At 60.3% G+C, this 57,671-nt stretch carries 50 protein-coding genes (2 of these 50 only partly in view); 30 read left to right on the forward strand and 20 right to left on the reverse strand.

The features are described 5' to 3' along the window. The 3 genes in view from ACL2XM_RS03585 to ACL2XM_RS03595 are tightly spaced (at most 37 nt apart) and all read right to left on the reverse strand, a layout consistent with a single transcriptional unit that may run on beyond the window. A protein-coding gene (locus tag ACL2XM_RS03585; RefSeq protein WP_413732378.1) for a mannitol dehydrogenase family protein crosses the window boundary here: on the reverse strand, positions 1-511 show its beginning. 980 nt of this gene lie to the left of the window's left edge; the window shows 511 of its 1,491 coding nt (coding positions 1-511); the start codon lies at positions 509-511; its stop codon lies off the left edge, out of view. Positions 512-548: 37 nt separating this feature from the next. Next, complete coding sequence (gene yeiP / locus ACL2XM_RS03590) at positions 549-1,121, reverse strand: elongation factor P-like protein YeiP (protein WP_410014302.1); 573 nt, start codon at positions 1,119-1,121, stop codon at positions 549-551. Between the two features lie 30 nt (positions 1,122-1,151). Then, positions 1,152-2,402, reverse strand: a complete 1,251-nt coding sequence (locus ACL2XM_RS03595) for a sugar efflux transporter (RefSeq protein WP_413723472.1) — start codon at positions 2,400-2,402, stop codon at positions 1,152-1,154. Positions 2,403-2,831: 429 nt separating this feature from the next. On the opposite strand from ACL2XM_RS03595, the gene fruB reads away from it, so the two are divergent. The 3 genes from fruB to fruA are packed head-to-tail and all read left to right on the forward strand — an operon-like array spanning position 2,832 to position 6,612. Then, positions 2,832-3,965: a fused PTS fructose transporter subunit IIA/HPr protein gene (fruB, locus tag ACL2XM_RS03600; protein WP_410014303.1), complete on the forward strand. Its 1,134-nt coding sequence runs from the start codon at positions 2,832-2,834 to the stop codon at positions 3,963-3,965. Continuing rightward, the gene (gene fruK, locus ACL2XM_RS03605; protein ID WP_162368505.1) at positions 3,962-4,918 is read left to right on the forward strand and encodes a 1-phosphofructokinase; all 957 of its coding nucleotides are present in this window, start codon (positions 3,962-3,964) and stop codon (positions 4,916-4,918) included. Before fruB ends, fruK begins: the two co-directional genes overlap by 4 nt. Beyond that, complete coding sequence (fruA, locus tag ACL2XM_RS03610; protein ID WP_413723281.1) at positions 4,915-6,612, forward strand: PTS fructose transporter subunit IIBC; 1,698 nt, start codon at positions 4,915-4,917, stop codon at positions 6,610-6,612. The genes fruK and fruA overlap by 4 nt, the downstream gene beginning before the upstream one ends. A gap of 85 nt (positions 6,613-6,697) precedes the next feature. Here the strand turns inward: fruA and narL are convergent, their stop codons facing one another. Together narL and narX are read right to left on the reverse strand one after the other, a co-directional pair. Then, on the reverse strand, positions 6,698-7,348 hold the full coding sequence (narL, locus tag ACL2XM_RS03615; RefSeq protein WP_413723280.1) for a two-component system response regulator NarL: 651 nt from the start codon (positions 7,346-7,348) through the stop codon (positions 6,698-6,700). Positions 7,349-7,360: 12 nt separating this feature from the next. Next, a complete protein-coding gene (gene narX / locus ACL2XM_RS03620; RefSeq protein WP_413733182.1) occupies positions 7,361-9,217 on the reverse strand; it encodes a nitrate/nitrite two-component system sensor histidine kinase NarX in 1,857 nt (618 codons plus the stop codon). A gap of 326 nt (positions 9,218-9,543) precedes the next feature. Here narX and ACL2XM_RS03625 point away from each other — a divergent pair, with 326 nt between their 5' ends. The 5 genes from ACL2XM_RS03625 (at position 9,544) to narI (ending at position 17,832) form a co-directional block, all read left to right on the forward strand. Next, positions 9,544-10,968: a NarK family nitrate/nitrite MFS transporter gene (locus ACL2XM_RS03625; protein WP_410014306.1), complete on the forward strand. Its 1,425-nt coding sequence runs from the start codon at positions 9,544-9,546 to the stop codon at positions 10,966-10,968. Between the two features lie 85 nt (positions 10,969-11,053). Then, positions 11,054-14,836, forward strand: a complete 3,783-nt coding sequence (locus tag ACL2XM_RS03630; protein WP_413732380.1) for a nitrate reductase subunit alpha — start codon at positions 11,054-11,056, stop codon at positions 14,834-14,836. Further along, positions 14,833-16,374 (forward strand): nitrate reductase subunit beta, encoded by a 1,542-nt coding sequence (gene narH, locus ACL2XM_RS03635; protein WP_410014308.1) that lies wholly within the window; start codon positions 14,833-14,835, stop codon positions 16,372-16,374. Before ACL2XM_RS03630 ends, narH begins: the two co-directional genes overlap by 4 nt. Next, positions 16,367-17,152: a nitrate reductase molybdenum cofactor assembly chaperone gene (gene narJ, locus ACL2XM_RS03640; protein WP_413727985.1), complete on the forward strand. Its 786-nt coding sequence runs from the start codon at positions 16,367-16,369 to the stop codon at positions 17,150-17,152. Before narH ends, narJ begins: the two co-directional genes overlap by 8 nt. Positions 17,153-17,154: 2 nt before the next feature. Then, positions 17,155-17,832, forward strand: a complete 678-nt coding sequence (gene narI, locus ACL2XM_RS03645) for a respiratory nitrate reductase subunit gamma (protein ID WP_410014310.1) — start codon at positions 17,155-17,157, stop codon at positions 17,830-17,832. A gap of 74 nt (positions 17,833-17,906) precedes the next feature. Here narI and nfo read toward each other — a convergent pair whose 3' ends face one another. Both nfo and ACL2XM_RS03655 read right to left on the reverse strand, forming a co-directional pair. Continuing rightward, the gene (nfo, locus tag ACL2XM_RS03650; RefSeq protein ID WP_413732382.1) at positions 17,907-18,764 is read right to left on the reverse strand and encodes a deoxyribonuclease IV; all 858 of its coding nucleotides are present in this window, start codon (positions 18,762-18,764) and stop codon (positions 17,907-17,909) included. A 74-nt stretch (positions 18,765-18,838) separates the two neighbouring features. Next, complete coding sequence (locus ACL2XM_RS03655) at positions 18,839-19,912, reverse strand: YeiH family protein (protein WP_413732384.1); 1,074 nt, start codon at positions 19,910-19,912, stop codon at positions 18,839-18,841. A 125-nt stretch (positions 19,913-20,037) separates the two neighbouring features. Between ACL2XM_RS03655 and yieE the strand changes: the two genes are divergently transcribed. The 3 genes from yieE to ACL2XM_RS03670 all read left to right on the forward strand — a co-directional run bounded on the left by yieE (position 20,038) and on the right by ACL2XM_RS03670 (position 23,965). Next, positions 20,038-20,922, forward strand: coding sequence for a DNA-binding transcriptional regulator YeiE (yieE, locus tag ACL2XM_RS03660; protein ID WP_413732385.1), 885 nt, complete (start codon positions 20,038-20,040; stop codon positions 20,920-20,922). Positions 20,923-21,109: 187 nt separating this feature from the next. Beyond that, on the forward strand, positions 21,110-22,633 hold the full coding sequence (locus ACL2XM_RS03665; protein ID WP_410014314.1) for an amino acid permease: 1,524 nt from the start codon (positions 21,110-21,112) through the stop codon (positions 22,631-22,633). A 234-nt stretch (positions 22,634-22,867) separates the two neighbouring features. Further along, on the forward strand, positions 22,868-23,965 hold the full coding sequence (locus tag ACL2XM_RS03670; protein WP_413729780.1) for an oxidoreductase: 1,098 nt from the start codon (positions 22,868-22,870) through the stop codon (positions 23,963-23,965). A 117-nt stretch (positions 23,966-24,082) separates the two neighbouring features. On the opposite strand, the gene fghA is transcribed toward ACL2XM_RS03670, so the two are convergent. Both fghA and ptrR read right to left on the reverse strand, forming a co-directional pair. Then, complete coding sequence (fghA, locus tag ACL2XM_RS03675) at positions 24,083-24,931, reverse strand: S-formylglutathione hydrolase (protein WP_413723271.1); 849 nt, start codon at positions 24,929-24,931, stop codon at positions 24,083-24,085. Continuing rightward, the gene (ptrR, locus tag ACL2XM_RS03680) at positions 24,931-25,845 is read right to left on the reverse strand and encodes a putrescine utilization regulator PtrR (protein WP_413732387.1); all 915 of its coding nucleotides are present in this window, start codon (positions 25,843-25,845) and stop codon (positions 24,931-24,933) included. Before ptrR ends, fghA begins: the two co-directional genes overlap by 1 nt. Before the next feature lie 102 nt (positions 25,846-25,947). On the opposite strand from ptrR, the gene ACL2XM_RS03685 reads away from it, so the two are divergent. The 13 genes from ACL2XM_RS03685 (at position 25,948) to ACL2XM_RS03745 (ending at position 39,048) form a co-directional block, all read left to right on the forward strand. Then, positions 25,948-27,072 (forward strand): YbfB/YjiJ family MFS transporter, encoded by a 1,125-nt coding sequence (locus ACL2XM_RS03685; protein WP_413732388.1) that lies wholly within the window; start codon positions 25,948-25,950, stop codon positions 27,070-27,072. Between the two features lie 156 nt (positions 27,073-27,228). Next, the gene (gene folE / locus ACL2XM_RS03690; protein ID WP_162368522.1) at positions 27,229-27,894 is read left to right on the forward strand and encodes a GTP cyclohydrolase I FolE; all 666 of its coding nucleotides are present in this window, start codon (positions 27,229-27,231) and stop codon (positions 27,892-27,894) included. A 57-nt stretch (positions 27,895-27,951) separates the two neighbouring features. After that, entirely contained in the window at positions 27,952-29,112 is a 1,161-nt protein-coding gene (gene yeiB, locus ACL2XM_RS03695; RefSeq protein WP_413723269.1) for a DUF418 domain-containing protein YeiB, read from the forward strand. A gap of 168 nt (positions 29,113-29,280) precedes the next feature. Continuing rightward, positions 29,281-30,933 (forward strand): phosphoethanolamine transferase EptA, encoded by a 1,653-nt coding sequence (gene eptA / locus ACL2XM_RS03700; RefSeq protein ID WP_413732389.1) that lies wholly within the window; start codon positions 29,281-29,283, stop codon positions 30,931-30,933. Then, entirely contained in the window at positions 30,930-31,607 is a 678-nt protein-coding gene (gene pmrA / locus ACL2XM_RS03705; protein ID WP_410014321.1) for a two-component system response regulator PmrA, read from the forward strand. Before eptA ends, pmrA begins: the two co-directional genes overlap by 4 nt. After that, positions 31,604-32,686, forward strand: coding sequence for a two-component system sensor histidine kinase PmrB (gene pmrB, locus ACL2XM_RS03710; protein ID WP_410014322.1), 1,083 nt, complete (start codon positions 31,604-31,606; stop codon positions 32,684-32,686). The genes pmrA and pmrB overlap by 4 nt, the downstream gene beginning before the upstream one ends. 9 nt (positions 32,687-32,695) lie before the next feature. Further along, complete coding sequence (locus tag ACL2XM_RS03715; protein ID WP_410014323.1) at positions 32,696-32,992, forward strand: hypothetical protein; 297 nt, start codon at positions 32,696-32,698, stop codon at positions 32,990-32,992. Between the two features lie 320 nt (positions 32,993-33,312). Next, positions 33,313-34,353, forward strand: coding sequence for an HTH-type transcriptional regulator GalS (galS, locus tag ACL2XM_RS03720; RefSeq protein ID WP_410014324.1), 1,041 nt, complete (start codon positions 33,313-33,315; stop codon positions 34,351-34,353). Positions 34,354-34,535: 182 nt separating this feature from the next. Next, positions 34,536-35,537, forward strand: a complete 1,002-nt coding sequence (gene mglB / locus ACL2XM_RS03725) for a galactose/glucose ABC transporter substrate-binding protein MglB (RefSeq protein ID WP_410014325.1) — start codon at positions 34,536-34,538, stop codon at positions 35,535-35,537. A gap of 70 nt (positions 35,538-35,607) precedes the next feature. Beyond that, positions 35,608-37,128 (forward strand): galactose/methyl galactoside ABC transporter ATP-binding protein MglA, encoded by a 1,521-nt coding sequence (gene mglA, locus ACL2XM_RS03730; protein WP_410014326.1) that lies wholly within the window; start codon positions 35,608-35,610, stop codon positions 37,126-37,128. An 18-nt stretch (positions 37,129-37,146) separates the two neighbouring features. Then, positions 37,147-38,157, forward strand: coding sequence for a galactose/methyl galactoside ABC transporter permease MglC (gene mglC / locus ACL2XM_RS03735; protein ID WP_410014327.1), 1,011 nt, complete (start codon positions 37,147-37,149; stop codon positions 38,155-38,157). A gap of 124 nt (positions 38,158-38,281) precedes the next feature. Continuing rightward, complete coding sequence (locus ACL2XM_RS03740) at positions 38,282-38,593, forward strand: type II toxin-antitoxin system HigB family toxin (protein ID WP_410014328.1); 312 nt, start codon at positions 38,282-38,284, stop codon at positions 38,591-38,593. Further along, positions 38,590-39,048, forward strand: coding sequence for a helix-turn-helix domain-containing protein (locus ACL2XM_RS03745; RefSeq protein WP_413723267.1), 459 nt, complete (start codon positions 38,590-38,592; stop codon positions 39,046-39,048). Before ACL2XM_RS03740 ends, ACL2XM_RS03745 begins: the two co-directional genes overlap by 4 nt. Before the next feature lie 147 nt (positions 39,049-39,195). Here ACL2XM_RS03745 and ACL2XM_RS03750 read toward each other — a convergent pair whose 3' ends face one another. From ACL2XM_RS03750 to ACL2XM_RS03775, 6 genes are all read right to left on the reverse strand, one after another. Further along, positions 39,196-39,429 carry a YgdI/YgdR family lipoprotein gene (locus tag ACL2XM_RS03750; RefSeq protein ID WP_413732391.1) on the reverse strand — a complete coding sequence of 78 codons (234 nt, stop codon included), beginning with the start codon at positions 39,427-39,429 and terminating at the stop codon, positions 39,196-39,198. Between the two features lie 273 nt (positions 39,430-39,702). Continuing rightward, entirely contained in the window at positions 39,703-40,458 is a 756-nt protein-coding gene (sanA, locus tag ACL2XM_RS03755; RefSeq protein ID WP_413732393.1) for an outer membrane permeability protein SanA, read from the reverse strand. Positions 40,459-40,576: 118 nt separating this feature from the next. Continuing rightward, entirely contained in the window at positions 40,577-42,274 is a 1,698-nt protein-coding gene (locus ACL2XM_RS03760; protein ID WP_410014332.1) for an NAD-dependent malic enzyme, read from the reverse strand. Positions 42,275-42,464: 190 nt separating this feature from the next. Beyond that, positions 42,465-43,496 carry a cytidine deaminase gene (gene cdd, locus ACL2XM_RS03765; protein ID WP_413732394.1) on the reverse strand — a complete coding sequence of 344 codons (1,032 nt, stop codon included), beginning with the start codon at positions 43,494-43,496 and terminating at the stop codon, positions 42,465-42,467. A gap of 154 nt (positions 43,497-43,650) precedes the next feature. After that, positions 43,651-44,346: a CidB/LrgB family autolysis modulator gene (locus ACL2XM_RS03770; RefSeq protein WP_410014334.1), complete on the reverse strand. Its 696-nt coding sequence runs from the start codon at positions 44,344-44,346 to the stop codon at positions 43,651-43,653. Beyond that, entirely contained in the window at positions 44,346-44,750 is a 405-nt protein-coding gene (locus ACL2XM_RS03775; protein WP_410014335.1) for a CidA/LrgA family protein, read from the reverse strand. The genes ACL2XM_RS03770 and ACL2XM_RS03775 overlap by 1 nt, the downstream gene beginning before the upstream one ends. 253 nt (positions 44,751-45,003) lie before the next feature. Here ACL2XM_RS03775 and ACL2XM_RS03780 point away from each other — a divergent pair, with 253 nt between their 5' ends. Both ACL2XM_RS03780 and ACL2XM_RS03785 read left to right on the forward strand, forming a co-directional pair. Next, entirely contained in the window at positions 45,004-45,909 is a 906-nt protein-coding gene (locus tag ACL2XM_RS03780) for a dihydrodipicolinate synthase family protein (RefSeq protein WP_413732395.1), read from the forward strand. Positions 45,910-45,976: 67 nt separating this feature from the next. Next, the gene (locus tag ACL2XM_RS03785; protein ID WP_413727995.1) at positions 45,977-46,219 is read left to right on the forward strand and encodes a hypothetical protein; all 243 of its coding nucleotides are present in this window, start codon (positions 45,977-45,979) and stop codon (positions 46,217-46,219) included. 1,123 nt (positions 46,220-47,342) lie between these two features. Here the strand turns inward: ACL2XM_RS03785 and ACL2XM_RS03790 are convergent. Both ACL2XM_RS03790 and metG read right to left on the reverse strand, forming a co-directional pair. Then, complete coding sequence (locus tag ACL2XM_RS03790; protein ID WP_410014337.1) at positions 47,343-48,566, reverse strand: MFS transporter; 1,224 nt, start codon at positions 48,564-48,566, stop codon at positions 47,343-47,345. Positions 48,567-48,751: 185 nt separating this feature from the next. Next, positions 48,752-50,788, reverse strand: coding sequence for a methionine--tRNA ligase (gene metG / locus ACL2XM_RS03795; protein WP_413723263.1), 2,037 nt, complete (start codon positions 50,786-50,788; stop codon positions 48,752-48,754). A gap of 141 nt (positions 50,789-50,929) precedes the next feature. Between metG and apbC the strand changes: the two genes are divergently transcribed. Continuing rightward, positions 50,930-52,042 (forward strand): iron-sulfur cluster carrier protein ApbC, encoded by a 1,113-nt coding sequence (gene apbC / locus ACL2XM_RS03800; protein ID WP_413732397.1) that lies wholly within the window; start codon positions 50,930-50,932, stop codon positions 52,040-52,042. 448 nt (positions 52,043-52,490) lie between these two features. Here the strand turns inward: apbC and ACL2XM_RS03805 are convergent, their stop codons facing one another. From ACL2XM_RS03805 to ACL2XM_RS03815, 3 genes are all read right to left on the reverse strand, one after another. Further along, positions 52,491-53,501 carry an NAD(P)-dependent oxidoreductase gene (locus ACL2XM_RS03805; RefSeq protein ID WP_413723262.1) on the reverse strand — a complete coding sequence of 337 codons (1,011 nt, stop codon included), beginning with the start codon at positions 53,499-53,501 and terminating at the stop codon, positions 52,491-52,493. Positions 53,502-53,694: 193 nt separating this feature from the next. Further along, positions 53,695-54,696: a sugar kinase gene (locus ACL2XM_RS03810; protein ID WP_413732398.1), complete on the reverse strand. Its 1,002-nt coding sequence runs from the start codon at positions 54,694-54,696 to the stop codon at positions 53,695-53,697. Positions 54,697-55,082: 386 nt separating this feature from the next. Next, complete coding sequence (locus tag ACL2XM_RS03815; RefSeq protein ID WP_413723260.1) at positions 55,083-55,745, reverse strand: phosphatase PAP2 family protein; 663 nt, start codon at positions 55,743-55,745, stop codon at positions 55,083-55,085. A gap of 245 nt (positions 55,746-55,990) precedes the next feature. Here ACL2XM_RS03815 and udk point away from each other — a divergent pair, with 245 nt between their 5' ends. The 3 genes from udk to asmA all read left to right on the forward strand — a co-directional run. Beyond that, entirely contained in the window at positions 55,991-56,632 is a 642-nt protein-coding gene (gene udk, locus ACL2XM_RS03820; RefSeq protein WP_410014345.1) for a uridine kinase, read from the forward strand. A gap of 76 nt (positions 56,633-56,708) precedes the next feature. After that, complete coding sequence (dcd, locus tag ACL2XM_RS03825; RefSeq protein ID WP_410014346.1) at positions 56,709-57,290, forward strand: dCTP deaminase; 582 nt, start codon at positions 56,709-56,711, stop codon at positions 57,288-57,290. 44 nt (positions 57,291-57,334) lie between these two features. Then, positions 57,335-57,671 carry the 5' portion of an outer membrane assembly protein AsmA gene (asmA, locus tag ACL2XM_RS03830; protein ID WP_410014347.1) on the forward strand. It continues 1,496 nt past the right edge of the window, so only the first 337 of its 1,833 coding nucleotides appear in the window; the start codon lies at positions 57,335-57,337; its stop codon lies off the right edge, out of view.

Consider the following 57,671-nt stretch of genomic DNA (forward strand, 5'->3'; position numbering starts at 1 on the left):
GCAGGCGCAGCGCCTCCACCAGAATGCCCGGCACGGTGCCAGGCGCCCCGGGATGCAGGATATCCGCCTGGACGCGCGGATTGGCGCGGTCCAGCTCGCCGCTGTCCGGCTCGATGCAATAGCCTTTTTCGGTAATGGTCAGCGAGACGACGGCCACCTGCGGCTCGGCCAGCTTTTCCAGCACCGCCGCGATGCCGACCTCTGCCGCGATAACCGACTCGCGGACCGCGCCGATAACGTGCGCCTGCCTGCCGGCGCCGTCTTTTTCCAGCACGGTAAACAGATGATCCTGGGCGCGCAGCGCCTGCAGTAAACCGGCGCTGTGCAGGCTGACCTCGCAGATGCCCCAATCGCCGCCAACGGCGTTAAGCGCCCGATCGGTCATTACCGCCTGATGGGCGCGGTGAAACGCGCCGAAACCGATATGTACGATGCGGCTCTTAAGCAGGCCGCGATCGTAGCCGGGCTGTTGCACCCCGGCGGGAAGGTGATGCGAGGCAAGGGTCGCCATGATGATGCACCCCGTCTGGCCGTTGGCCTGGAAATGGTTAGTCGGCGCGGCTCATATAGCGACGTTCCGCCACGTGAATACGGATCTTTTCGCCGCTGTTCAGGTATTCCGGCACCGAGACGGTCAGGCCGGTGCTCATCAGCGCCGGCTTGGTGCGGGCGCTGGCCGACGCGCCTTTGATGCCGGGCGTGGTTTCGATAATCTCCAGATCCACCGTTTGCGGCAATTCCAGCGCCAGCACCTGGCCTTCCAGGGTCAGCACCTGCATGCCGGGGATGCCGCCTTCGGGGATAAACAGCAGTTCGTCTTCTATCTGGTCTTTCTTGAACAGGTACGGGGTATAGTCCTCGTCGTCCATAAAGACATATTCTTCGCCGTCGATATAGGAAAACGTCACCGAGCGGCGCACCAGGTTGATGGTCTCGAGGATATCGTCGCCCTTAAAGCGCTCTTCCACCTTCAGGCCGGTGCGGACGTCGGAAAACCGCATCTTATACAGCGTACTGGCCCCGCGCGCGCTTGGGCTCTGGATATCAATGTCTTTTACCAGCAGGAGTTTGCCGTTGTAATTTACCGCCATGCCGCGCTTAATTTCGTTTGCTCTAGCCATCAAAGTGGACCTGTATAATTGTATCGGAGTCTATGGCGACACGTTACCGTTGCCCGGGCCTTCAGGCAAGGGGGAAAAGTGCGTGTCGCGGGGCAGCGGCGAATCTACATCACGAATGCGCCACATGCAATAACCGGCGCCGGCAATCATTAGCAGCGCCACAAAAAACACCGTATGGTACTGCCAGATTTCCGCGATAAGCCCGGCGGCCGAACCGGCGATAATCCAGCCCACCCGTCCGGTATTGGTAAACAGCGTGGTGGCGGCGCCGGCCTGGCCCGGCATCAGATCCTGAAAATAGATCATGCCGATGCCGGCCAGAATGCCGATAAACACCGCGTTCAGCGACTGCAGCGCCAGCAGCGCCATAGGGGCGGTAAACACCAGCAACCCCAGGTAAAACAGCAGCCCGGCGCCGACGGCGATGCGCATCAGCAGCCGGTTGCCAAAGCGCCTGGACACATAGCCGGCCACCAGCATGGTCGGGATCTCCAGGCCCGCGGCGGTGCCCATCAGCATTCCGGCCAGTTTTTCAGGCAGCTGCAGCTCGTGGATGAGATAGAGCGGCATATTGATCAGGTACATGCAGTTGCAGGTCCACATCAGCGTGCAGGCGGCGAACAGTAGCATCGCGTCGCGGCGGTTGCGGCGGGGCGCCTCCAGCACCGCGGCGGTTTTCAGCGCCGATTTGCGCATCGACGGCAGCGCCAGCCAGACCAGCGCGCCGCAGGCCACGAAGGTGACGGCGGCCATCATATACATCACTTTGAAACCAAAGCCCAGCGCCAGGGCAAAGGCCAGCGGCGGTCCGATGACCCAGGCCAGGGACACCTGCGCGCGCATTACCGAACTGAACATGACCGCCTCGCGCCCCGTCTGCTCGGCATGTTCGCGCGCCAAGGCGAACATCTGCGGGTTGGCGGTGGAACCGAAGCTGGTCAATAACACGCCGCAGGCCAGCAGGACAAAATAACTGCGGTTAAAGGCAAACAGCACGCAGCCCGCCGCGCCCAGCAGGCAGCATTGCAGGATCAGCCGTTTACGATCGCCTTTTTTATCCGACCGGCCGGCCAGGAACTGGCTGACCGCGATGCCTATCACCGCGCTGCCGGTATAGAACAGGCCCACCATAAAGGGCCGGGCCGCCACTTCCGTGGACAGGAACAGGCTCAGGGTCGGCAACTGCAGTGCGCCGGCGATGCCGGAGAGAAAAGCGATAACCAGAAAGGCCGGGGCGGTCATATCCGGAAGGCGCCGCGGGAGGGCGATAGGCGTGTGCATGATAATGGCATCGGGATCAGGACAAATGGACGCCCGAATAATACGCCTGTTGGCGAAAAACAACAGCCGGCGGCGAAAATAAATCCACTTCAGCATGACGTCGGCCGGCGGCAAGGCGCGCCGCCGGATCGCTGCGCGGGCGGCCCCGGTCAGGCCGCGACGGGCATGGGGGATGGGGGTCTTCAGCAGCGCGTCAGCAAAAGCCGTCCCGGCGGGCCGGGACGTGCCTGAATAACGATAAACTGTGCGGCGCTTCAAAGATCCGACAGGAATAGTCGACGGGCGCTTGCAATCATGCCGCCAACGTCGGAGACTTTATTGAAACGTTTCAGCGTGATTAGACAGGCGATGCCCCGGACCATCCCGCTGTTGGTGCGTATCGAAGCTGAATCGATTCAATATTAGCAATATCAGCAAGCGAGGAGAGATATGTTTGATTTGTCATTAAAAGATATTCATCTCGGCGCCCAGGCGCAGAGCAAGACGGAGGCCATCGCCCAGATCGCCGCGGCCATGACGCAGGCAGGTTATGTCGACGCCGGGTATGTGGACGGCATGATGAAGCGCGAGCAGCAGACGTCCACTTTTTTAGGCAACGGCATCGCCATCCCGCACGGTACCACGGATACCCGCGACCTGGTGCTGAACACCGGCGTGCAGGTATTTCAGTTTCCGCAGGGGATTGACTGGGGCGAGGGCCAGACGGCTTATGTGGTGATCGGCATCGCCGCGCGCTCCGACGAGCATCTCGCGCTGCTGCGCCAGCTTACCCATGTCTTAAGCGACGATGCCGTGGCGGCGCGCCTGGCGAGCACCACGTCGGCCGAAGAACTGCGCGCCGCGCTGACGGGTGAAAAGCAGCCGGCGCCGTTCCTGTTCGATATCTCCCTGATGGCCCTGGGCGTCCCCGCCGGCGACATGGTCACCCTCAAGGCGCTCAATGCCGGCCGCCTGCAGCTGGCGGGCGCGGTGGACGTCGCGTTCGTCAGCGATATCATCAGCGGCCGCCCGCTGAACCTGGGGCAGGGCGTCTGGCTGAACGACAGCACGCGCGGCAATCTGGCCAGCGCCGTGGCGATCAGTCGCCCGGCGACGGCGTTTGTCGAGGACGGTGAAAGCGTGGCGCTGCTGATTACCGTCGCCATGGCAGACGATCGGCCGCTTGACGTGCTGAACGTCATCGGCGACCTGCTGCTGGCCGGCGAGGCGAGCCGCCTGCTGACCGCCGACGCTCCCGCCCTGCTGGCCCTGCTCAGCGGCGAAGCCGCGGCGACGGATGGGGTATTAAGCGCGGAATTCGTGGTGCGTAATGAGCATGGCCTGCACGCCCGCCCCGGCACCGCCCTGGTGAACGTGATCAAACAGTTCGACAGCGTCATTACCGTCACCAACCTGGACGGGTCCGGCAAACCGGCCAATGGACGCAGCCTGATGAAAGTGGTGGCCCTGGGCGTGAAGAGCGGCCATCGCCTGCGTTTCACCGCTGAAGGCGCCGACGCCGAACAGGCGCTGCAAGCCATCGGCGCGGCGATTGCCGCGGGACTCGGGGAGGGCGCGGCATGAGCAGACGCGTCGCCACCATTACGCTGAACCCGGCTTACGACCTGGTCGGCTATTGCCCCGAAATTGAACGCGGGGAGGTTAACCTGGTGCAAACGACCGGACTGCACGCGGCGGGAAAAGGGATAAACGTCGCCAAGGTGTTGAAGGATCTTGGCATCGACGTCACCGTCGGCGGCTTTCTCGGCAAGGAAAACCAGGACGGTTTCCAACTGCTGTTCAGCGATCTGGGCATTGCCAACCGTTTCCAGGTCGTGCAGGGGCGTACCCGCATCAACGTCAAGCTGACCGAGAAGCAGGGAGACGTGACCGATTTCAATTTTTCCGGATTTAACGTCACGCCGCAGGACTGGGAACGCTTTGTCAACGATTCGCTGACCTGGCTGGGCCAGTTCGATATGGTGGCGGTCAGCGGCAGCCTGCCGGCGGGCGTGCCGCCGGAAGCCTTTACCGAATGGATGATCAAGCTGCGCAGCCACTGCCCCTGCATTATTTTCGACAGCAGCCGCGAAGCGCTGGTGGCCGGGCTGAAAGCCGCGCCCTGGCTGGTCAAGCCCAACCGGCGCGAGTTGGAAATCTGGGCCGGCCGCAAGCTGCCTACCCTGGCCGACGTGGTGGTGGCCGCCCATGCGCTGCGCGAGCAGGGCATCGCCCATGTGGTGATTTCACTGGGCGCCGAAGGCGCGCTGTGGGTCAACGCCTCGGGCGCCTGGCTGGCCAAGCCGCCGGCCTGTGAAGTGGTCAGCACCGTCGGCGCCGGCGATTCCATGGTCGGCGGCCTGATCTATGGCCTGCTGATGCGCGAGTCCAGTGAACATACGTTACGCCTGGCGACCGCCGTGGCGGCTTTGGCGGTCAGTCAAAGCAATGTCGGCATCACCGATCGGCCGCAGCTGGCCGCCATGATGGCCCGAGTGGATTTAAAACCGTTTAATGACCAGTTGGAGGCACAATGAAAACGCTGCTGAAAATAGACAGCTCGCTGGGGCAGGCACGATGCCACCTGGTGAAAAAAATATTGGTCGATGCCGCGCCGAAAGCGGGTTTGACCCTGGTTGACTCCGCCGCCGACGCCGAACTGGTGGTGGCGGTGGGCGGCCTTACCCCCGATGCCGCCCTGAACGGCAAGCGGGTGTTTACCGGCGAACCGTCCCAGGCGGCCAGCCAGCCGGAAGCTTTCCTCGCCCGCGCCAAGACCGAGGCCAGCCTGTACCAGGCGCCGGCGGAAACCACGCCCGCGGCGGCGCTTGCCGCCACCGGACCCAAACGGCTGGTGGCCATCACCGCCTGCCCGACCGGCGTGGCGCACACCTATATGGCGGCGGAAGCCATCGATGGCGAAGCCAAAAAACGCGGTTGGTGGGTGAAGGTGGAGACCCGCGGCTCGGTGGGGGCGGGTAATGCCATCACCGCCGAGGAAGTGCAGCAGGCGGACCTGGTGATCGTGGCCGCCGATATAGAGGTGGATCTGAGCAAGTTCGCCGGCAAACCGATGTATCGCACCAGTACCGGCCTGGCGCTGAAAAAAACCGCCCAGGAACTGGATAAGGCGGTGGTGGAGGCCAAGGTGTACCAGCCGTCCGCGCAGGGCGGCAATACTGAATCCGGCGAGACCAAAAAAGCCTCTCCCGGTCCGTATCGCCATCTGCTGACCGGTGTTTCCTATATGCTGCCGATGGTGGTGGCCGGCGGCCTGTGCATCGCGTTATCCTTTGTTTTCGGCATCCATGCCTTTGAACAGCCGGGAACCCTGGCTTCGGCGCTGATGACCATCGGCGGTAAATCGGCGTTCGCCCTGATGGTACCGGTGCTGGCGGGCTTTATCGCCTTCTCCATCGCCGACCGTCCGGGCCTGACGCCGGGCCTGGTGGGCGGTATGCTGGCGGTCAGCACCGGCGCCGGATTTATCGGCGGTATTATCGCCGGTTTTCTGGCCGGCTACGTGGCCAGGCTTATCAGCACCAAATTGCCTTTGCCACAAAGCATGGCGGCGCTGAAACCGATACTGATCATACCGTTAATCGCCAGCCTGGTGACCGGTCTGGTGATGATCTATGTGGTGGGCACGCCGGTGGCCAGGATCCTGACCGGCCTGACCAACTGGCTGCAGTCGATGGGCACCGCCAACGCCGTACTGCTGGGCGCCATCCTCGGCGCCATGATGTGCAGCGATATGGGCGGGCCGATCAACAAAGCCGCCTATGCCTTTGGCGTCGCCTTGCTCAGTACGCAAACCTATGCGCCGATGGCGGCGATTATGGCCGCCGGCATGGTGCCGCCGCTGGGCATCGCGGTCGCCACCCTGCTGGCGCGCAATAAGTTCGATAAACCGGAACGGGAGGCCGGCAAGGCCGCGTTTGTGCTCGGGCTGTGCTTTATCTCCGAAGGCGCGATACCCTTCGCCGCGCGCGATCCGTTCCGGGTGATCCCGCTTGCCATGATCTCCGGCGCCGTCACCGGCGCGCTGTCGATGTTCTTCGGCGCCAAGCTGATGGCGCCGCACGGCGGTATGTTTGTGCTGCTGATCCCGGGCGCCATTACGCCGGTGCTCAGTTACCTGGTCGCCATCGCGGCGGGCACCCTGTTGCTGGGCGTGATGTACTCGGTACTGAAACGTCCGGACGCCGAACTGGCGAAAGCGCTGGCCTAAGCCGGCCCGGCATCCCGGGGCTCAATGCTCCGGGGCGCCGATGCTTCTTTTACGCCCCGCGCGGGGCGTTTTTTATAATGCCACGTCAGAACACCTTGCTTTGCAGCGCCCATACCGCCGCCTCCACCCGTGACTTCAACCCCATTTTTTTCAGCAGATGTTTCACATGTACCTTCACGGTACTTTCACTGATATCGAGCCTGCGGGCGATGGTTTTATTCGGCAGGCCGTGGGCGATAAGCTTCAGGATATCGCGCTCGCGCGGCGTCAACTGCCCGCTATCCCGCGCGCCGCCGGGACGGTCATCGCGCAGGCCGGCCGCCAGCACCGGCATCAGCGCCTCGCTTAATACCATCCTGCCCGCCGCGGCCTGGCGGATGGCCGCCAGCAGATCTTCCGGCTCCATATCTTTCAGCAGGTAACCATCGGCGCCGCGTTTCAGGGCGGTAATCACATCGTCCTGATGGTTCGAGACGCTGAATACGACGATGCGCCCGGAAAGGGGCAGCCGGCGCAGGCAGTCCAGCGTATCCAGCCCGCTCATGCCCGGCATCTTTAAATCGAGCAGGATCAAATCCGGATCCAGCGTTTCGGCCAACAGCACCCCCTGCTCGCCGTTGGCGGCTTCGGCAACCACTTTCAGGCCGGGGTCCATGCCGATAAGCGCCCGCACGCCGCTGCGCAGCATCGGGTGATCGTCAATCAATAAAATCGTGGCGACGTCGGATTCGCTCATGGTCTGTTCCTGTTAATAGGATGATGCCGGTTGCCGCGGCACGGTTACCCGTACTTCGGCGCCGCCGCCGGGGAGATTCGCCACCCGGCAGTCGCCGTGCAGGTTCCTGGCGCGATCCTGCATGATAACCACGCCGTAATGATGCTGGCGCTGATGTTCCTCCGGCAGGCCGCGGCCGTTGTCACGGATGCTGAGCACCAGCGCATCCGCCTCCAGGTCGGCGGTAAGCGTCACCCGGCTGGCGCCGGCGTGTTTGACGATATTGGTTAACGCTTCGCGCGCGATCTGCGTCAGGTGGATGGCCTGATGGGACGAGACGGCTTGCGCCGGCAGCCGATAGATGAACTCAACGGCGAACCCCAGCCGCGCCGAAAATTCCTCCACCGTGGTTTGCAGCGCCGCGCGCAGGCCCGGCTCCGTCTGGCGCAGGCGAAAGGTGGTCAGCAGCTCGCGCAGCTGGCGGTAGGCGGTATTAAGCTCGTCGCGCATTTGCTGCATCAGCAACTGATTTTCAGGCGCGGCGTGCGTATTTTGCATTTGCAGGACGCCTATTTGCAGCTTCAGGCAGGAGAGCGACTGGGCGATGCTGTCGTGCAGTTCGCCGGCAATGGCCGTGCGCTCGGCCATCAGCATCAGCTGCTGCTGATGCTCGGCCTGGCGTTCCAGCGCCAGGGTGCTGGTCAGCTGTTCGACCAGCGTGGCCACCAGCCGGCGCTGCGTATCATCCAGCCTATGGCGCGGCGGATACTGCGCCAGCATCACGCCGTATTGACCTAATTTATCGTGCAGGCGCCAGCTGAGCTGCTCCGTTCCGGTTTCAACTAGGTCATGCGCCGGCGGCAGGGCGGCAATCCGCGCCGTATCGTCAGGCACGGTTCCGCCCGCGGTGTCGGCCATCCCGCCCTGTATCGCGATCGCCCCGGCATCCGGCGAAGCCGCCTCGCCGTCTGCCTGGACGCCGTCCAGTCCGGGATCGCGATCGTTTTCATAGAGCCGGATCTGGATTTCCCGCAAGGGGATCAGGGTCTGCAATTCCTCCAGCACCGGTCGCAGGCGGCCGGGCAAAGGCGCGCCGGTATGCAATTGCCGGCTGGCGCGATAGAGAAAATCCAGCACGCGGTTTTTTTGCCGCAAATCGGCGGTGCTGTTCGCGATCCGCTGCTCCAGCTCGGTATACATCTGCGACAGCGACTGCGACATACTGTTCAGGGTAAAGCCCAGCTGATCCATTTCATGATATCCGCCCGGTTCAGCGCCGGCCGGTAGCGGATAGCGCTGGCTAAAATCGCCGCGGCTTACCGCTCTGGCCTGGTTGAGCAGGTGCCGCCAGGGACGCAGCAGCCGGCGGCGCAGGTAAAGGATGGTGCCGGTCAGCACCAGCAGGGTCAGGGCGATGATGATTTTCTGCACCAGGGCCACCAGCGCCAGCCGGCGCTCGGTATTGCGATCGAGATCCGACACCAGCGCATCCAGCCGGCGCACGAACTCCGCAACGCCCCGGGCGGCGTCCGCGGGGCGCTGCGCCCGCAGCAGCAGCGGCTTAAGCGTGCCGTGCCAATGGTCGCGCAAATCCAGGTACTGCGGGGTCAGGCCTTCGCGCTTCACCGGCTGGCGCAGATCGTCGCTTAACTGGTCCCGTTCCAGTTCGGCGAGCAAGGGGTCGCTGCTTTGATCCAGCGGCACGCGCGACAACAGCCGGTAGCTTTGCATGCGCAGCGAGCCGGCCTTATTGATGGCATGGGCGTTGCCTTGCATGCTTTGCGCCATCCATAACGACAGGCTCATGCCGCCGATGCCCAATATGCCCGACAGCAGCATCAGCAGCGCCACCTGCTGGACGATGGATAACGGCGCGAAAAGAGCTTTGATCATAAGGCAGCGTTCCCAGGTCAAGCGCAGGCGAGCGGCGGATGGGGCCATTGTTCCCGATCCCCGGCGTTAACCCTATACCCCTTTAGGAGTACCCACAAATAGCCGTGAGCGGGGCGGGGGTTACCCCTCTCTTCGTGGCCGGGCCATAACCTGATGAATCATAGGGCCTTGCCGGAAAAAAAGCACTACTTACAAATGATAGGACCGGCCGGACGCCGCGCCGGCTAACGGGTTATCCCTTGATTTGCATCAAGTTCGCCCGTCCCCGCCTTGCCTAGGGTGGCGGATATCACAACGAATCCCCCTACATGCCCGAGGACTTTATGACTCTACTTTCCCGTTCAGACGCCGCACCACGCCGCCGGGGCGCCGTAATCGAGGATTGGCAGCCGGAACAGCCCGAGTTCTGGCGCACCCGCGGCCAGCCGGTGGCCCGCCGCAATCTCTGGATCTCCATTTATTGCCTGCTGCTGTCGTTTTGCGTCTGGATGCTGTTCAGCGCCGTGGCGGTCAACCTGAATAAAGTGGGATTTAATTTTTCCACCGATCGGCTGTTTCTGCTTACCGCGCTGCCGGCGGTGTCGGGCGCCATTCTGCGGGTGCCCTACTCCTTTATGGTGCCTTTGGCGGGCGGGCGGCGCTGGACGGCCATCAGCACGCTGTTTCTGGTGATCCCCTGCCTGTGGCTGGGCGTGGCGGTACAGGACCCGCTGACGCCCTACGGCGTATTTATCGCCATCGCCCTGCTGTGCGGCTTTGCCGGCGCCAACTTCGCCTCCAGCATGGCCAATATCAGCTTCTTTTTCCCCAAGGCCCGCCAGGGCGGGGCGCTGGGGTTGAACGGCGGCATGGGCAACCTGGGCGTCAGCGTGATGCAACTGGTCGCGCCGCTGGTCATCTCCACGTCGCTGTTCGCCGTCTTTGGCGGCACCGGGCGGGTGCTGGCGGACGGCAGCCGGCTATTTCTGGAAAACGCCGCCTGGATGTGGGTGCCGCTGCTGCTGATTGCCGCCGTGGCGGCCTGGTTCGGCATGAACGATCTGGCTACCGCCAAGGCGTCCCTGAGTAAGCAAATGGTGGTGCTCAAGCGCGGCCATATGTGGGTCCTGAGTTTTCTCTACCTGGCGACCTTCGGTTCGTTTATCGGCTTTTCCGCCGGTTTCGCCATGCTGTCGAAGACCCAGTTTCCCGCGGTGCAGATCCTGCATTACGCCTTTTTTGGTCCGCTGATCGGCGCGCTGGCGCGTTCGGCCGGCGGAGCGCTGTCCGATCGGCTGGGCGGCATCCGCGTGACCCTGGTCAACTTTGTGCTGATGGCCCTGTTTGCCGCTCTGCTGTTCCTGACCCTGCCGTCCAATGGACAGGACGGCTCGTTCGCCGCTTTTTTCACCGTATTTATGCTGCTGTTTCTGACGGCGGGGCTCGGCAGCGGCTCCACCTTCCAGATGATCGCGGTGATCCTGCGCAAGCTTACCCTGGACCGGGTCAAGGCGCGGGGCGGCAGCGACGACGAGGCGCAGCGCGAAGCGGCCACGGAATCCGCCGCCTCGCTGGGCTTTATCTCCGCCATCGGCGCGGCGGGGGGATTTTTTATTCCCCAGGCTTTCGGCACCTCGCTGGCCCTGACCGGTTCGCCGGCCGGCGCGATGAAAGTATTCCTGGCGTTTTATGTGGTGTGCGTGCTGGTCACGTGGCTGGTTTACGGCCGCAACCTCCATCGCGGCATGGCGACCAAAAAACCACGCTGAGGACCTGGGCGCCGGCGATTGCGCGGCGTCCGGGCTCGTATTTTGACCGCAGGTCCACGGGACCTGTCTTGCAGGAGAACATCCGATGAGCCATTTTCTCGACCGGTTCCGTTATTTCAAACAGCTGGACCAGACCTTTGCCGACGGGCACGGCCAGGCGATGAACACCAATCGCGACTGGGAGGAAGGCTACCGCAGCCGCTGGCAGCATGACAAGATCGTGCGCTCCACCCATGGGGTAAACTGCACCGGTTCATGCAGCTGGAAAATTTATGTCAAAAGCGGGCTGGTCACCTGGGAAACCCAGCAGACCGATTATCCGCGCACCCGCCCGGACCTGCCGAACCATGAGCCGCGCGGCTGTCCCCGGGGAGCAAGCTATTCCTGGTACCTCTACAGCGCCAACCGGCTGAAGTATCCGCTGATGCGCAAGCTGCTGCTCACCCTTTGGCGCGAAGCCCGCGCGCGGCACGCCGATCCCGTGGACGCCTGGGCCGCCATCATGAGCGACGCGGCGGCCACCCGGGCCTATAAGCAGGCGCGCGGACGCGGCGGCTTTATCCGCTCCAGCTGGGCCGAGGTGAATGAGCTGATCGCCGCCGCCAATGTCTATACCGCCAAGACCTATGGCCCGGATCGCATTATCGGTTTTTCGCCGATCCCGGCCATGTCGATGATTTCCTATGCCGCCGGCGCGCGCTATCTTTCCCTGATAGGCGGCGTCTGCCTGAGTTTCTACGACTGGTATTGCGATCTGCCGCCAGCCTCGCCGATGACCTGGGGCGAGCAAACCGACGTGCCGGAATCCGCCGACTGGTATAACTCATCGTATATCATCGCCTGGGGCTCCAACGTGCCGCAAACACGCACCCCGGACGCCCACTTTTTTACCGAGGCCCGCTATAAAGGCACCAAGACCGTGGCGGTGACGCCCGATTACGCCGAAATCGCCAAGCTGTGCGACCAATGGCTCAGCCCGAAACAGGGCACCGACAGCGCCATGGCGCTGGCGATGGGCCATGTGATTTTGCGCGAGTTTTACCTGCAGCGGCAAAGCAGCTATTTCCTCGATTATGTCAGGCGCTACAGCGACCTGCCGATGCTGGTGCTGCTCGAACCCCGGCCCCAGGGATTTTACGCCGCCGGCCGCCTGCTGCGCGCCGCCGATTTGGTGGACGGCCTGGGGCAGGACAATAACCCGCAGTGGAAGACCGTGGCCATTGATGAAAACACCGGCGGGCTGACGGCGCCGCAGGGGGCGATCGGCTTTCGCTGGGGCGAGCAGGGCAAATGGAACCTGGAGCAGCGCGACGGCGGCAGCGGGCAGGAGGTGAAATTACAGCTCAGCCTGCTGGGCCGCCACGACCAGGTGGTGGAGGTGGGGTTCCCGTACTTTGGCGGCACGCCCAGCGAGCATTTCAGCCCGGTGCCGCTCAACGATATCCTGTTGCATAAACTGCCGGTCAAGCGCCTTACGCTTGCCGGCGGCGGCGAGGCGCTGGTGACCAGCATCTACGATTTAATGCTGGCCAACTACGGCCTCGATCGCGGACTGGGCGACGACAACTGCGCGCGCGATTACGACGATATCAAAGCCTATACCCCGGCCTGGGCGGAGAAGATCACCGGCGTGTCGCGGCACAATATCGCCCGCATCGCGCGCGAATTCGCCGATAACGCCGATAAAACCCACGGCCGTTCGATGATTATCGTCGGCGCCGGGCTGAATCACTGGTATCACATGGACATGAGCTACCGGGGCCTGATCAATATGCTGGTGTTCTGCGGCTGCGTGGGCCAGAGCGGCGGCGGCTGGGCGCACTACGTCGGTCAGGAAAAGCTGCGGCCGCAGACCGGCTGGCTGCCGCTGGCGTTCGGCCTGGACTGGCAGCGTCCACCGCGCCATATGAACAGCACCTCGTTTTTCTATAATCACTCCAGCCAATGGCGCTATGAAACCCTGGCGCCGCAGGAACTGCTGTCGCCGCTGGCGGACCCCGCGCGCTTTACCGGCAGCCTGATCGACTTTAACGTGCGCGCCGAGCGCATGGGCTGGCTGCCTTCCGCGCCGCAGCTGAACGTCAATCCGCTGCATATCGCCGCCAAAGCGCGGGATGCCGGCCTGTCGCCGGTGGACTATACCGTGGCCGGCCTGAAAAGCGGGGCGCTGCGTTTTGCCGCCGAGCAGCCCGACGCGCCGCAGAATTTCCCGCGCAACCTGTTCGTCTGGCGCTCCAACCTGCTCGGCTCGTCGGGCAAGGGCCATGAATATATGCTCAAATACCTGCTGGGCACCGAAAACGGCATCCAGGGCGAGGATCTGGGGCGCCAGGGCGGCGTTATGCCGGAAGAAGTGGAATGGCGGGAGCAGGGCGGCGAAGGCAAACTGGATCTGGTGGTGACCCTGGATTTCCGCATGTCCAGCACCTGCCTGTATTCCGATATCGTGCTGCCCACCGCCACCTGGTATGAAAAAGACGATCTGAATACGTCCGATATGCATCCCTTTATCCATCCGCTGTCGGCGGCGGTGGACCCGGCCTGGGATTCGAAAAGCGACTGGGAGATCTATAAAGGCATCGCCGCGGCGTTTTCGCGCGTCTGCCAGGGGCACCTGGGCCTGGAGACCGACGTGGTGACCCTGCCTATCCAGCACGATTCCGCCGCCGAACTGGCCCAGCCGCTGGGCGTGGAGGACTGGAAAAAAGGGGAATGCGAGCTGATCCCCGGCAAAACCGCGCCGCATATCATGGTGGTGGAACGGGATTACCCGAATACCTATGAGCGTTTTACCTCCCTTGGACCGTTGCTGGACAAGCTTGGCAACGGCGGTAAAGGCATCGGCTGGAACACCCAGGTGGAAATTGATTTCCTGAAAAAACTCAACCTGACCAAAACCACGGGGGCCGCCGCCGGCCGTCCCAATATCAATACCGCCATCGACGCCGCCGAGGTGATTTTATCGCTGGCGCCGGAGACCAACGGCCAGGTGGCGGTAAAAGCCTGGGCGGCGCTGGGCGTCATGACCGGGCGCGATCACCGTCATCTGGCGCTGAACAAGGAAGACGAGAAAATCCGTTTTCGCGACGTGCAGGCCCAGCCGCGCAAGATTATCAGCAGCCCCACCTGGTCCGGGCTGGAGGATGAGCATGTCTCCTACAGCGCCGGTTATACCAATGTGCATGAGCTTATCCCCTGGCGCACGCTCTCCGGCCGCCAGCAGCTGTACCAGGATCATGAATGGATGCGCGCCTTTGGCGAAAGCCTGCTGGTGTACCGCCCGCCCATTGATACCCGCGCCGCGGCGCCGCTGCTTAACGCCAAGCCCAACGGCAACCCGGAAAAAGCGCTGAACTTCCTCACGCCGCACCAGAAATGGGGCATTCACTCCACCTTCAGCGACAACCTGCTGATGCTGACCCTGTCGCGCGGCGGGCCGATTGTCTGGCTGAGCGAAGACGACGCCCGCGAGCTGGGCATCATCGATAACGACTGGATCGAGGCGTTCAACGCCAACGGGGCGCTGATTGCCCGCGCGGTGGTCAGCCAGCGCGTGCCGGCGGGCATGACCATGATGTACCACGCCCAGGAGCGCATCGTGAATATTCCCGGCTCGGAAATCACCGGCCAGCGCGGCGGTATCCATAACTCCGTTACGCGGGTCTGTCCCAAGCCCACCCATATGATTGGCGGTTATGCCCAGCTGGCCTACGGCTTTAATTATTACGGCACCGTCGGCTCCAACCGCGACGAGTTCGTGGTGGTGCGCAAAATGGACCGTATCGACTGGCTGGACGACGAACATAACGATGATGCGCAGGGCAATGCGCTCGCCGGCACCCACCGCCCGCAGGAGAAAGCACAATGAAAATCCGTTCCCAGGTCGGCATGGTGCTGAACCTCGACAAATGTATCGGCTGCCACACCTGCTCAGTGACCTGCAAAAACGTCTGGACCAGCCGCGAAGGCATGGAATACGCCTGGTTCAATAACGTCGAAAGCAAACCGGGCATAGGTTACCCCCACGCCTGGGAGGACCAGGATAAATGGCGGGGCGGCTGGATCCGTAAGATCAACGGCAGGCTGCAGCCGCGCATGGGCGGCAGGGTGGGCATATTGGCGAACATTTTCGCCAATCCCCACGCGCCGGAAATCGACGATTATTATGAGCCCTTTGATTACGACTACCAGCATCTGCACACCGCGGCGGCGGGCAAGCATCAGCCCGTCGCCCGTCCCCGTTCGCTGATTACCGGGCGGCGGATGAAAAAAATCACCGGCGGCCCCAATTGGGAGGAAATCCTCGGCGGCGAATTCGAGCATCGCGCCAGGGACAAAAACTTCGAGCATATGCAAACGGCCATGTACGGCCAGTTTGAACACACCTTTATGATGTACCTGCCGCGCCTGTGCGAGCATTGCCTGAACCCGGCCTGCGTGGCCACCTGCCCGAGCGGGGCCATCTACAAGCGCGAAGAGGACGGTATCGTGCTTATCGACCAGGAGCGCTGCCGGGGCTGGCGCATGTGCCTGACCGGCTGTCCCTATAAAAAAATCTACTTCAACTGGAAAAGCGGCAAGTCGGAAAAATGCATTTTCTGCTATCCGCGCATCGAGGCCGGCCAGCCGACCGTCTGCTCGGAGACCTGCGTCGGGCGCATCCGCTACCTGGGCGTGCTGCTGTACGACGCCGATCGGATAGAACAGGCCGCCGCCGCCGGGCAGGAGCGGGATCTCTACCAAAGCCAGCTGGATATCTTCCTCGACCCGCAGGATCCGGCGGTGGTGGCGCAGGCGTTGGCGGACGGTATTCCCCAGGGGGTGATCGAGGCGGCGCAGAAATCACCGGTCTATAAGCTGGCCATAGACTGGAAGCTGGCGCTGCCGCTGCATCCGGAATACCGCACGCTGCCGATGGTCTGGTACGTGCCGCCGCTGTCGCCCATCCAGTCCGCCGACGACGCGGGCGCCTTACCGCACAGCGGCGTGCTGCCGGACGTGGAAAGCCTGCGCATCCCGGTGCAGTACCTGGCCAACCTGCTCACCGCCGGCGATACCGCTCCGGTGCTGCTGGCGCTGCGCCGCCTGCTGGCGATGCGCCACTATAAGCGCGCCGAAACGGTGGAGGGCCGGGTGGACACCAGCGCGCTGGAGCAGGTCGGCCTGTCCGAGGCCCAGGCGCGGGAAATGTACCGCTACCTGGCCATCGCCAACTATGAGGACCGCTTTGTCATCCCCTCTAGCCACCGCGAGCTGGCCCGCGACGCGTTCCCGGAAAGCAAGGGCTGCGGTTTCAGCTTCGGCGACGGCTGCCACGGCAGCAATACCCGTTTTAATCTGTTTAACAGCAAGCGCATCGACGCCATTGACGTCAGCGTAAAAACCGGTGGCACCCCCCATGATTAGCCTGAAGATTATCGGACGTTTATTGGATTATCCGGACGAGCCCCTTTGGGCCGCGCGGGAGGAACTGATCGCGGCGTTGGGCGGCGCCGGGGAATTAACCCTGCGGCAGGCGGCCCGCCTGATCGGGTTTATCGGCGATTTTTGCGCCCAACCGCTGCTCGACGCGCAGGAGGCTTACTGCGGCCTGTTCGATCGCGGCCGCGCCACCTCGCTGCTGCTCTTCGAGCATGTGCACGGCGAATCGCGCGATCGCGGCCAGGCGATGGTGGATTTGCTGGCGCAGTACCGGGCGGCCGGCCTGGCGCTGGACAGCCGCGAACTGCCTGATTTCCTGCCGCTCTATCTGGAATATCTCTCCAGCCGCGACCAGGCGGCGGGCCGCGAGGGTCTGGCGGATATCGCGCCCATCCTGGCGCTGCTCGGCGCCCGGCTGCGGGCGCGGTCTAACCATTATGCCCTGCTGTTCGACATGCTGCTGGCGATCTCCGGCAGCGAGTTGCGCGGCGCCAGCCTGGATAACAACGTCGCCCTTGAGGCGCGGGACGATACCCCGGCGGCGCTGGACGCGGTCTGGGAGGAGGAACAGGTCAAATTCCTCGCCCCGCCGGACTGCGCCTCCGGCGAACAGGTCCGCCATCAGCGCCGGTTTGCCGGCGCGGTGATCCCACAGTACCTGAGCAGTGATTTCAGCGCCGCTCCCGGCCCGGCCCGCGGCCGCGCGCACAGCGGCGCCGCGGTTGACGCGCCCCGGCGCGCCACCGATAAGAAAGGAGACTAGCCATGTCGTTTCTCAATCTGTTCTTTTTTGATATCTATCCCTATGTAGCCGGCACCATCTTCCTGGCCGGCAGCTGGCTGCGCTACGATTATGGCCAGTACAGCTGGCGCGCCGGCTCCAGCCAGATGCTGGATAAAAAAGGGATGCGCCTGGCGTCCAATCTGTTCCATATCGGCATCCTGGGTATTTTTTTCGGTCATCTGTTCGGCCTGCTGACGCCGCACTGGGTCTATGAGCCGTTTTTGTCCGTAGCGCTAAAGCAGAAAATGGCGATGGGGGCGGGGGGCGTTTGCGGCATCCTGACCCTGGTGGGCGGGGGCCTGCTATTAAAACGCCGGTTGCTTAATCCGCGCATCCGCGCCACCTCGAGCGTCGGGGATATCCTGATCCTGACCCTGCTGGTGGTCCAGGTGATCCTCGGGCTGCTCACCATTCCGGTATCCGGCAGGCATATGGACGGCGCGGAGATGATGAAGCTGGTGGGCTGGGCGCAGGCGGTGGTCACTTTCCACCCCGGCGCGTCGGCGCACCTTGAGGGCGTGGCGGTTATCTACCGGCTGCATATGATCCTCGGCATGACGCTGTTCGTGCTGTTTCCGTTCTGCCGGCTGGTGCATATCTGGAGCGCGCCGGTGGAATACCTGACGCGGCGCTACCAGGTGGTGCGCAACCGGCGCTAACGCAACTTCGCCGGTGCCGGCGCCCGGGCTTGTGCGGTCCGGCGCCGCGCATTGCCGATCGCCGGCCGGGACCGTTAGGCTTCGCGCCGATCCGGGTCCAGGGATTTCAGCCAGGCGATTTCCTGCGCCCAGATCGCCGGCTCAACGGTCTCCAGGATCATCGGGATAGCGCTAAAGCGCTGATCGGCCATGATCCACTCGAACGCGGTTTTGCCGATATTGCCTTCCCCCAGGCTGTGATGGCGATCCACCCGGCTGTTGAACGCGCTTTTGGCGTCGTTTAGATGCATGCCGCGCAGGTAGGAAAAGCCGACGATATGCTCAAACTGGCTAAAGGTATGGCTGCAGGCATCCTCGGTACGTAAATCGTAGCCGGCGGCAAAGGCGTGGCAGGTATCGATGCACACGCCCACGCGGCTTTTATCCTCTACCCCGTCGATAATCGCCGCCAGGTGTTCAAAGCGAAACCCCAGGTTACTGCCCTGGCCGGCGGTGTTCTCGATCACCGCCGTCACGCCCTGGGTGCGTTCCAGCGCGATGTTAATCGACTCGGCGATGCGCGCCAGGCAGGTTTCCTCGTCAATTTGCTGTAAATGGCTGCCGGGATGGAAATTCAGCCGCGTCAGCCCCAACTGCTGGCAGCGGGTCAGTTCGTCGATAAAGGCGTCGCGGGATTTTTCCAGCGCGTCCGCCACCGGGTGTCCCAGGTTAATCAGGTAACTGTCGTGGGGCAGGATCTGATCGGGAGAAAAATCATATTCCGCGCAGGCGGCGCGGAATTTTTCGCAATCCTCGTCGCTCAGTTCCGCCGCTTTCCATTGCCGCTGGTTTTTGGTAAATAACGCAAACGCCGTCGCGTCCAGTTCGTGGGCGCGGATAACCGCCTGGTCCGCGCCGCCCGCCGCGCTTACATGGGCACCTATATACTTCATGTCTTCTCCTTTTTGACGTTATTATCGCACTGATAATGCCGCTAAAACGCCCGAAAGGGAAAAAAACATCCCTTTTAGCCCAGCAGGCGCTGTACGGCGGCGTTCACCAGGGCGCCGCCCGCCATCAGCCAGAGAAACAACGCCAGCGCCAGCAGCAGCGGCCGCAGCCCGGCGCGTTTAAGCGCCCCGATATGCGTGGTCAGCCCCAGGGCGGCCATTGCCATGGCCAGCAGCCAGGTATCCAGGGTGGTGATGGCCGCGATAAGCCGTGGCGGCAACAGCGGCAACGAGTTCACGCCGGCCACCGCGATAAATCCCAGGGCAAACCAGGGAAACGCGAGGGGGGCGCCGGCCGGGCCATGGGCCCCTGGCGTGCGCCGCCGCAGCCAGGCCGACAGCAGCAGCAGGAACGGGGCCAGCAGCATCACCCGGATCATTTTGCTGATCACCGCCGCGTTTTCCGCCTCCGGACCGACGGCATGGCCCGCCGCCACCACCTGCGCCACCTCGTGCAGGGTGGAACCGGTATAAATACCGAAGGCGGTGGCGCTGACGCTCAGCCAGTGATAATGCGCATTCAGCGCAAACAGCGCCGGATAGAGAAAGAGGGCGGCGGTGCCGAACAGCACCACCGTCGCCACCGCCACGGCGGTTTTATCCGCATCCGCTTTCAGCACCGGCGCGGTGGCCAGCACCGCCGCCGCGCCGCAGATGCTGCTGCCGGCGCCGATAAGCATGGCGGTCTGCCGGTCCAGCCCCAGCCCCCGGCATCCCAGCCGGCAGGCCAGCAAAAAGGTCGAGGACAGCATCAGCACATCAATCACCACCCCGGTGGCGCCGACAGCGCCGATTTGCTGGAAAGTCAGGCGAAAACCATACAGGATAATGCCCAGGCGCAGCAGCCGCTGCCGGGCGAACTGCACGCCGGGGTCACACTGATGAAGCCAGGCCGGCGTGATGATATTGCCCAGCACCATGCCCGCCAGTATCGCCAGCGTCAGTGCGCCAAGCCCCAGGCCGGCAACGGAGGGCAGGTCGCCGGCGCGTACGGCCGCCAGGGTAATGGCCGCCGCCAGCAACAGCCCGGACAGGCGGCGCCCGGCCAGGCGGATCGGGGGTAATAACCTGTCATGGCGCAGGGATAACATCGTTTCGCTCCTCTATTCCCGGATAAAAACAGGGTAATGGGCGCTGGCATAAAAGAGAAATTGATTATATGTTTATAACCTATCGTTATTAGTGGTTAAGCGTCACGCCAAGGAACCCGTATCTGATGCATATCACCCTGCGCCAGCTTGAAGTCTTTACCGAAGTGGTTAAAAGCGGCTCCACCATCCAGGCCGCCCTGGCGCTGGCGTTGTCCCAGTCCGCCGTCAGCGCGGCGCTGACCGAGCTGGAAAGCCAGCTGAACCTGCAGCTGTTCGATCGGGTGGGCAAACGGCTGGCGATTAACGAGCACGGCCGCCTGCTTTATCCCAAGGCGATGGCGCTGCTGGAGCGGGTGATGGAAATCGAGCAATTGTTCCATGGCGGCAACGGCGCGCTGCGCCTGTTCGCCAGCAGCACCATCGGCAACTATATCCTGCCGGAATTGATTGCCGGCTATCGCCGCGATTATCCCGACACCTCGCTGGAGCTGCAGGTGGGCAACAGCCAGGACGTGGTAAATGCCGTCATTGATTTTCGCGTCGACCTGGGCTTGATTGAAGGGCCGAGCCACAATCCGGATCTGGTTACCCAGCCCTGGCTGCAGGATGAGCTGGTGGCGTTTGCCGCGCCGGATAATCCGCTGGCGGGACGCCGGCTGGCGCTGACGGAGCTGGCCGGCGCGCCCTGGATCCTGCGCGAGCAGGGATCGGGCACCCGGGAAATCGTCGATTACCTGCTGCTGGCCCGGCTGCCAAGCTTTCTGCCGGTCATGGAACTCGGCAATTCGGAAGCCATCAAGCACGCGGTGCGCCACGGCCTGGGCATCAGTTGCCTGTCGCGGCGGGTGGTGGCTGAGGCGCTGGCGCTCGGCACCCTGGTTACGCTGGATCTGCCGCTGCCGCCGCTGATGCGCACGCTTTACCTGGTGCATCACCGGCAAAAACACCTTTCCCAGGCGCTGGCCCGTTTCCAGGACTACTGCCGCCAGTTCGACATGCTCCCGCGCTGAGCGTCCGGCGATGTCGCGCCACCGTCCCGGACCGGCGGCCGCGGCAAAAAGCGGCAATCTTCCGCCGTATTGCTTATAATTCCCCGCCGATCATGAAGGTCTCTTATAACCGGCGCGTTGCGCTATCCCCCGCCGCCTGATTTGTTACAATCCGCCCTCGATTTTTGTACGGACAGACTGAACAACCATGTTGCAAAACCGCATCGAACCCCAGGCCGCGCCGGGCCTGCGGCGTGAACTTAAGGCACGCCACCTGACCATGATCGCCATCGGCGGCTCCATCGGCACCGGGCTGTTTGTCGCCTCCGGGGCGACCATCTCCCAGGCGGGTCCCGGCGGCGCGCTGCTCTCCTATATCCTGATAGGCCTGATGGTTTATTTCCTGATGACCAGCCTGGGCGAACTGGCGGCCTACATGCCGGTATCCGGCTCGTTCGCCACCTACGGCGCGCGCTACGTCGAGGAAGGGTTCGGTTTTGCGCTGGGCTGGAACTACTGGTACAACTGGGCGGTGACCATCGCCGTCGATCTGGTGGCCTCGCAGTTGGTAATGAACTATTGGTTCCCCACGGTGCCCGGCTGGATCTGGAGCGCCATATTCCTTGCCATTATGTTTTTGCTTAACGCCATTTCGGTCAAGGGCTTCGGCGAGGCGGAATACTGGTTTTCACTGATCAAAGTGGTCACGGTGGTGATATTTATCGCCGTGGGCGTACTGATGATTGCCGGTATCCTGCGCGGCGGCGAGGGTGCGGGCTGGCATAACTGGCAGGTGGGGGACGCGCCTTTCGCCGGCGGGTTCCCGGCGATGATCGGGGTGGCGATGATTGTCGGTTTCTCTTTCCAGGGCACCGAGCTTATCGGCGTCGCCGCCGGCGAGTCCGCCGATCCGGGCAAGAATATTCCGCGCGCGGTGCGCCAGGTGTTCTGGCGTATCCTGCTGTTCTACGTGCTGGCCATCCTGATCATCAGCCTGATCATCCCCTATACCGACCCGAACCTGCTGCGCAACGACGTCAAGGATATTACCGTCAGTCCGTTTACGCTGGTGTTCCGCAACGCCGGTTTGCTCTCCGCCGCCGCCGTAATGAACGCGGTGATCCTGACCGCCGTGCTTTCGGCCGGCAACTCCGGCATGTATGCCTCCACCCGCATGCTGTATATGCTGGCCTGCGAAGGCAAGGCGCCGAAAATCTTCGCCAAGTTATCCCGGGGCGGGGTGCCGCGCAACGCGCTCTACCTGACCACCATCATGGCCGGCCTGTGCTTTCTGACCTCGATGTACGGCAACCAGACGGTCTACCTGTGGCTGCTTAATACCTCCGGCATGACCGGCTTTATCGCCTGGCTGGGCATCGCCATCAGCCATTACCGCTTTCGTAAAGGGTATATTATCCAGGGCCGCCGGCTCAGCGACCTGCCGTATATCTCGGGCTTTTTTCCCCTGGGGCCGATTTTCGCCTTTGTGCTGTGCCTGCTTATCACGCTCGGGCAAAACTACCAGGCGTTTTTACAGGATCGCATCGACTGGTACAGCGTCACCGCCACCTATATCGGCATCCCGCTGTTCCTGGTTATCTGGCTGGGTTACAAATGGAGCCACGGCTCGCGCCTGGTGCCTTATCGGGAGATGATTTTCCCCGCCCGGCCCGATGCCGCTGAACGCCAGGACGCCGCAGCAGCGCCCGCGCCCCTGCGCTCGGAGAGCTGAGCCGCGGGACGGCGAATGATGCGCCCACCGTCCGCCCGGCCTGTCGCGCGCGTCGTCCCCTCGGGTGATCCCGGGCGGCGCGCCGGCCTGGGTTTATAGCGCGATTGGCTTTTTATATGCCGAAAAAATGCTTACCCATTGCCCGGATACCCAATAAGATATTCTTCCCATTCCAGCGCGGGCCGGGTCGGCTAGGTCAGTTCGCACGGCGCGCGGTTTTATACAGGCCAAGGCATGTCATACGCAATCCGTGTACAGGTATCTCCCGATAATTACTATTCCTACCCCGGCGCCATCGAACAGCTGGTCCATTTCTATCCTGCGGACGTGCTGGCGAACGCGGTCTGGATTTACGGCGAACGGGCGCTGGCGGCGGCGCGCGCCTACCTGCCGGCGTCCTTTGACGCCCCCGGCGCGGTGCGCATCGGTTTTGCCGGCCATTGCAGCGAGCGCGACGTTGCGGATCTGGCGCGCCGGGCCGGCGGCGACCGCCGTGTGGTGATAGGCGTCGGCGGCGGGGCGGTGCTGGATACCGCCAAGGTGGTGGCCCGTCGCCTGGGCATCCCGCTGGTGGCTATCCCCACCATCGCCGCCACCTGCGCCGCCTGGACGCCGCTCTCGGTCTGGTACGACGACGCCGGGCAAGCCCTGCGCTTTGAAATCTTCGCCGATGCCAACCACCTGGTACTGGTGGAGCCGCGCATTATCCTGGCGGCGCCGAAAGCTTACCTGCTGGCGGGCATCGGCGATACGCTGGCGAAATGGTATGAGGCGGTGGTGCTCAGTGCCGAACCGGAAAAACTGCCGCTTACCGTACGCCTGGGGCTCCAGACCGCGCTGGCGGCGCGCGATGTGCTGCTCAACCAAAGCGCCGCGGCGCTGACGGCGCTGGACCGGGGTGAGCTAAGCCAGGATTTTCTTGATGTGGTGGACGCCATTATCGCCGCCGGCGGCATGGTGGGCGGCCTGGGCGAACGCTACACACGGGTGGCGGCCGCGCACGCGGTCCATAACGGCTTAACGGCGCTGCCCGCCACCGCGTCCTTTTTGCATGGCACCAAAGTCGCCTACGGCATCCTGGTCCAGTGCGCCCTGCTGGGACAACATGACGTCCTGCGCGCGCTCAGCGCCGCCTGGAGCCGCTTCGGCCTGCCGACGTCGCTGGCGGCCATGCGCGTGGATATCAACGACCGCGACGCCGTCGGCCAGCTCATTGCCCGCACGCTCCAGCCGGGAGAATCCATCCATCTGGTGCCTATCGCTTTAAACGAGGCTATTGTGCTGCAGGCGCTGCGCGACGTCGAGGCTGTCGCCGCCGGTGCGGCAGCGTAAGCATGGCGGGTAAAAGGGAAAGCGTGCCTATGAGGCCGAAGCAGCCACGGCATTTCGGGGCACCGGACGCCCCCGTTTCGCCAGGCTCGCTGTCGGCGGATTCACAGTGGACGGGCGTTAACGGTTAAGATGCAGCGCGTGAAAGCGCAGATGATCCTCGATAAAACTGGCGATGAAAAAATAGCTGTGATCATAACCCGGCTGGATGCGCAACGTTAACGGCCAGTCCCGCCGCCGCGCCAGATCCGCAAACTTCTCGGGCTGCAGCTGCGTCGCCAGAAACTGATCGGCATCGCCCTGATCTATCAGTATCGGCAATGGCCTGGCCGCATCCCCCGCCAGCAGGACACAGCTATCGTATTCCCGCCACGCCTGCGCGTTATCCCCCAGGTAGTGGCTAAACGCCTTACGCCCCCAGGGCACCTCCGCCGGATTGACAATAGGCGCAAACGCCGACACCGAACTAAACCGCCCCGGGAAACGCAACGCCAGCATCAGCGCGCCGTGGCCGCCCATGGAATGCCCCATGATCGCCTGCCGGCCGCTCACCGCAAACTGCCGTCGCACCAGCGCCGGCAACTCTTCGGCCACATAATCAAACATCCGGAATTGCCCGGCCCAGGGTTGCCGCGTGGCGTTAACGTAAAACCCCGCGCCCTGGCCCAGATCATACGCCTCGTCATCCGGCACATCCGCGCCTCGGGGGCTGGTATCCGGCATCACCAGCAACAGGTTCAGCTCGGCGGCCACCCGCTGGGCGCCGCTTTTCTGCGAAAAATTCTCATCGCTGCACGTCAGTCCCGACAGCCAGAACACCATATGCGGCGGCGCCGCGTGCCGATCGGCGGGCGGCACGAACAGGCTATAGGTCATCAGGCCGCCGGTACTCGCCGCACGATGGCGAAAACGGCATTGCCGGCCGCCGAACAGCCGGTGCTCATCAATACACTCAGGCATCGCATCCATCACATATTCTCCAGGACCACATCGTTAACCGCACACCCGTTCCCGGGCGCGGGCGGGTATTGCTCAATAATCAGTTTTTTCAGCGCCGCCACGTTGGGGCTGAACGCATCGGCGCGCCAGATAAGCCACGTTGCCACATCGGCGGTGGGCGCCGGCAATTCATGCACCGACACCCGCCGCCGATCCGGTAATTGACGCAGCACCGTCAGCGGCAGCATGGCCACGCCGGCGCCGCTGGCGACGCAGGCCAGCATGGTATGATACGACTGAATTTCCAGAATCGGACCGGGCGCCACGCCCCGCTGTGCAAACCACGCTTCAAAGCGCCGGCGGTAAGAACAACTGGGGCGAAAGGCGAACAACGTCTTGCCGGCAATCTCCTCCGGGCTGTCGATCGGCGGCTGATCGAGCGCGGCAATCAATACCAGCGTCTCGGCGAAACTGTAGCACCCCTGTATTTCAGCATAGTTCACCGGACCGTCCACCAGGGCGGCGGCCAGGGTGCCGGCGCGCACGCCGTCCACCAGCTCCCCCGAGGATCCGGTCGCCAGCGACAACGACACCCGGGGAAAACGCTGATGATAGGTGGCCAGCAGCGCGGGCAGGCGGATGGCCGCCGTGCTTTCCATGGAGCCAAGGGCAAAATTGCCCGTCGGTTCCCCGGCGTGGGTCATGCTGATGGCCTCTTCGCTCAGCGCCAGGATCCGCGTGGCGTAGCCCAGGAAATTATGCCCCATGGGCGAGAGCCGCAGGCGCTGTTTTTCGCGGATAAACAGATCGGTTCCCAATTCCCGCTCCAGCTGCCGCAGCCGGGTAGTCAGGTTGGACGGCACGCGATGCAACTGCTCGGCGGCGCGCGCCAGCGAACCGGTATCGGCGGCGGCGCAGAACATTTTCAGCTGGGTCAGATCCATGTGTTCTCTATTTGTCAGTAAGTTGGTCTTGATTATTCATTTTTCGTGAGTTTAGTGATCGTGCATGCTATTGGCAAGATGAATATTTCTTGTGGAGAAGGTATGGCGATAAAAGTGGCCCTGAGCGGCTTTCTGGCACTGTTGGTGGCGATGGGTATCGGCCGTTTCGCCTTTACGCCGCAGGTACCGCTGATGATAAGCGCGGGGCAGTTAACCCTTACCGGGGCGGGGGTGGTGGCGGCCTGTAATTACCTGGGCTACCTGGTGGGCGCCTATGACGCCATGCGCGCGGGCAGGGGGCTGGAAATACGGCTGTGGCTTGGGCTGTGGGGAACGGTGGCCATCACGCTGCTCTGCGCCGTCACCCACAGCCTGCTGGCGCACTGCCTGCTGCGTTTGCTGGCGGGCGCGGCCAGCGGATGGGCGATGGTGCTGGTGGCGGCCTGGACCGGCGACCGGCTGGTACAACTACGTCGCCCGGCGCTCAGTGCCGCGGTGTTCGCCGGTCCCGGCGCCGGCATCATGGCCAGCGGCCTGCTGGCGCTGGTCATGCATCGCCTGGATATCCACGCCGCGGGCGCCTGGCTGGTCTATGGCGTTACGGCGCTGCTGCTGGTGGCGCTTATCAGCGCGCATCTGCCCAGAGGCGGCGCGCTGACGCGCCAGGGCCCGGACGCCGCCAGGCCGGCGCTGACGCCACGGCTGAAAAGCCTGGTCTGGAGCTACTCCCTGGCGGGTTTCGGTTATATCCTGCCGGCCACCTTTCTGGCGCAGATGGCGGCCGCGCGGTTTCCCGGCAGCGAGACCGGCCACTGGATCTGGCCGGTGTTCGGCGCCGCCAGCATGGCGGGCATTGGGGTCGGCATTCTGACGCGCCATCGCCTGCGCGCCGGCCAGCGGCTGGCGCTGACCCTCTGGGCGCAAACGCTCGGCGTCGGCCTGATGATCGCCATGCCCGGCGTCGCCGGCCTGATGGCGGGCGCGGTGCTCACCGGCGGCGGCTTTTTGAGCGTGGTGCAATTGACGCTGGTCTGCTCCCGCCGCCAGGCGCCGGATCATATGCGCTTCATGACCGGCCTGCTCACCTGCGGCTACGCGGTCGGGCAGCTTATCGGCCCCATGCTCTCCGCGCTGGCCAGCAGCCTGACCGGCCGGCTGGAGCCGGCGCTGATGACGGCGGTGGCCGCCCTGGCGCTCGCGGGCGCGCTGGCATGGCGTCAGCCCTGAACGGTTAGTCACAGGCGGCGATGCGGTAAAGCCGGTAAAAATTTCATGGCGCATGCAACACATTCACTGGATAAACGCGGCGCTCTCTACTAGAGTGGGGGCGCATCTTGACGTGATGAGATCAAGAGCAGCCAGGCCTGCCGGAGAAGAAAAAGTATGCTATCGCTGACAACAGAAGCCGCATTGGTGCATGAAGCCTTAATGACGCGCGGCCTCGAAACGCCCCTGCGCGGGGAAGTGCTGGACGGGGAAACCCGCAAACGGCAGATTGCCGAGCACATGACCGCCATAATGAACCTGCTTAACCTGGATTTATCCGACGACAGCCTGGCGGAAACGCCGCACCGGATTGCCAAGATGTACGTTGATGAAATTTTTTCCGGCCTGGATTACGCCAATTTCCCCAAAATCACCCTGATTCAAAACAAGATGAAGGTGGATGAAATGGTCACGGTACGGGATATCACCCTGACCAGCACCTGCGAACACCACTTCGTGATTATCGACGGCAAGGCCACCGTGGCCTATATCCCGAAGGACAGCGTGATTGGCTTATCCAAAATCAACCGCATCGTGCAGTTTTTCGCCCAGCGCCCGCAGGTGCAGGAGCGTCTGACACAGCAAATCCTGGTGGCGCTGCAAACCCTGCTCGGCACCCTGAACGTGGCGGTGTCCATCGACGCGGTGCATTACTGCGTGAAAGCGCGCGGCATCCGCGACGCCACCAGCGCCACCACCACCACGTCCCTTGGCGGATTGTTTAAATCCAGCCAGAATACGCGCCAGGAATTTTTACGGGCCGTACGCCACCACAACGGCTGATGCGGCGCTGATATGTGTTACGGCGCGGTGCGCGCCGCCTGATAAAAGAGGTTGCCCATGCGCGAGCGCATCGCCATGCTGGACTGCGCGCGGGGGATGGCGATTCTCGGCATCCTGCTGATGAATATTACCGCCTTCGGCCTGCCGAAGGCGGCCTATCTCAATCCGGCGTTTATGGGCGCGCCTTCCCTGGCCGATGCCTGGACCTGGGCCGTGATGGACATGGTGGCGCAAGTCAAGTTCCTGACCCTGTTCGCCCTGCTGTTCGGCGCCGGCCTGCAAATGCTGCTGCCGCGCGGCGGCCGCTGGATACGCTCGCGGCTGTTTTGGCTAATGGCCTTTGGCCTGATCCACGCCATCTTTTTCTGGGACGGCGATATCCTGCTGGATTACGGCCTGGTGGGGCTGCTGTGCCTGGGCGCCATTCGCCACGATATATCGTCCGGACGCCTGATCGGCGCCGGCATCGCCCTGTACGCCATCGGCCTCGGCATCCTGGTTCTGATGCAGGCGATGCTGGCCGGCGCCGCGCCGGGGCGGTTCTGGCTGCCCGGCGTGGCCGATCGCATTTACGAATACTACTGGCAAACCACCGGCGGTCCCGAAGCCTGGAGCGTGCGCCTGGCGTTATTGCAATCGAGCCTGATGTCGCTGGCGGCCCAGTACGGCTGGCTGCTGGCCGGCGCCATGCTGATTGGCGCCGGGCTGATGCGCAGCGGCTGGCTGGCGGGCAACAGAAGTCCCGCCCACTACCGCGCCATGGCGTCCTGGCTTATTCCCCTGGGGCTGGCGATAAACCTGCCGTCGGTGGTGGCGCAGTGGCAATCGGGCTGGGCTTATCACTGGTGCGCGTTCCTGCTGCAAATTCCCCGCGAGCTGGGCGCCCCGTTCCAGGCGCTCGGCTACGTGGCGCTGTGCTACGGCTTCTGGCCGGCCATCGGCGGCCTGCGCGTCGTGCGCTGGGTGAGTAACGTCGGACGCATGGCGTTGAGCAACTACCTGCTGCAAACACTGCTGTGCACCCTGGTGTTTAACCAGTTCGGCCTGTTTATGTCCCTCGGCCGCACCGGCCTGCTGCTGCTGGTGCCCCCCGTCTGGCTGGCCAATATCCTGTTTTCCACCCTGTGGCTGCGGTTTTTCCCCCAGGGGCCGATGGAATGGGCATGGCGCCGCCTCACCCGGCTGACCGCCGGCGCCCCGGCGCGCGCGGCGGACTAAGGTCCTTCCCCGGGGCAGGGCATCGCCATCCATTATCCCTGGCGGAGGCGGGATTGCCGGGAGAGTGCGCCATTACTTTAATCATTCATCAAAGCATGTGCCCGCTTAAGGTTAGGTTAATTTTTTCATGGTTAACTGGCGCTAATATTTCCCTGAGCTAACCTGAATATGTGGTTTAATATTGCGAAAGCGGCGCCGCGCCCCACGGTCAGCCCGTGGTTTTTTAATATTATCGTGGCGCTGGTCATTACTTTTTTCCAGAATATCGTTTATTTTAGAAAAGTCCTGCAGCTCGTCGATATATCAGTAGGCTACAACTTACTGTTTTTTATCAGCATGCCCGTTACCCTGTTGTTCGCGCTCAATTTATTATTCAGCGTGATCCTGCTGCCTTATATCCGCAAGCCCATCGTCATCCTATTGTTTTTCAGCGACGCCCTGGCGCAGTATTTTATGCAGGCGTACGGCATTATTATCGATCGGGGCATGGTCCAGAACACCCTTGACACCACGCTTGTGGAAAGCGTCGCCCTGCTGACGCCGCGCCTGGCGCTGTATCTGATCGTCTTCGGTATTTTGCCCTCGCTGCTGGTGTTGTGGATCAAGGTCAGGCCGGTGGCGTTTTCCTGGTCGAATATCGGTCTGCATTTCCTGAATGTCCTGGTATCGCTCTGTGTTATCGCGCTGGTGGCCTCTTTCTTTTATAAAGACTACGCTTCGCTGATGCGCAATAACCAGCAGCTGGTGAAAAACCTGGTCCCCAGCGATATGGCGCTCGGCGGCTATTCCTATTACAAGCATGATTACGTCAAGAAAATGCCCTTCACCGAGCGCGGCCAGGACGCGCATATTGTCCCCGCGATTCATGACAATCATAAAAAGAACCTGATCATCGTGGTGGTGGGCGAGACCTCCCGCGCGCAGGATTTTTCGCTGGGCGGCTACGGCCAACTGACCAACCCCAAGCTGGCGGCGGACAACGTCATCTATTTTCCGGACACCTCGTCCTGCGGCACCGCCACGGCGGTATCGGTACCCTGCATGTTTTCCGGCATGACGCGCAGGCAGTATGACGGCGAAAAAGCCGACAGCCAAAGCAACGCGCTGGATATCATCCAGCGGGCGCAGGTGGATGTGCTGTGGCGGGAAAACGACGGCGGCTGCAAGGATGTCTGCCTTCGGGTGCCCACCGAACAGCTCAGCACCTGGCATCTACCCGAACTCTGCGCCGAAGGCGTCTGCCTGGACGAAGCCCTGCTGCGCAACCTGGACGGCTACATCAACGCGCGCACCAAGGATACGGTTATCGTGCTGCATACCATGGGCAGCCACGGCCCGACTTATTACCAGCGCTACCCGAAAACCGCCGCCGCCTTTGCCCCCACCTGCGACACCAATGAGATTCAAACCTGTTCGAACCAGGCGCTGGTTAACACTTATGACAATACTATTGTCTATATAGACGACATGCTTGATAAGACCATAAAATTGCTGCAAGCTCATGGCGATAGGTTCAATACCGCCCTGGTCTATCTGTCAGATCACGGCGAATCCCTGGGCGAGAACGGTATCTATCTGCACGGCATGCCCTACGCCGTGGCGCCGGCCCAGCAAACCCATATCCCGATGCTGATTTGGCTGTCGCCCGACTATGTCCAGGCGCATGCCGTCCGGGAAGACTGCCTGCGAGACCGGGCAAAACGACAGGCCTACTCACACGATAATCTCTTCTCTACGTTGCTTGGACTGACCGATGTCAAAACGCAACTCTATCAGCCGGATCTTGATGTTTTACAACCTTGCCGGGATGCGCAGCAATGAAAATTCTGATCATCGAAGACGATAAGTTATTGCAGGACGGCCTGCGAATGGCCCTGCAGCAGGAAGGCTACGCCAGCGACTGCGCGGGTAATCTGCGCGACGCGGAACATCTGATGGACAGCACCGCCTACAGCCTGGCAATACTCGACCTGGGCCTGCCGGACGGTGACGGCATGTCGCTGCTGAATCTGTGGCGCAAGGCGGGAAACGACGTGCCGGTGCTGATCCTGACCGCGCGCGATGGCATCGATGAACGGGTGCACGGTCTAAACCTGGGGGCGGACGATTACCTGGTCAAGCCTTTTGCCCTCAGCGAGCTGCTGGCCCGGGTGCGCGCCATTATCCGCCGCCATCAGGGCAAAAGTAACAATCAGCTGTGGGTGGATAATATTTCACTCGACCTGAACAGCCACGAAGTGACCCTGGACGGCAAGATTATCGAACTGACGCCGAAGGAATTCGCCATTCTTTCCCGGCTGATGCTGCGGGCGGGGCATCGCATCCACCGCGAAATCCTCCATCAGGATCTGTATAACTGGGATGACGACCCCTCGTCCAACTCGCTTGAGGTCCATATTCATAATCTGCGGGCGAAAATCGGCAAGGATCGTATCCGCACCCTGCGCGGATTCGGTTACCTGCTGACCAAAACCGCGGCAGGGGAACCGTCATGAAAGCCGCCGACGGTCCGATGACCAGCATGCGCTGGCGGCTTATCGTGGTGCTGGGCATTATCCTGCTGTGTTGCCAGCTGATTACCGTTATCTGGTTATGGCACGAAAGCAAAGAACAAATCGACCTGCTGGTCAACCGTACCCTGGCGGAGAGCGTGCGCAACGAGCACGTTAACCAGGAAATACGCGAGGCCATCGCCGCGCTCAGCGTGCCGTCGCTGATGATGATTATGTTCACGCTGTTCTTCTGCTTCCAGGCGGTGAACTGGATAACCCAGCCGCTCTCACGCCTGCAGGACGCGCTGGGATCGCGCGGCGCGGAAAACTTTGAGCCGCTGCCGGAGCTCGGCAATATCCGCGAGGTGATCGCCGTCACCCGCAGCCTTAACCAGCTGTTGTTCCGGCTGAATACCACCTTGCAGCAGGACCGGCAGTTTACCTCCGACGTGGCCCATGAATTACGCACGCCGCTTTCCGGCATCCGGCTGCACCTGGAGGTACAGGAAAAGCAGTACGGTATCGACTGCCAGCCGCTTATCGAGCGGGTGGACAATATGTCCTATACCGTGGAACAGCTGCTGCTGCTGGCGCGCATTCGCCACGATTTTTCCTCCGGCCATTACCAAACGGTCAGGTTCAGGGACGACGTTATCATCCCACAGCAAAGCGAACTGGACGAGATGGTGGAACAGCGCGGACAGCGGATACGCTGGCTGCTGCCGGAAACGGAAATCATTTTCCAGGGCAATGCCATCCTGATGCGGCTGCTGCTGCGCAACCTGGTGGAAAACGCCCACCGCTACAGCCCGGCGGACAGTATTATCGTCGTGCGGCTCACGCATGACGGCGCTGACGGCATCCAGCTTCAGGTGATTGACGAAGGGCCGGGCGTCGACCCGGCGAAAGCGGTGGAACTGACGAAGGAATTCGTGCGCATGGATCAGCGCTATAACGGCATCGGCCTGGGATTAAGTATTGTCACCCGCATTGCGCAGCTGCACAACGGCCGCTTCGAGCTGGTCAACCGCGACGACCACTCCGGCACCATCGCCCGCCTGTTCCTAACCGAACCGGCCTAGGAGACCGCCATGCTATCCGACGCGTCCGCCCCCTGGCTGTATAACCTGTTTATCCTGGCGTTGCTGGCCAGCGGTTACGCGCACCTGGCGTGGAATAAGGCGTTTTTGTATATCATCCTCAGCCTGGCGGGCACGCTTGCCGCCGCGGCGACGGTTTTCAGCCGTATCGACGCATCCAGCCCGGCCGCCGCCTGCTACATAGTGCTGCTTATCAATGCCTCCTTTGTGCTGGTTTCGGTGGTCAGCGCCTGGTCGTTGTCATTTTACTCCCGGGCGAAAAAACACCGCCGCCGCCGCGATGATTAAGTATTTCGTGATAGGATAGGGTGAAATAACAAAAAAAAGCCCCTCGATAGTTACAACATCCACCAAGTATCCCCCCACCGATCCTTCCCCTCCGGCCAATGCGTGCGAAAGTGCCTGGCAGATAAAATGCCAATAATGTATGTAAACGGTTCCGGTCCTGTGACCTGATTCACGCTGTGTTGCGATTAAACCGGTTAGGATAGCGCTTTATGTTTCATAAGTGTTATGACAATCAGGAGCGTCAGGAGGGCATAAACCATCAATGTCCGCCGGTTTGGTCGAGAATACCTGGGCGAAAAGCACCATTAACAGGGGATGAGATGATCACTATTCGTGATGTGGCGCGGTTGGCCGGGGTATCGGTGGCAACGGTGTCACGGGTATTAAACGATAGCGCTATCGCCAGCAAGGAAGCGCGCGACAAGGTGATGAAAGCGGTCAAGGAACTGGGTTACCGGCCTAACGCCAATGCGCAGGCGCTGGCCACGCAAATCAGCGACACCATCGGCGTGGTGGTTATGGACGTATCCGATCCGTTTTTCGGCGCGCTGGTGAAAGCGGTGGACACCGTGGCGCAGCGGCATAAAAAAAACGTCCTGATCAACAACAGCTACCACCAGGCGGATAAAGAGCGCCATGCCATTGAAGTCCTGATCCGCCAGCGCTGCAGCGCGCTGGTGGTCCACGCCAAGATCCTGTCCGACGAAGAGATGATCCCCTTTATGGTGCGCGAGCCGGGCATGGTGTTGATTAACCGCATCCTGCCGGGCTTTGAGCACCGCTGCGTGGGGCTGGACAACGTCAGCGGCGCCCTGATGGCCACCCGTACCCTGCTCAAGCAGGGGCACCGGCAGATTGGCTATATCGGTTCCAACCATCCCATCGAGGATGAGCGGCAGCGGCGCCAGGGCTACCTGCAGGCCATGGCGGAGGAGGGGATCGCGCCGCCGCAAAGCTGGCAGGCGTTCAGCTCGCCGGACCTGCAGGGCGGCGAGGAGGCGATGGTGGAGCTGCTGGGGCGCAACCAGCAGCTGACGGCGGTGTTTGTCTATAACGACGGCATGGCGGTGGGGGCCCTGGCGACGCTGAAAGAAAACGGTATCGCGGTGCCGACGCAATTTTCGGTGGTGGGGTTCGACGATATTCCCATCTCCCGCTATACCAGCCCCAATCTTACCACGGTGCGCTACCCCATCTTCGCCATGGCGGTCGCCGCCACCGAGCTGGCGCTGCTGGGCACGGCGGGGCGCATCGACGAGAAGCAAACGCACCTGTTTATGCCGACGCTGGTGCGCCGCCATTCCGTGGCGCCCTGGAAAAACGTGGCGGCGATCGCGTCGTCATCAGAAGATGAGATGTAACCGCTTCCAAACTGTGAGAATATTCACAGTTTCTTAACATTGATCCCTCTATGCTAATGGTGTTATTCCCTCACGATGCTATCAGGTCAACATCGCGAGGGCTTTTCGTACAGGGATGTCGGTAAAACCACGGAAGGAATTTGTCTGCCTTTGAGTAAACCTACCTATTTCCGGAGAAACTAATGAATAAGAAGGCATTAACCCTTACCGCTCTGGCAACCGGCCTGTTGCTGTCCGTCGCCGCTCATGCCGCCGATACCCGCATTGGGGTAACTATTTATAAATATGACGATAACTTCATGTCGGTGGTGCGCAAGGCAATAGAAAAAGACGCCAAAGAAGCCAAAGGCGTGCAACTGCTGATGAATGACTCGCAAAATGACCAGTCAAAACAAAACGACCAGGTGGACGTATTGATTGCCAAGGGCGTCAAGGCCCTGGCGATTAACCTGGTCGACCCCGCCGCCGCGCCGGTGATTATCGAAAAAGCGCGCGGCGCCAATATTCCCGTGGTGTTTTACAACAAAGAACCCAGCCGTAAAGACCTGGACAGCTATGACAAGGCCTATTACGTCGGTACCGAATCCAAGCAGTCGGGCATTATCCAGGGCGAGCTTATCGCTAAGCACTGGAAGGCGCATCCGGAATGGGATTTGAATAAAGACGGCGTGATCCAATATGTACTGCTTAAAGGCGAGCCGGGACATCCCGATGCCGAAGCGCGCACCGCCTATGTGGTCAAGACCCTGACCGACCAGGAAAAGATCAAGGTACAGCAGCTGCAGCTGGATACCGCCATGTGGGATACCGCCCAGGCCAAGGATAAAACCGATGCCTGGATGTCGGGTCCGAACGCCAACAAGATTGAAGTGGTGATCGCCAATAACGACGCCATGGCCATGGGCGCGGTGGAAGCGCTGAAAGCCCACAATAAATCGGCCATTCCGGTATTCGGCGTCGATGCCCTGCCTGAAGCGCTGGCGATGGTTAAATCCGGCGCTATGGCCGGCACCGTGCTGAACGATGCCGACAACCAGGCCAAGGCCACCTTCGACCTGGCGAAAAACCTGGCCGACGGCAAACCGGCGGCGGAAGGCACCAACTGGAAACTGGATAATAAAGTCGTCCGCATCCCCTATGTCGGCGTCGATAAAGATAATTTAACGCAGTTTATTAAGAAATAATCCCCACTCCCCCCATTGGGCCTGACGCCCGAGGGGGGATTTTTCTGTCTTATCCTAGCCGGGTATAACTATGGCCGATATTACGACCGAACAGCCAGGCGAATGGCTGCTGGAAATGAACAACATCAGTAAATCATTTCCTGGCGTCAAAGCATTGGATAATGTGAACCTCAAGGTGCACTCCCACTCCGTCCATGCCTTGATGGGCGAAAACGGCGCGGGTAAATCCACGTTATTGAAGTGCCTGTTCGGCATTTATAAAAAAGATTCCGGTAGTATTATTTTCCAGGGAAAGGAAATCGATTTCAAAAGTTCCAAAGAGGCGCTGGAACATGGCGTTTCCATGGTGCATCAGGAACTGAACCTGGTATTACAGCGTACCGTCATGGACAATATGTGGCTTGGGCGTTATCCGCGCAAAGGCCTGTTTGTCGATCACAAAAAGATGTACGCCGACACCAAGGCCATATTTGACGAGTTGGACATTAATATCGATCCCTATGATAAAGTGGCCACCCTGTCAGTGTCGCAAATGCAGATGATCGAGATTGCCAAGGCGTTTTCCTATAATGCCAAAATCGTCATCATGGATGAACCGACCTCGTCGTTGACCGAACGCGAGGTCAATCATCTGTTCAGTATTATCCGCAAGCTCAAGGCGCGCGGGTGCGGCATTGTTTATATTTCCCATAAGCTGGAGGAAATTTTCCAGCTGTGCGATGAAATCACCATCCTGCGCGACGGCCAGTGGATTGCCACCCAACAGGTGGAAGGCCTGACCATGGACAAGATTATCTCCATGATGGTGGGGCGTTCGCTCAGCCAGCGCTTCCCCACGCGCGAAGGCGAACCGGGCGAGGTGATCCTGGAGGTGAAAAACCTGACCTCGCTGCGCCAGCCGTCGATCCGCAATATCTCCTTCGACTTGCGCAAAGGGGAGATTCTCGGCATCGCGGGCCTGGTGGGCGCCCGGCGCACCGATATTGTCGAAACCCTGTTCGGCATTCGCGAAAAAGTGACCGGCACCATCATCCTGCATGGCAAGACCATCAAAAACAACAGCGCCAACGAGGCGATCAACAACGGTTTTGCCCTGGTGACCGAGGAGCGGCGGGCCACCGGTATCTACGCCTATCTGGATGTCGGCTTTAATTCGCTGATTTCCAATATCCGCAATTATAAAAACAAAATCGGGTTGCTGGATAATTCGCGCATGAAAAGCGATATCCAATGGGTTATCGATTCCATGCGGGTAAAAACGCCGGGCCATCAGACCAATATCGGTTCGTTGTCGGGCGGCAACCAGCAAAAAGTGATTATCGGCCGCTGGTTATTGACCCAACCGGAAATCCTGCTGCTGGACGAACCGACGCGCGGGATTGATGTCGGGGCTAAATTTGAAATTTATCAATTAATTACCGAGCTGGCGAAACGCGGTAAGGGCATTATTATTATTTCGTCCGAGATGCCGGAACTCCTGGGGATCACCGACCGGATACTGGTAATGAGTAACGGTCTGATGGCGGGGATTGTGGAAACGAAACAAACTTCGCAAAACGAAATTTTACGTCTTGCTTCCGTGCATCTTTAATTTTATAGGGTTCTTATTATGAATGTGTTGAATAAGAAAAGCATGCTCACTTATTTAAAAGAGGGCGGCATTTATGTGGTGTTATTGGTACTGCTGGCTATTATCATTTTTCAGGATCCGACTTTTTTAAGCCTGATAAACTTAAGTAATATCCTGACCCAATCATCGGTGCGTATTATTATCGCGCTCGGCGTGGCGGGGCTGATTGTTACCCAGGGCACCGACCTGTCGGCCGGGCGCCAGGTGGGGCTGGCGGCGGTGGTCTCGGCGACCCTGCTGCAATCAATGGAAAACGTCAATAAAGTCTTTCCGGATATGCAAACCCTGCCGATCCCGGTGGTTATCCTGACGGTATGCGTGATCGGCGCTTTTATCGGCCTGATTAACGGCGTGGTGATTGCTTATCTTAATGTGACGCCTTTTATTACCACTCTGGGTACTATGATCATCGTGTATGGCGTCAACTCGCTGTATTACGATATTGTCGGCGCCTCGCCCATCGCCGGCTTTGATTCCCATTTTTCCACCTTTACCCAAGGGTTCCTGCGCTTCGGCGATTTTAAGCTTTCCTATATTACGTTTTACGCGGTGTTTGCCATTCTGTTTGTCTGGGTGATCTGGACCAAGACCCGCTTCGGTAAAAATATCTTCGCCATCGGCGGCAATCCGGAAGCGGCCAAGGTTTCCGGCGTCAATGTGCCGCTGAACCTGATTATGATTTATGCCCTGTCCGGGGTGTTCTATGCCTTCGGCGGTATGCTGGAAGCCGGGCGTATCGGCAGCGCCACCAATAACCTGGGCTTTATGTACGAGCTGGACGCCATTGCGGCCTGCGTGGTGGGCGGGGTATCGTTCGCCGGCGGGGTCGGCACGGTGGCGGGGGTGGTGACGGGGGTAATTATCTTTACGGTTATCAACTATGGGCTGACCTATATCGGCGTAAATCCTTATTGGCAGTACATTATTAAAGGGGCGATTATTATCTTTGCGGTGGCGCTGGATTCACTGAAATACGCGAAGAAGAAATAGCAGCCTCAGGCGTAGGTGCGGGGTTGTCAATGGCCCCGCGCTTACGTATTTTCATCTTGAAAACGTACAGAGAAGAGACTAGAATGTTTTCAAGTTGAAAACGTCATGCTGGGAGGCAAAACGATTGCACGTTATCAGCAGGCTGCCGTTCAACGAGGCGCGGGCGGAATTCCCCAATAGCGCTACTGCACTTGTTGATCTGCTAATGACATTGGAAAAAGGCAGTTTCAGCAGCCCGGAGTCGATGAAAAAGGCGATATCTTCTCTAGACAATTTTAAGTATCGGGAGAAGTGGTGGGTGATTGATGTATCAGGAAATACGCTACGGATCATCGCGTTTATCGATTTTCAATTGCAAAAGGTTTTCATCAAGCATATCGCCAGTCATGCCGACTATGACAAATTGACAAAATATTATCGGGAGCATAAAGAATGACTACGCTCTATGGTAAAAATCACCTCAATGCCGCCAGTGCCGAAGGCATAATTTCCGCATTTGGGAACGTCGTGAAAATTATCCCCCTGATGACGGGCAACAAAAGTGAAACGGAATACCACCAGGCGCTGGAGTTGATTGAGTACCTGATCGACCACGACGAGCTTGATAATCCGTTGTTTGAACCGCTAGCGGCAAAAATCGCCGAATATGAGAGCAGTGCGCCGGAGTTCGCTGAATTAAACAAAGCGCTTGACGGGATACCAGGTGGAATTGCAGTTTTGCGCACGATTATGGATCAGCTTGGACTCAAAGCGGCGGATCTTGAGAGTGAATTAGGTTCTAAATCCAACGTAAGCAACATACTGAACGGACGGCGTGCATTGACTGTACATCATATAAAAGCACTCTCCGAGCGCTTTCACATTCCTGCCGAAATGTTCATTTACGGTTGAATTGTCGTTCTGAAATACCAGAATTTTATGATAAAAAGGCAAAGGCGGCCCGGGCTTGCTGTCAAAAAGGGCTGTTGTGGCCCTCGGTGAGAGTTTCGCTGGCGAGCGCGAAACCCTCCCCAAGCGATATAAACCCCGGCTCCGCTATTAGTTATCCAATTCGCCCATGGATTTAACCTGATCGCGATTAATCTGCTCGGTTTTGCCGGTCTCGGCGTTTTTGTAAGAAACGAGGCCGGTATCATCATCAATCTGTGGTTTACCATCGGTGACGATGGTCCTGCCGTCGGTGGTTTTTATCGCCTGATTGGATGAGCAGGCGGTCAGTAAAAACAGCGAAGCGCAGCTGAAAACCATTGAAACCACTATATTTTTAATCATTATAATCTCCTCTGATGAACGTTAATTAGATTGTGAATTTTTCATCTTAAAATCTAGCAGAGAGTTGACTGTTTACGAGCCGGTTGATGAGGTATCCGTGCCATTGGTCTTTATTTTAGGAATATTGGCGATTATTTGTTCATTTTCAATGCTAAACCACCCATCGGCCTACCGGCGGGAACTTACGGCGGTAGGACAAGGGACCGGGTCGTTATCGGGGCGGCAACCCCTCAGTCAGGTGCGTTTCGCACTAATAGGTAGGGTCTGGTGCGGTTAGCGCATATCCGGCAGACGATCGCTGATAGCGTTGTTCGGTTCGGGTTTGGGCTGGGTTTCAAGCAGTTGCTCCGGTGATACCGCCGGGTAGCCTTGGGTGCCCTCGGGAATTTCGTGCGGCGCGGGAATGGGGATTTGCGGCCCCAGGAAGCGGGGTTCGCGTTTCATAAGGTACAAGTCCGACAGGGCGCCAAGGCGGGCGCCGATTTCCCGCAGCCGGACCGAGAACATATTCTTGGGCGAGGGCACGGCGAAACACTGGGCCTGGATACCCATGCGCATGGCGATAAACAGCGCCCTTTCGCAATGAAAGCGCTGGGTGATAATGGTGAAATCGTTGGTGTCGAAGACCTTGCGCGTGCGGATGATCGAATCAAGGGTACGAAAGCCGGCGTAGTCGAGCACGATGTCGCCGGCGGGCATGCCGTGGGCAATCAGGTCGCGGCGCATGGTGACCGGCTCGTTATAGCTTTGCAGCGCGTTGTCGCCGCTTAGCAGCAGATAGTTGGCCTTGCCACTATTGTAGACGTTAAGCGCGCCCTGGATGCGATAGAGATAATACTGGTTAATGACGCCGGCGCGGTAGTATTTGGCGGTACCCAGCACCACGCCCACCTGGCGGTGGGGCAGCAGTTGCAGATCTTCATAGATATAAGGCGCGGTTTTCCAACTGATCCAGCGATCCAGTCCGAATGCCGTTAACAGCAAAACGCCCGCGATAATAATCAGGGAATATATCAGGCGCTTCCACATGCCGTAAGCCTTAACCTATCCTGCCGCAAAGTCATTGCCCAAGGCTACTTTACCTGCCCGGCCGAAGCAAGGAGCGTGGCGGCTGAATACGCCCAATGTGACAATTTGTTGAGGCGCGTCAGAACGGCGTGCGCCGGTAGTGGCGATACTGCGGATGCCAGAAATTGTGCTCGATGGCGATGGACAGCACCTCCTCCGGCGTCACCATCGCCACGCCGTGCACCTGCGCCGCCTTGCCGACTTCCATGGCGATCACTCTCGACACGCCCTGGATATCATTGATATCCGGCAACAGCGCCCCATCGGCGCCGTTAACCAGCGGCGAACAGTCGGCCAGGGCGCGGCTGGCGGCGATAAGCATGGCTTCTGTCACCCGCGTCGCGCCCGAGGCCAGGACGCCTAGGCCGATGCCCGGAAAAATATAGGCGTTGTTGCACTGGGCGATAGGATACACCCGGTCTTTATAGCGCACCGGCGCAAACGGACTGCCGGTGGCCACCAGCGCCGCGCCGTCGGTCCAGCGAATCACGTCTTCCGGCGTGGCCTCTACCCGGGAGGTGGGATTGGACAACGGCATGACGATGGGACGCGGGCAGTGAGCGTGCATCTCGCGGATAATCTCCTCGCTGAACAGGCCAGGCTGGCCGGAAACGCCGATCAGCACCGTCGGCCTGGCGTTGCGCACCACATCCATCAGCGAAATCGTGTCGCTGTCCAGCCGCCAATCGGCAATCTGGTCGCTGTGCTGCACCAGGCGGCTCTGGAAATCCAGCAGGTTGGCCAGCTTATCGGTTAACAAGCCGAAACGGTCGACCATCAGCACCCGCGCGCGCGCCTGGTCCTCGCTCAGGCCCTCGGTGCGCATCTCCGCGACGATCTGTTCGGCGATACCGCAGCCGGCGGAGCCGGCGCCCAGGAACACCACGGTCTGATCGCGCAGACGGCTGCCGGCGGCGTGGCTGGCGGCCAGCAGGCAGCCCAGGGTTACCGCGGCAGTGCCCTGGATATCATCGTTAAAGCAGCACAGTTCGTCGCGATAGCGGTTAAGCAGGGGGGTGGCGTTTTTCTGGGCAAAATCCTCGAACTGCAACAGCACATCGGGCCAGCGGCGCTTCACCGCCTGGATAAAGGCGTCGACGAACTGATCATACTCCTCGCCGGTAATGCGCGGATGGCGCCAGCCCATATACAGGGGATCGTTAAGACGCTGGGGATTGTTGGTGCCGGCATCCAGCACCACCGGCAGGGTATAGGCCGGGCTGATGCCGCCGCAGGCGGTGTACAGCGACAGCTTGCCGATGGGAATGCCCATGCCGCCGATACCCTGATCGCCCAGGCCCAGGATGCGTTCGCCGTCGGTGACCACAATCACTTTTACATTCTGTTTGGTGGCGTTTTGCAGCATATCATCGATTTTGTCGCGGTTACCGTAGGAGATGAACAACCCCCGGGCGCGACGGTAGATATCGGAAAAATGCTCGCAGGCCTCGCCCACGGTCGGCGTGTAGATAATCGGCAGCATCTCGCTCAGATGACCGTCCAGCAGGCGGTAGAACAGCGTTTCATTGGTATCCTGAATATTGCGCAGGTAGATATGCTTATCGATATCGCTGGTAAAGTCCTGATACTGCCGCCAGGCGCGTTCGGTTTGCTCCTCAATGCTCTCCACCGCTTCCGGCAGCAGGCCATGCAGGTTAAAGTTATCGCGCTCCTCAATGGTAAACGCGCTGCCTTTATTCAGTAGCGGAAATTCCAGCAGTACCGGACCCGCATGGGGGATATAGAGGGGACGCTTGCTTTCGTGTTCCAATTCCATGACTTTTCCCATCGCTTCGCAAAAGATTCCAAAAGGATAAAAGATTGTGGCGAAGGATGCATGTTTTCATTGGTAATTTGTTATTTAATGATTAACTTATAAATAATTGGATACTCCAGCCGGCCCCGATCGGCGCCGCCCGGCGGCAACGCAGCGCCGCCGTCGAAGACGTTATCGGCGGGAAAGGGGCTTATGTCAGCCAATACCTGGAGATCTCGCCGCAGCCCAGCGCCGTCAGCGTCGATCGCGTCGCGTCCCACTGCGAAAAAGGCGCGCCTTCGCGCTCCAGCAGTACCGCGCGCTGCAGGGTCGCGCAGTCGGCGCCGGCCATATTCAGTAATATCAGCGCCGACTGCAGCGGCGGCAGGCTGGGATTAAACGCTGCGTTTTCCGCATAGCGGCCGGCAAAAATGCGCCCATCCGCCGTTTGCAGCGCCACCGCGCTATGCGCCTGACTATAAGGCGCGTGGCTCTGGTTGGCGGCCTGCAACGCCTGCTGCGCCAGGGGATCGTTGACGCCCTCGGCGCCTTTCCCCGGGCTGCCGGCTGCGGGCTGTCCGGACGCCGCCTGGACCGGGTCCGCGCCTTGCGCCGCGGCGTAAAGCGTATCCGCGCGCGCGCCCGGCGATTTCACCGCCCTGGCGCCGCGCCCATTGGGCGCCATCATGCCGTACTGATGATCCACGCCGTCCATCAGCAGGGTATGAATGGCCAGATCGCGCGGGCCGAACGCGTCGGGCAGATAATGACCCAGCGTGGCGGGCGAACGGTCGGGCAGGTAAATCATCAGGTCAGTGCCGCTGTTCAGCTCGTTCATAAACTGCCGGCAATGGCCGCATGGGGTGTAGTTGACGCTGATGCCACGCAGGCGTTTTTCACCGCGCAGCCAGGCATGATTGATGGCGCTTTGCTCGGCATGCACCGTTTGCTGCAGCGGCGCGCCGATAAATTCCATATTGGCGCCGAAATAGAGGTTGCCGCTAACGCCGCGCGCCACCGCCCCGACGTTAAACCGCGAGACCGGCGCCAGGGCGCAGGCGGCGGCCAGGGGCAGCAGCGCGAAGCATAAGGCGTCTTCGTCCATCCCGCCGGCCCGCATCAGGCTGGCGGCCTGGGCGGCGCTTAGCCAGCCGTTGAAATCGGCCTGGTCCAGTTCATGCGCCAGCGCGGACCGCAGGGCCGGTGCCAGGGCGTCCAGTGAGGGGGTAAACCGTGCGTGCATAATGATTCCCTGAGCATTTATTATGGAATCATTTTAGACGTTGTAGGCTTAAATAAATATGATCAATATCTTATCGTGCGGCCTGGCGGTTGCCGGCGACGGCCGGGTCAAGCACATTATCGCATCAGCCCGGACGGATGCCGGCGCGGCGAGATCAGCCGAACGCCCGCAGCAGCAGCGGGAACAGGAACGGCGCGATAAGCGAGGTGATAATGCCGCAGATCACCAATGCCAGGGAACTGAACGCGCCTTCCTGAAAATCCATCTCGGCGCAGCGGGCGGTGCCGAGCGCATGGGACGCGGTGCCCATGGCCAGGCCCCGGGAGGCTTTGGTGGTGATACCCAGCAGCCTGAACAGCGTATGGCCGAATACCGCGCCCAGGATACCGACAAAAATCACGCATACCGCGCTGATGGCCGGAATACCGTTAATGGACTGCGCCACCGCCATGGCAATCGGCGTGGTCACCGATTTAGGCAGGATCGAGGCGGCAATCTCCGGCGTGGCGCCCATCCACAACGCGATGGCGGTGCCGCTGACCATGGCGGTAACGCTGCCGACAAAACAGATGCTGATAATGGATTTCCAGCGCGCGCGGATCTGGTGCAGCTGTTCATACAACGGGAAGGCCAACGCCACCACCGCCGGTTGCAGCAGGTCGTTGAGAATTTTACTGCCGGCAAAATAACGCGCGTAGGGAATGCCGGTGAGCAACAGCAGCGGGATAATCACCACCATGGAAATCAGCAGCGGATTGAGCAGCGCCATGCGAAATTTCGCCGCCAGCCGCCTGGCGCCAAAAAATACCGCAAGCGTAAGCGGCAGCGACCACCAGAAATTGGCTAACATTATTGATCCTCAGGGGGGCGCGGCTGGCCGGCCACCGGACGTTCACGGTGGATGTAATGCGAGCTATAGCCCACCACCACCATGACAATCAGAGTACTGATAACGCAAGACACCACCAGCGGGCCGAACTGCGACGACAGCTCGTGGTAATAGTTCATCACGCCCACGCCTATCGGCACGAACAACAACGCCATATAGCGGATCAGCAGATGACAGCCGGGCTTGAGCCATAACGGCGGCAGCAGTTGCAGACAGAGCAGGATAAACAGGATCAGCATGCCCAGGATACTGCCCGGAATGGTAATCGGCAACAGCGTGGAAAGGAAATCACCGACGAACAGGCACAGGTAAATCAAGGCAAAGGCGCGAATAAAGGCCCAGCCGTTTACGATGATATTGCGCATTATCTCAACCTTATTTCTAATCGCGTTTATCATACAATTAATTCTGACACCGTGCCACCGCTCACGGTTCGTCCGATGAAATGACCGGGCCAGCTTATCAGCTATGCCGGTAAAAATCGTGCCGTGACCAAGGCGGATTTAAATGTATGACTTATCGCACGGCAATCTCCCGGCCAAACTGTTAACAAAGTAGATTCATTTGCCGACGAAGGATCCTCGTCAGGCGTGTTCGCGATCAGAAGAGGTTTTTACTATGGCTATTCCACGTTTTTATGGTGTTATTCCGCCCGTTCCCACCCTTTTTACCGCCGATGAGCAACTCGATGAAGACAGCATGGCGAAACTGCTGGACAGTCTGATTGCCTCTGACGTCAACGGCCTGTTTTTCCTGGGAAGCGCCGGTGAGTTTGCCCATATGTCGGAAGCGTTGCGCCTGCAGACGGCGGAGTTCTGCGTTAATTACGTCAACAAGCGTAAACCGGTTTTAATCGGCATTGCCCATTCCGGTACCCGCGAGGCCATCCGTTACGGCCTGCACGCACAGAAGATTGGCGCCGATGGGGTGGTGGCGGTAAATCCGTTTTACAATCCGCTGAGCGAGGAAAATCTTTATCTGCATTATAAGCATTTGTCCGACGCGCTAAGCCTGCCGATTATCATCTATAACTTCCCGGGGCTGACCGGCCAATCGATTCCGGTGGCGGTGATCCGTCGGCTGGCGGAGACCTGCGCGAATATCGTCGGCCTTAAGGATACGGTGGATACCCTTAACCATATTCGGGAAACCATCCACGCGGTTAAACCCGTGCGTCCGGATTTTGCCGTATTTTCCGGCTATGACGAATATCTGTTCGGCACCCTGATACTCGGCGGCGACGGCTGTATTCCGGCCAGCGCGAATTTTGCCCCGCAGTTGACCTGCGGCATCTACCGGGCCTGGCAGGACCAGGATTATGCCCAGGCGGTCAAGCTGCAGCAGCGCCTGTCGTATATTCCGGAATTGTATAATTATGATTTGCCGTTCTATAACGTGGTGAAATACGCCATTAAGCTGACCGGGGTGGATATTTCGGTGAATTCGCTTTGGCCGGCGTCGCCGCTTACGGAAGAGCTGAAGGAGAAGGTAAGGAGCGCGTTGGTCAGGAGCGGGGTAATTTAAGGGGCATTGCGGTTGGTGGGACTACGGCTGGGCAGGGGGTTGAGCTTGCCTAGGGGTGTTTACTGGCATGGGAGAAGGTTTTGCCTGGGCGGGCGCGTTTATCGGCATGGGGGAAGGTTTTGCTTGGGCGGGCGCGTTTGTTGGCATGGGGGTAAGTTTTGCCTGGGCGGGCGCGTTTATTGGCATGGGGGTAGGTTTTGCCTGGGCGGGCGCTTTTGTTGGCATGGGGGTAGGTTTTGCCTGGGCGGGCGAGTTTATCGGCATGGGGAAGGTTTTGCTTGGGCGGGCGCGTTTGTTGGCATGGGGGTAGGTTTTGCCTGGGCGGGCGCGTTTGTTGGCATGGGAGAAGGTTTCGCTTGCCATGCGAGGCGGATTTTTATGCCGCACCGTGCGGGCAATCGACCCGGGGCGGGCAGTCGCCCCCGCCCCGGGACCCCGGGCTTCCGGCAGATCGTGCGCCGCTGCGCGGTTCCCGGCATCACCCATCCCGGCTTTTGGACCGCACGGGACGCGCTCCCGGCGCGGCCCTTAGCTTTCGCCGCTCCCGGCGGCTCATCCAGCCGCGATGTGCGCCGCCGGCGCACTCTATGCCGGCACCACGTCAACACCATCGCCTGTGAGTAAAATAGCTTTTTTGGGTTTCTTGCGGCATGCACTTACCGGGAAAGGTATCAGTATTCATTTTGCGCTAAAGCTTACAGTTTGATGGCTAATGGCTAATGGCTTAATGCTTAATGCTTACTGTTAAAACTTAAGCATAAAGTTGAATGATGAACGCCTTACTGCATGACTGCATGACTGCATGACTGCATGACTGCATGACTGCATGACTGCATGTCCAACTTTTCTCTGTGTCAGCTGCATTCCATAGCCATTGCCTCCCATAATGGTCAATCCCATCCCGGCGCAAGTCTCTATCCTAAGCAACAGCGCCGCAGCCACTTCATAAAACGCATGGCCAACAGCGACATGTGGACCGGCATAAAGCGCGCTGACGGCGCCTGTGCCCCCGGCATGAGCCGCCGGGAGCGGCGAAAGGCCCGGTGGCGCCGGGAGCGCTAACCGGGCCGGTGCATAACGGGGGAACTGGCGTCGGAAGGTATCGCGCAGCGACGCGCGATCTGCCGGGCGCGCGGAGGTCAAGGAGGCCGTCGCGGTACGGCCTCTTTGTCGCTTGCCGGCGCCCGGCACTACCTATGAACACCTCACGCATGGCAAGCGAAACCCCCTCGGGGCGACATAGGCCATGGCGCAAACGCCCCTCGGGGCGACATAGATCATGCCGCAAACAAAACCCCGTCGTCGCCGTGCTGTATGCCGGGTTTAAAACCGCGCTATAGCTCTGGACCATTCAATTGCGGCCTGCCCGCGCGGTCTGGCGGACGGATAATCACATGCTTTCTTCACTTTCCCGGCCAAAGACCGGGACGCAATCACAAAGAATGTGTTGTTACAGCGGCGCGGCGGGTGTGGTGAAACCCGCGGTGGAATAACCACAGGCTAAGCAGCGTGGCAAGTATCAAGACCATAAACAGCGAGACCGGCGGTGCATAGGTCAGGATGGCGCCGGTGAGCAGCGGATTGGCGGCGCCCCCGAGATTACCCAGGTTTTGCATGCCGTAATAACTGCCTTTTAAATGCGCCGGCGCGATAAAGTCGATAAACATATATTCCACCGGGATAATAATAATTTCCCCCAGCGAAAACAGGGCAACCGCGATCATCCATAGCGGCAGGGCATTGCCCGCCAGCATAAAGCCCAGCAGGCCAATAATAAAAAACAGGCTGCCCAGTAATAGCCACGGCATCAGGGTCTCGCGGCGGATATTACGGCTGACGGCATATTGCAGGGTGATGACGATAGCGGCGTTGACCGGCAGAATAATCCCCACCACCCGATAAGCAAACACAGCGTCGAACTCCACCATCAGGTATTGCGAAATACAGCTGGCGAACTGACTGCATACCAGGCTGCCGAGTGCGCCTCCCAGGGTAAAAAAAATCAGCCGCTTATCGTGGCGCAGCACGTCCAGGGTCGTACGGAAGTTGATTTTTTCCGTTACCGCCGCCACGTTATCATCCGCCCGGGCCGGCGGGCGGCCATAGCGCGGCAGCAGCATTGCCAGGGTCAGCGTGGCCGCGGCGGCCAGGACGCCGGATAAATAAAACGGCAGCACGGCGCTGCTTTTCGCCAATAACACGCTCAGCGGCGGGCCGATGGCCCAGCCGACGTTGATCAGGGTGTAATTAGCGGAAAACGCCTTGATGCGCCGCTCAACGGTCAGCCATTCGGCAATACTGGCCTTCAGGGTAATGGAGTACAGGCTGTACGCCGAATTAATCAGCGCCACCAGTATAATCATCGGCAACAAAGCGCCCCCGCCGAGCGGCAGCAGGAAAAACGCCAGGGCAAATACCATGATGGCGCAAATAATCAGGCGATTTTTATTAAACCGGTCCACCAGATAGCCGCCATACAGGCTAAAGATAATGCCCAGCGTCAGCCCCATACCCAGCACCAGGCCGATTTTTCCCGGCGGCATGCCGCCCTGCCTGGACAGATAGATGGCGATAAACGGCAGCGTCAGCCCGCGGCCGATGGTTAATATTAACGATGTGATTAACAACAGCCGGATAATGGGTGGGAATCCTTTCATGACCAATTTTCTCATGATAAATAATAAGGCGTACACCCAACCTTAATCTAAATTGCGCACCATGTGGAGTTAAATTGATAACGAAATGAAGGTATTAGGCTGCTGCCAAAAGGGGGGGGTTACACGGAAAATCTGCCGGGTCGCCGCAGAGTACCGCGACCCGGTTTTACACCTTGCTTAAGGAATTATTTAACCGCCATGCCCGGCAGGGCGCCGGCGTCGGGGCTAAGCAGGAATATATCGCTGCCGCCCGGTCCCGCCGCCATCACCATGCCCTGGGAGACGCCAAACCGCATCTTGCGCGGCGCCAGGTTGGCCACCATCACCGTCAGGCGGCCCTCCAGCGCCTGCGGATCGGGATAGGCCGCGCGGATGCCGGAAAAAACCTGGCGGGTTTCGCCGCCGATATCCAACGTCAGCTTCAGCAGCTTATCCGATCCATCCACCAGCTCGGCGCGCTTGATAAGCGCAATGCGCATATCCACCTTGGCGAAATCGTCAAAGGCGATGGTCTCAAGCAGCGGCTCATCCGCCAGCGGACCGGCGACGGCGGCCTTGGCGCCGGCGGCATCCGCTTCTTCCCTGGATTCGTTAACCATATTCGCCACGTGCGCGGGATCGATACGGCTGAACAGCGCCTTGAAGGTTGTAACCCTATGGCCCGTGAGCGGCGTGTGGATGCCGTCCCAGTCAAGCCGCACGTTCAGGAACGCCTCGGCGCGTTCCGCCAGCGACGGCAGCACCGGCTTGAGATAGGTCATCAGCACGCGGAACAGGTTAATGCCCATTGAGCAGATGTCCTGCAGATCCCCCTCGCGTCCCTCCGCTTTCGCCACCACCCAGGGCGCCTGCTCGTCCACATAGCGGTTGGCCAGGTCGGCCAGCGCCATGATTTCGCGGATGGCGCGCGAGGATTCACGGGCGTTGAACGCCTCGGCGATGCCGACGGCGGCATCGGTAAAGGTCTGATACAGCGCCGGGTCGGCCAGGGTATCGGCCAGACGGCCGTCAAAGCGCTTGGCGATAAAACCGGCGTTGCGCGAGGCCAGGTTAACCACCTTATTGACGATATCGGCGTTAACCCGCTGGACGAAGTCTTCCAGGTTCAGGTCGATGTCATCAATATGCGACGACAGCTTGGCGGCGTAATAATAACGCAGGCAATCCGCGTCAAGATGCTTAAGATAGGTGCTGGCCTTGATAAAGGTACCGCGCGATTTCGACATCTTGGCGCCGTTCACCGTCACATAGCCGTGGACAAACAAATTGGTCGGCTTGCGGAAATCGCTGCCTTCAAGCATCGCCGGCCAGAACAGGCTATGGAAATAGACGATATCCTTGCCGATAAAATGATACAGCTCGGCATCGGAACCCACGCGCCAGTATTCGTTGAAATCAATGTCGCCGCGTTTGTCGCACAGGTTCTTGAACGACCCCATATAACCGATGGGCGCGTCCAGCCAGACGTAGAAATACTTGCCCGGCGCATCCGGCACTTCAAAGCCGAAGTAGGGCGCGTCGCGGGAGATATCCCACTGCTGCAGGCCGGATTCAAACCATTCCTGCATTTTGTTGGCCACCTGCTCCTGCAGCGCGCCGGAGCGGGTCCAGGCTTTCAGCATATCGCTGAAGGCCGGCAGGTCGAAGAAGAAGTGTTCCGACTCCTTCATCACCGGTGTGGCGCCGGACACCGCCGATTTAGGATCAATTAAATCGGTCGGGCTGTAGGTGGCGCCGCACACTTCGCAGTTGTCGCCGTACTGATCGGGGGATTTGCACTTCGGGCAGGTGCCCTTGACAAACCGGTCCGGCAGGAACATTTCTTTTTCCGGGTCGAACAACTGGGAAATGGTGCGGGTCTTGATATAGCCGTTATCTTTCAGCCGATGGTAAATCAGCGTCGACAGCTCGCGGTTTTCATCACTGTGCGTCGAGTGGTAGTTATCATAGCTGACGCCGAAACCGGCAAAATCCTTCTGATGCTCCTGGTTCACTTCATCGATCATTTTTTCCGGCGCGATGCCTAGCTGCTGGGCCTTAAGCATGATCGGCGTGCCGTGCGCGTCATCGGCGCAGATGAAATAAACCTGATTGCCGCGCATTCGCTGAAAACGGACCCAAATATCTGCCTGGATATGCTCCAGCATATGGCCGAGATGAATTGAACCGTTAGCGTATGGTAACGCACAGGTTACCAATATTTTTTTCGCGACTTGAGTCATGTTGGGAATGTGCTTTTATCAGATGAAATAAAGAGTTTCGATGGTAACCGATAGCGACACCTCACGTAAACAAGCGCCGCCAGTTCTGTTATGCTATGGGCATCGGTTACCACCCCCAGAATGAGAAATTAAGGAGCCGTGATGAATCCTCCATCACCCGAACAGTCTACTCCCGAGGTGCTGCGCGCCCAGGTCGCCAAGGTGCTCGCCCGCTTCAAGCACCCCACGCTCAAACGCGGCCTGGCCGAACTCAAGGCGCTGAACCACTGCGCGCTGCTGGACGGCACGCTGCATATCGAACTTATCATGCCCTTCGCCTGGCACAGCGCCTTTGAGGAGCTGAAGGAATCCGCCAGCGCGGACCTGCTGCGCGTCACCGGGGCGCGGGCCATCGACTGGACGCTGGCCCACAATATCGCCACGCTCAAGCGGGTTAAGGATCAACCCGGGGTAAAAAACGTGCGCAACCTGATTGCCGTCAGCTCCGGCAAGGGCGGCGTCGGCAAATCCAGCACCGCGGTTAACCTGGCGCTGGCGCTGGCCGCCGAGGGCGCCCGCGTCGGCCTGCTGGACGCGGATATCTACGGCCCGTCGATTCCCGCCATGCTCGGCACCACCGAGGAACGCCCCACGTCGCCGGACGGCCAGCATATGGCCCCCATCATGGCGCACGGCCTGGCCACCAACTCCATCGGGTATATGGTAACGGAAGATAACGCCATGGTCTGGCGCGGGCCGATGGCCAGCAAGGCGCTGCTGCAGCTGCTTAACGACACCCTGTGGCCGGAGCTGGATTACTTGGTGCTGGATATGCCTCCGGGCACCGGCGATATCCAGCTGACGCTGGCGCAGAATATCCCGGTCACCGGCGCGCTGGTGGTGACCACGCCGCAGGATATCGCGCTGGCCGACGCGCGCAAAGGTATCGTGATGTTTGAAAAGGTCGGCGTGCCGGTGCTCGGTATCGTGGAAAACATGAGCGTGCATATCTGCAGCCACTGCGGTCACCTGGAGGCCATCTTCGGCACCGGCGGCGCCGAAAAACTCGCCGAGCAGTACCACTGCGCGCTGCTGGGGCAACTGCCGCTGCATATCAGCCTGCGCGAAGATCTGGACCGTGGCCAGCCGACGGTGGTCAGCCGGCCGGACAGCGAGTTCACCGAGCTCTACCGCCAACTGGCGGGACATGTGGCGGCGCAGCTGTACTGGCAGGGCGAGGTTATCCCCACCGAGATCGCGTTTAAGGCATTATAAGGGCAGAATAATCCGTGGCCGGCACGGGGTGATAAAAATGGATGACGTGCCGGACCACCGGTCCCTGCCCTTGACGTCGCCGGTGAGGCTATCTTCCTTACTTGCCCGGGTAACGGTAAGTTGAAAAAGGTATCTTACTAAAAGAAAGGAAAGATTTAACGCAAGCGGTCAAATTGCGGTCTTGGTTTGAGCATACAGTAATAAAAGGTTTTCATGACAGGATCCTGGCAGTTGATGCCGCTGTAGCGCTATGCTGTGCCAAAATGCCTGTCCCTGACCCTAAATGTATGACAGGCTCATTGATCGCGGCAACCGCCATAACGAACCGTCTTACGCTTGTTACCCGCAACACGAAAGATTTCGGATTAACCGGCGTAACGTTATTAAATCCCCGGCTGTGACGGCCAGTTGCCCCGCCGCCAGGGGCGGGGATTGATCGGGATTGTCGTTACATTCCCTTAAATTCATTGCCAGTAGCTGCCACGTTGCGCAACGCCCCAGGATTAACGCAGTTTTGAGTCACATCGCCCGCCAGCGCGGCAATCAGGTTGTCCACCGCGCAGGCCACCATGGCGTGGCGTGTTTCATGCGTTGCCGAACCGATATGCGGCAGCGCCACCACGTTGGGCAGCGCCAGGAGCGGCGAGGTGGCCGGCAGCGGCTCCTGCTCGAACACATCCAGCCCGGCGCCGCGTATCACGCCGTCTTGCAGGGCGCGTATCAGCTCCGGCTCATTGATGATTTTACCGCGCGAACCGTTAATCAGGATGGCGCCCGGCTTCATCTTGCTGATTTCGGCGTAACCGATCAATTTCTCGGTTTCCGGCAATAGCGGCAGCACCACGCAGACAAAATCCGCCTCGGCCAGCACCTGATCCAGGGTAGCGCGGCGGGCATGGAGCAGGCTCTCCGCCTGTTCGTTCACCTTATCATTGTAATACATCACCGGCATGCCGAATCCCAGATGCGCGCGTTTGGCCACCGCATACCCGATACGGCCCATGCCGAGGATGCCGATGGTCTTGCCGTTGACGTCGGTGCCGTAATATTCCTCGCCGATGCTGCGCCGCCATTCCCCGCGCTTCACCAGCTCCGCCAGCTCCACGGCGCGCCGGGCGCTGGTCAGGATCAGGGTGAAAATGGTGTCGGCGGTGGTTTCGGTCAATACGCCCGGGGTATGCATCAGGGTAATGCCCCGGCGCGTCAGTTCCGGCACGCTGAACTGATCATAGCCCACCGAAATGGTGGAAATGGCGCGCAATCCGGGCGCGGCATCAAGCAATTCGTTGCCGATGGGATGGCTGGCGCCGATCAGCCCCTGCGCATGGCGCAGGGCGGCTATGACCGCTTGCCGGTTGGCGTCGGTGATGCTGTCGAATCGGGTCAGGTTAAAAGCAGCCTGCAGCCGCGCCAGTTGATCGGCGGGAATGGTTTTATACAGGACGACGTTGGGTTTCATAACGATTCCTTTTGCAATTGGTTATCAGCCGCGCCCGGATTGCCGGACGGAGCCGTATGTCTGTGCCCCGGGCAGCTCCCGGGGCACAGCGGCGCCTGCCCGGCGGCAGGGGCGCGACGGTGGGGCCGGTATGACCCGCAGGTGCATTACCTCCGGCAGCCGCACGGCGTGTCGCGCGGTCTGGTGACGTCCTTTACGTCGTCAGTGCGCCGGCTGTACTATCCGCCATGGCCCGCGCCAGCTGCCGGCGATCCGGCAATCCTTCGCTGTCGCCGATAACCTGGATGGCCAGCGCGCCGATATGGTTGCCGCGCACAATCGCCTTATCAAGCGTCAGCCCCTCCAGCAGGGCGCTAACCACGCCCACCGCAAAACCGTCGCCGGCGCCCACGGTATCCACCACGTTAACCACCCGCACCGCAGGCACCACGCCCTCAGCACCGGCGTCGGTTTTATAATACGCGCCGTCCGCGCCGGTCTTGATCACCACCGCCCGCACACCGTGCGCCAGGTAGAAATCCGCAATCGCCTCAGGACTTTCGTGGCCGGTCAGGATCAGGCCTTCCTTAATTCCCGGCAGCACATAATCCGCGCTGAACGCCAGCGCATTCAGGCGGGATACCATCTCTTCCCGCGAGCGCCATAACACCGGGCGCAGGTTAGGGTCAAAGGAGATAGTCTTGCCGCGCTGCCTCATCCACTGCGCCGCATGGGCGGCCAGCTGATAAGATTCCGGCGACAGCGCCGCCGCCACGCCGCTGAGATGCAGATGCCGGGCGCCGCCGAAGTATTGCTCATCAAAATCCGCCGTGGAGAGCCGGCTGGCGGCCGAGCCCTTACGGAAGTACTCAACGGTGGGATCGGTTCCATCCTCCGCTTTGGATTTCAGCTGAAAGCCGGTAGGGTAGGCCGCATCCAGGGTGACCGCACGGCGGTCCACCTGCTCCGCATCAAGAGTATCCAGAATAAAACGTCCGAAAGAATCGTTGCCCAGACGGCTCACCCAGCCGGATTTCAGCCCCAGGCGCGCCAGGCCGATAGCGACATTCAGTTCGGCGCCGGCCGCGCGGCGGACATATTGGCTCACCGTGTGCAATTCACCGCCGGCGGTGGCGACAAACATGGCCATCGCTTCGCCGAAGGTCACCACGTCCAGGGTCTGGTCGTAGTCAGTAGGGATAGGGTTGCTGGACATAAAAGATACTCCTCAAGACATCAATACAGGGTGGCATCCGGGCGGGCGCCGACAGGGCAAACCTGGCAGCCGGCGCGGCAAATACGCTGAGAAGAGTATGGAACCGGTTCCATCGGCGATCTATCACCTCATGATAAAAATTTGAAGCGGATCACGATTTAATTACCAGCGGGTAATTCCTGGGATGCGAACAGGCATAAACAAGGAAGAAGAATGAAACGGCGCGCCGATACCCCAGACGGGAACGTGAAATACCCTGCCGCCGCTGCAGCGCCGGCGGGCGTGGCATGAAAGCCGCATTTCATGCTGAGAACACGTGGAATAAACGGCATTGCAACAGGCCGCCCAGGGCGATGCGGCCATGGGCTTCATAGCGGATAAAGGGCTTACTGCGGGGTGATCTGCACGGTATCCGGCAACGCCAGCCGCCCCTTGCCGTGCAAATCCGCGCGCGTATACACCCGCTCGATGGGCGCCACCGTCAAGGCTATCTGCTCCAGCAATCCCTGGGTCGGCGCTTTTTTCCCCTGGACGACCAGCAGCAGCGGCAGCAGCAGAACCGCGCTCAGTTGCCCGTAGGAGAGGGGACGGATAGCGGTCCGGCGGGAATACTGCATCAGCAGGAACGAGGTACTGATGGTAAAACCCAGCGCCAGCCCGGCGATCACCTCGGAAACCGAATGGGCATGAATAATCACGCGGGAAAATCCCACGGCCAGCGCCAGCAGATAACCGAAACACACCGCCGCCAGCCGCCAGCCGCGGGAGGCGCGGCTGGTCAAAATCCAGATCATCACCGGCCAGATGCTGGCGGAGAGCGCCGAATGGCCGCTGAAACCGGTAAAATCATACATTCTGCTGCCGACGCCCCAGCCCATAAAAGCCAGTTTCGATATCACGACCACGGCGCCCGCGGTAGCGAACAGCAGCAGCCACTGCAGGCTGGTGCGCCGGGTATCGGCTTTCCACAGCAGCAACATAACGATAATAACCGCGCAGGGCAGCAACAGCATGCTATCGCCAAAAAACGTCAACCAATGCCAATTCATCCAATACCGCTCGAAAGTAGATTAAAAATGCCGCTGTATATACCTTACGCAAACTTCCGGCCCCTCTCCAGCATGAATTATCTTAAAAGTGTGACATAAATCGCGGTAATCATCGGCCTAAACCGCGTAAAGCCACGTCAGATAAACGCTATTGCTGGCATCCGTTTCTCCCGCACTCTATAATTGCCGCGTCAAATGCGCCCCGGCGCAGCCCTTCATCTTTATAACACCAGGCCATTTATTGTATGACTGACAAGCCTCACCAGTGCGTCATTATCGGCATCGCCGGCGCCTCCGCCTCCGGGAAAAGCCTGATAGCCAGCACGTTGTACCAGGAACTTTGTGAGCAGGTCGGCGACGAACATATCGGCATTATCCCAGAAGACAGCTATTATCAGGATCAAAGCCACCTGACCATGAGCGAGCGGGTCAAGACCAATTATGATCATCCCAGCGCCATGGATCACAGCCTGCTGTTCCAGCATCTGCAGATGCTCAAGGCGGGCCAGGCCATCGAAATGCCGGTCTACAGCTATGTCGAGCACACCCGCCGGCCTGAGACCATCCATCTGCGTCCCAAGAAGGTGATTATCCTGGAAGGCATACTGCTGCTGACCGACCTGCGGCTGCGCACGGAAATGAATTTCTCAATTTTCGTCGATACGCCGCTGGATATCTGCCTGTTGCGGCGCATGAAGCGCGACGTCAATGAACGGGGCCGCGCCATGGATTCGGTGATGGAGCAGTATCAGAAAACGGTACGCCCGATGTTCCTGCAGTTTATCGAGCCTTCCAAGCAATACGCCGATATTATTGTACCCCGCGGGGGAAAGAACCGTATTGCCATCGATATCCTGAAGGCAAAAATCAGTCAGTTTTTTGAATAATCCCCCTAACGCAGGCGGGTAGGGTTCACGGCGCCGCCGGCGCTACGACCCCCAGAACGCTTATGGAGAAATAACGATGAGACTGTGCGACAGCGATATTGAAGCTTGGCTGGACGACGGCAGGCTGGATATCAGCCCGCGTCCGCCGGTGGAACGGATTAACGGCGCCACGGTCGATGTGCGCCTGGGCAATCAATTCCGGGTGTTCCAGGGCCATACCGCGGCCTTTATCGACCTCAGCGGCCCTAAGGAAGAAGTCTCGGCCGCGCTCGATCGCGTCATGAGCGATGAAATCGTGTTGCCGGAAGGCGGCGCCTTCTTTTTGCATCCCGCCGAACTGGCGCTGGCGGTCACTCTTGAATCCGTCACCCTGCCGGATAACCTGGTCGGCTGGCTGGACGGCCGCTCGTCCCTGGCGCGCCTCGGGCTGATGGTGCATGTGACCGCGCACCGCATCGATCCCGGCTGGCAGGGTAGGATCGTGCTGGAGTTCTATAATTCAGGTAAGCTGCCGCTGGCGCTGCGTCCGGGCATGCTTATCGGCGCGCTGAGTTTCGAGCCGCTGAGCGGCCATGCCGCGCGGCCGTATAATCGCCGCGAGGATGCGAAGTACCGCAACCAACAGGGCGCGGTGGCCAGCCGGATTGATGAGGATTAATTCCGTCAGACGAACTGTATGGCGCAGACTTTTTTGAGGATGGCATGAGACGATTTCTGACGACGCTGGTTATTTTGCTGGCGGTTTTGGTGGCAGGCACGACTGCGCTGGTGTTGCTGATCAATCCCAATGACTTTCGTAATTATATGGTCACCAAGGTTGAGCAGCGCAGCGGCTACCGGCTGCGCCTGGACGGCGATCTGCGCTGGCACGTCTGGCCGCAGCTCAGCATCCTGGCCGGCCGCATGACGCTCACCGCGCCCGGCGCCGCCGTGCCGGTGGTCAGCGCCGAAAATATGCGCCTTGATGTCCAGCTCTGGCCGCTGCTGTCCCACCAGCTCTCGGTAAAACAGGTACTGCTGAAGGGGGCCGTCATTACCA

Source organism: Sodalis sp. RH20, assembly GCF_047324205.1.
Taxonomy (GTDB): Bacteria; Pseudomonadota; Gammaproteobacteria; order Enterobacterales; family Enterobacteriaceae; genus Acerihabitans.

Coding starts and splice junctions, on each gene's coding strand:
- ACL2XM_RS03815 (WP_413723260.1), bottom strand. CDS start 55,745: ATGAATTGGCATTGGTTGACGTTTTTTGGCGATAGCATGCTGTTGCTG.
- cdd (WP_413732394.1), bottom strand. CDS start 43,496: ATGCACGCACGGTTTACCCCCTCACTGGACGCCCTGGCACCGGCCCTG.
- fghA (WP_413723271.1), bottom strand. CDS start 24,931: ATGGATGCGATGCCTGAGTGTATTGATGAGCACCGGCTGTTCGGCGGC.
- pmrB (WP_410014322.1), top strand. CDS start 31,604: ATGAAAGCCGCCGACGGTCCGATGACCAGCATGCGCTGGCGGCTTATC.
- ACL2XM_RS03810 (WP_413732398.1), bottom strand. CDS start 54,696: ATGTCCAGCAACCCTATCCCTACTGACTACGACCAGACCCTGGACGTG.
- fruA (WP_413723281.1), top strand. CDS start 4,915: ATGAAAACGCTGCTGAAAATAGACAGCTCGCTGGGGCAGGCACGATGC.
- ACL2XM_RS03750 (WP_413732391.1), bottom strand. CDS start 39,429: ATGATTAAAAATATAGTGGTTTCAATGGTTTTCAGCTGCGCTTCGCTG.
- ACL2XM_RS03595 (WP_413723472.1), bottom strand. CDS start 2,402: ATGCACACGCCTATCGCCCTCCCGCGGCGCCTTCCGGATATGACCGCC.
- ACL2XM_RS03665 (WP_410014314.1), top strand. CDS start 21,110: ATGTTGCAAAACCGCATCGAACCCCAGGCCGCGCCGGGCCTGCGGCGT.
- fruB (WP_410014303.1), top strand. CDS start 2,832: ATGTTTGATTTGTCATTAAAAGATATTCATCTCGGCGCCCAGGCGCAG.
- yeiP (WP_410014302.1), bottom strand. CDS start 1,121: ATGGCTAGAGCAAACGAAATTAAGCGCGGCATGGCGGTAAATTACAAC.
- ACL2XM_RS03775 (WP_410014335.1), bottom strand. CDS start 44,750: ATGCGCAATATCATCGTAAACGGCTGGGCCTTTATTCGCGCCTTTGCC.
- yeiB (WP_413723269.1), top strand. CDS start 27,952: ATGCGCGAGCGCATCGCCATGCTGGACTGCGCGCGGGGGATGGCGATT.
- narI (WP_410014310.1), top strand. CDS start 17,155: ATGTCGTTTCTCAATCTGTTCTTTTTTGATATCTATCCCTATGTAGCC.
- mglC (WP_410014327.1), top strand. CDS start 37,147: ATGAATGTGTTGAATAAGAAAAGCATGCTCACTTATTTAAAAGAGGGC.
- ACL2XM_RS03780 (WP_413732395.1), top strand. CDS start 45,004: ATGGCTATTCCACGTTTTTATGGTGTTATTCCGCCCGTTCCCACCCTT.
- eptA (WP_413732389.1), top strand. CDS start 29,281: ATGTGGTTTAATATTGCGAAAGCGGCGCCGCGCCCCACGGTCAGCCCG.
- ACL2XM_RS03745 (WP_413723267.1), top strand. CDS start 38,590: ATGACTACGCTCTATGGTAAAAATCACCTCAATGCCGCCAGTGCCGAA.
- sanA (WP_413732393.1), bottom strand. CDS start 40,458: ATGTGGAAGCGCCTGATATATTCCCTGATTATTATCGCGGGCGTTTTG.
- apbC (WP_413732397.1), top strand. CDS start 50,930: ATGAATCCTCCATCACCCGAACAGTCTACTCCCGAGGTGCTGCGCGCC.
- udk (WP_410014345.1), top strand. CDS start 55,991: ATGACTGACAAGCCTCACCAGTGCGTCATTATCGGCATCGCCGGCGCC.
- narJ (WP_413727985.1), top strand. CDS start 16,367: ATGATTAGCCTGAAGATTATCGGACGTTTATTGGATTATCCGGACGAG.
- yieE (WP_413732385.1), top strand. CDS start 20,038: ATGCATATCACCCTGCGCCAGCTTGAAGTCTTTACCGAAGTGGTTAAA.
- narH (WP_410014308.1), top strand. CDS start 14,833: ATGAAAATCCGTTCCCAGGTCGGCATGGTGCTGAACCTCGACAAATGT.
- ACL2XM_RS03655 (WP_413732384.1), bottom strand. CDS start 19,912: ATGTTATCCCTGCGCCATGACAGGTTATTACCCCCGATCCGCCTGGCC.
- ACL2XM_RS03790 (WP_410014337.1), bottom strand. CDS start 48,566: ATGAAAGGATTCCCACCCATTATCCGGCTGTTGTTAATCACATCGTTA.
- ACL2XM_RS03630 (WP_413732380.1), top strand. CDS start 11,054: ATGAGCCATTTTCTCGACCGGTTCCGTTATTTCAAACAGCTGGACCAG.
- mglB (WP_410014325.1), top strand. CDS start 34,536: ATGAATAAGAAGGCATTAACCCTTACCGCTCTGGCAACCGGCCTGTTG.
- fruK (WP_162368505.1), top strand. CDS start 3,962: ATGAGCAGACGCGTCGCCACCATTACGCTGAACCCGGCTTACGACCTG.
- ACL2XM_RS03670 (WP_413729780.1), top strand. CDS start 22,868: ATGTCATACGCAATCCGTGTACAGGTATCTCCCGATAATTACTATTCC.
- ACL2XM_RS03770 (WP_410014334.1), bottom strand. CDS start 44,346: ATGTTAGCCAATTTCTGGTGGTCGCTGCCGCTTACGCTTGCGGTATTT.
- ACL2XM_RS03805 (WP_413723262.1), bottom strand. CDS start 53,501: ATGAAACCCAACGTCGTCCTGTATAAAACCATTCCCGCCGATCAACTG.
- ACL2XM_RS03715 (WP_410014323.1), top strand. CDS start 32,696: ATGCTATCCGACGCGTCCGCCCCCTGGCTGTATAACCTGTTTATCCTG.
- mglA (WP_410014326.1), top strand. CDS start 35,608: ATGGCCGATATTACGACCGAACAGCCAGGCGAATGGCTGCTGGAAATG.
- dcd (WP_410014346.1), top strand. CDS start 56,709: ATGAGACTGTGCGACAGCGATATTGAAGCTTGGCTGGACGACGGCAGG.
- ACL2XM_RS03760 (WP_410014332.1), bottom strand. CDS start 42,274: ATGGAATTGGAACACGAAAGCAAGCGTCCCCTCTATATCCCCCATGCG.
- nfo (WP_413732382.1), bottom strand. CDS start 18,764: ATGAAGTATATAGGTGCCCATGTAAGCGCGGCGGGCGGCGCGGACCAG.
- folE (WP_162368522.1), top strand. CDS start 27,229: ATGCTATCGCTGACAACAGAAGCCGCATTGGTGCATGAAGCCTTAATG.
- ACL2XM_RS03685 (WP_413732388.1), top strand. CDS start 25,948: ATGGCGATAAAAGTGGCCCTGAGCGGCTTTCTGGCACTGTTGGTGGCG.
- ACL2XM_RS03785 (WP_413727995.1), top strand. CDS start 45,977: ATGGGAGAAGGTTTTGCCTGGGCGGGCGCGTTTATCGGCATGGGGGAA.
- pmrA (WP_410014321.1), top strand. CDS start 30,930: ATGAAAATTCTGATCATCGAAGACGATAAGTTATTGCAGGACGGCCTG.
- narL (WP_413723280.1), bottom strand. CDS start 7,348: ATGAGCGAATCCGACGTCGCCACGATTTTATTGATTGACGATCACCCG.
- metG (WP_413723263.1), bottom strand. CDS start 50,788: ATGACTCAAGTCGCGAAAAAAATATTGGTAACCTGTGCGTTACCATAC.
- ACL2XM_RS03625 (WP_410014306.1), top strand. CDS start 9,544: ATGACTCTACTTTCCCGTTCAGACGCCGCACCACGCCGCCGGGGCGCC.
- galS (WP_410014324.1), top strand. CDS start 33,313: ATGATCACTATTCGTGATGTGGCGCGGTTGGCCGGGGTATCGGTGGCA.
- ptrR (WP_413732387.1), bottom strand. CDS start 25,845: ATGGATCTGACCCAGCTGAAAATGTTCTGCGCCGCCGCCGATACCGGT.